Origin of the sequence: Staphylococcus intermedius NCTC 11048 (assembly GCF_002902385.1) — a bacterium.
GTDB lineage: Bacteria > Bacillota > Bacilli > Staphylococcales > Staphylococcaceae > Staphylococcus > Staphylococcus intermedius.
Genome location: NZ_PPQH01000004.1, coordinates 1 through 57,671 on the forward strand (window position 1 = coordinate 1; position 57,671 = coordinate 57,671).

General features: G+C 36.5%; 58 protein-coding genes and 1 pseudogene (1 of these 59 running past the window's edge). 16 read left to right on the forward strand and 43 right to left on the reverse strand.

Going from position 1 to position 57,671, the window contains the following annotated elements; all coding sequences use genetic code 11:
• Positions 1-355 precede the first annotated feature (355 nt).
• Entirely contained in the window at positions 356-601 is a 246-nt protein-coding gene (locus CD138_RS00915; protein WP_019168883.1) for an HTH domain-containing protein, read from the forward strand.
• A 203-nt stretch (positions 602-804) separates the two neighbouring features.
• On the opposite strand, the gene CD138_RS00920 is transcribed toward CD138_RS00915, so the two are convergent.
• The 15 genes and pseudogenes from CD138_RS00920 to CD138_RS00990 all read right to left on the reverse strand — a co-directional run bounded on the left by CD138_RS00920 (position 805) and on the right by CD138_RS00990 (position 13,238).
• Positions 805-1,332: an IS30 family transposase gene (locus CD138_RS00920; protein ID WP_081583092.1), complete on the reverse strand. Its 528-nt coding sequence runs from the start codon at positions 1,330-1,332 to the stop codon at positions 805-807.
• The gene (locus CD138_RS00925; protein ID WP_019168881.1) at positions 1,313-1,816 is read right to left on the reverse strand and encodes a helix-turn-helix domain-containing protein; all 504 of its coding nucleotides are present in this window, start codon (positions 1,814-1,816) and stop codon (positions 1,313-1,315) included. The genes CD138_RS00920 and CD138_RS00925 overlap by 20 nt, the downstream gene beginning before the upstream one ends.
• A 103-nt stretch (positions 1,817-1,919) precedes the next feature.
• Positions 1,920-2,273 (reverse strand): cystatin-like fold lipoprotein, encoded by a 354-nt coding sequence (locus CD138_RS00930; RefSeq protein ID WP_019168880.1) that lies wholly within the window; start codon positions 2,271-2,273, stop codon positions 1,920-1,922.
• A 49-nt stretch (positions 2,274-2,322) separates the two neighbouring features.
• Positions 2,323-2,913 carry a hypothetical protein gene (locus CD138_RS00935; protein WP_019168879.1) on the reverse strand — a complete coding sequence of 197 codons (591 nt, stop codon included), beginning with the start codon at positions 2,911-2,913 and terminating at the stop codon, positions 2,323-2,325.
• Between the two features lie 4 nt (positions 2,914-2,917).
• The gene (locus CD138_RS00940) at positions 2,918-3,961 is read right to left on the reverse strand and encodes a CHAP domain-containing protein (RefSeq protein ID WP_019168878.1); all 1,044 of its coding nucleotides are present in this window, start codon (positions 3,959-3,961) and stop codon (positions 2,918-2,920) included.
• Complete coding sequence (locus tag CD138_RS00945; RefSeq protein WP_019168877.1) at positions 3,951-5,828, reverse strand: CD3337/EF1877 family mobilome membrane protein; 1,878 nt, start codon at positions 5,826-5,828, stop codon at positions 3,951-3,953. Before CD138_RS00945 ends, CD138_RS00940 begins: the two co-directional genes overlap by 11 nt.
• A gap of 21 nt (positions 5,829-5,849) precedes the next feature.
• A complete protein-coding gene (locus tag CD138_RS00950) occupies positions 5,850-7,244 on the reverse strand; it encodes an FtsK/SpoIIIE domain-containing protein (RefSeq protein ID WP_019168876.1) in 1,395 nt (464 codons plus the stop codon).
• A 14-nt stretch (positions 7,245-7,258) separates the two neighbouring features.
• Positions 7,259-9,754 carry an ATP-binding protein gene (locus CD138_RS00955; RefSeq protein WP_019168875.1) on the reverse strand — a complete coding sequence of 832 codons (2,496 nt, stop codon included), beginning with the start codon at positions 9,752-9,754 and terminating at the stop codon, positions 7,259-7,261.
• Positions 9,755-9,788: 34 nt separating this feature from the next.
• Positions 9,789-10,172 (reverse strand): TcpE family conjugal transfer membrane protein, encoded by a 384-nt coding sequence (locus CD138_RS00960; protein ID WP_019168874.1) that lies wholly within the window; start codon positions 10,170-10,172, stop codon positions 9,789-9,791.
• A 6-nt stretch (positions 10,173-10,178) separates the two neighbouring features.
• Positions 10,179-10,442, reverse strand: a complete 264-nt coding sequence (locus tag CD138_RS00965; protein ID WP_019168873.1) for a TcpD family membrane protein — start codon at positions 10,440-10,442, stop codon at positions 10,179-10,181.
• Between the two features lie 3 nt (positions 10,443-10,445).
• Positions 10,446-11,498 (reverse strand): conjugal transfer protein, encoded by a 1,053-nt coding sequence (locus CD138_RS00970; RefSeq protein ID WP_096559525.1) that lies wholly within the window; start codon positions 11,496-11,498, stop codon positions 10,446-10,448.
• A gap of 75 nt (positions 11,499-11,573) precedes the next feature.
• A pseudogene (locus tag CD138_RS00975) lies at positions 11,574-12,143 on the reverse strand (replication initiation factor domain-containing protein); the annotation flags it as partial.
• A gap of 2 nt (positions 12,144-12,145) precedes the next feature.
• The gene (locus tag CD138_RS00980; protein ID WP_019168870.1) at positions 12,146-12,454 is read right to left on the reverse strand and encodes a hypothetical protein; all 309 of its coding nucleotides are present in this window, start codon (positions 12,452-12,454) and stop codon (positions 12,146-12,148) included.
• Between the two features lie 14 nt (positions 12,455-12,468).
• Positions 12,469-12,789 carry a DUF961 family protein gene (locus CD138_RS00985; protein WP_019168869.1) on the reverse strand — a complete coding sequence of 107 codons (321 nt, stop codon included), beginning with the start codon at positions 12,787-12,789 and terminating at the stop codon, positions 12,469-12,471.
• Positions 12,790-12,953: 164 nt separating this feature from the next.
• Complete coding sequence (locus CD138_RS00990; RefSeq protein WP_019168868.1) at positions 12,954-13,238, reverse strand: hypothetical protein; 285 nt, start codon at positions 13,236-13,238, stop codon at positions 12,954-12,956.
• 93 nt (positions 13,239-13,331) lie between these two features.
• Here CD138_RS00990 and CD138_RS00995 point away from each other — a divergent pair, with 93 nt between their 5' ends.
• From CD138_RS00995 to icaC, 5 genes are all read left to right on the forward strand, one after another.
• Positions 13,332-13,988: a WYL domain-containing protein gene (locus CD138_RS00995; protein ID WP_019168867.1), complete on the forward strand. Its 657-nt coding sequence runs from the start codon at positions 13,332-13,334 to the stop codon at positions 13,986-13,988.
• A 108-nt stretch (positions 13,989-14,096) separates the two neighbouring features.
• Positions 14,097-15,329 (forward strand): poly-beta-1,6 N-acetyl-D-glucosamine synthase IcaA, encoded by a 1,233-nt coding sequence (icaA, locus tag CD138_RS01000; RefSeq protein WP_019168866.1) that lies wholly within the window; start codon positions 14,097-14,099, stop codon positions 15,327-15,329.
• Positions 15,290-15,622 carry an intracellular adhesion protein IcaD gene (icaD, locus tag CD138_RS01005; RefSeq protein ID WP_019168865.1) on the forward strand — a complete coding sequence of 111 codons (333 nt, stop codon included), beginning with the start codon at positions 15,290-15,292 and terminating at the stop codon, positions 15,620-15,622. The genes icaA and icaD overlap by 40 nt, the downstream gene beginning before the upstream one ends.
• A complete protein-coding gene (icaB, locus tag CD138_RS01010) occupies positions 15,606-16,475 on the forward strand; it encodes an intercellular adhesin biosynthesis polysaccharide N-deacetylase (protein WP_019168864.1) in 870 nt (289 codons plus the stop codon). The genes icaD and icaB overlap by 17 nt, the downstream gene beginning before the upstream one ends.
• A 39-nt stretch (positions 16,476-16,514) precedes the next feature.
• The gene (icaC, locus tag CD138_RS01015) at positions 16,515-17,519 is read left to right on the forward strand and encodes a polysaccharide intercellular adhesin biosynthesis/export protein IcaC (protein ID WP_019168863.1); all 1,005 of its coding nucleotides are present in this window, start codon (positions 16,515-16,517) and stop codon (positions 17,517-17,519) included.
• Here icaC and CD138_RS01020 read toward each other — a convergent pair.
• Together CD138_RS01020 and CD138_RS14115 are read right to left on the reverse strand one after the other, a co-directional pair.
• Complete coding sequence (locus CD138_RS01020; protein WP_019168862.1) at positions 17,516-18,550, reverse strand: family 20 glycosylhydrolase; 1,035 nt, start codon at positions 18,548-18,550, stop codon at positions 17,516-17,518. The genes icaC and CD138_RS01020 overlap by 4 nt on opposite strands.
• A gap of 193 nt (positions 18,551-18,743) precedes the next feature.
• Complete coding sequence (locus tag CD138_RS14115; RefSeq protein ID WP_167414221.1) at positions 18,744-18,911, reverse strand: hypothetical protein; 168 nt, start codon at positions 18,909-18,911, stop codon at positions 18,744-18,746.
• A 428-nt stretch (positions 18,912-19,339) separates the two neighbouring features.
• On the opposite strand from CD138_RS14115, the gene CD138_RS01025 reads away from it, so the two are divergent.
• A complete protein-coding gene (locus tag CD138_RS01025; RefSeq protein WP_019168861.1) occupies positions 19,340-20,944 on the forward strand; it encodes an L-lactate permease in 1,605 nt (534 codons plus the stop codon).
• Positions 20,945-21,021: 77 nt separating this feature from the next.
• On the opposite strand, the gene CD138_RS01030 is transcribed toward CD138_RS01025, so the two are convergent.
• A complete protein-coding gene (locus CD138_RS01030; RefSeq protein ID WP_019168860.1) occupies positions 21,022-22,209 on the reverse strand; it encodes a spr1629 family repressor/antitoxin in 1,188 nt (395 codons plus the stop codon).
• Positions 22,210-22,231: 22 nt separating this feature from the next.
• Positions 22,232-22,990: a spr1630 family ClpXP-sensitive toxin gene (locus CD138_RS01035; RefSeq protein ID WP_019168859.1), complete on the reverse strand. Its 759-nt coding sequence runs from the start codon at positions 22,988-22,990 to the stop codon at positions 22,232-22,234.
• 392 nt (positions 22,991-23,382) lie between these two features.
• Here CD138_RS01035 and CD138_RS01040 point away from each other — a divergent pair, with 392 nt between their 5' ends.
• A complete protein-coding gene (locus CD138_RS01040) occupies positions 23,383-24,423 on the forward strand; it encodes a zinc-dependent alcohol dehydrogenase family protein (RefSeq protein ID WP_019168858.1) in 1,041 nt (346 codons plus the stop codon).
• A 128-nt stretch (positions 24,424-24,551) separates the two neighbouring features.
• On the opposite strand, the gene CD138_RS01045 is transcribed toward CD138_RS01040, so the two are convergent.
• The 6 genes from CD138_RS01045 to ptsG all read right to left on the reverse strand — a co-directional run bounded on the left by CD138_RS01045 (position 24,552) and on the right by ptsG (position 31,258).
• Positions 24,552-25,274: a DUF3169 family protein gene (locus tag CD138_RS01045; RefSeq protein WP_019168857.1), complete on the reverse strand. Its 723-nt coding sequence runs from the start codon at positions 25,272-25,274 to the stop codon at positions 24,552-24,554.
• A complete protein-coding gene (locus CD138_RS01050; protein ID WP_014612771.1) occupies positions 25,271-25,474 on the reverse strand; it encodes a helix-turn-helix transcriptional regulator in 204 nt (67 codons plus the stop codon). The genes CD138_RS01045 and CD138_RS01050 overlap by 4 nt, the downstream gene beginning before the upstream one ends.
• A gap of 261 nt (positions 25,475-25,735) precedes the next feature.
• The gene (locus CD138_RS01055; RefSeq protein ID WP_019168856.1) at positions 25,736-26,500 is read right to left on the reverse strand and encodes an IclR family transcriptional regulator; all 765 of its coding nucleotides are present in this window, start codon (positions 26,498-26,500) and stop codon (positions 25,736-25,738) included.
• Between the two features lie 30 nt (positions 26,501-26,530).
• Entirely contained in the window at positions 26,531-27,889 is a 1,359-nt protein-coding gene (locus CD138_RS01060; protein ID WP_033193841.1) for a YjiH family protein, read from the reverse strand.
• Positions 27,890-27,920: 31 nt separating this feature from the next.
• Complete coding sequence (locus CD138_RS01065; protein ID WP_019168854.1) at positions 27,921-28,853, reverse strand: lactate/malate family dehydrogenase; 933 nt, start codon at positions 28,851-28,853, stop codon at positions 27,921-27,923.
• Positions 28,854-29,197: 344 nt separating this feature from the next.
• Complete coding sequence (ptsG, locus tag CD138_RS01070) at positions 29,198-31,258, reverse strand: glucose-specific PTS transporter subunit IIBC (RefSeq protein ID WP_096559518.1); 2,061 nt, start codon at positions 31,256-31,258, stop codon at positions 29,198-29,200.
• 474 nt (positions 31,259-31,732) lie between these two features.
• On the opposite strand from ptsG, the gene CD138_RS01075 reads away from it, so the two are divergent.
• Together CD138_RS01075 and CD138_RS01080 are read left to right on the forward strand one after the other, a co-directional pair.
• Entirely contained in the window at positions 31,733-32,248 is a 516-nt protein-coding gene (locus CD138_RS01075) for a YceI family protein (RefSeq protein ID WP_019168852.1), read from the forward strand.
• 99 nt (positions 32,249-32,347) lie between these two features.
• Entirely contained in the window at positions 32,348-32,782 is a 435-nt protein-coding gene (locus tag CD138_RS01080) for a hypothetical protein (protein ID WP_019168851.1), read from the forward strand.
• Between the two features lie 37 nt (positions 32,783-32,819).
• On the opposite strand, the gene CD138_RS01085 is transcribed toward CD138_RS01080, so the two are convergent.
• The 16 genes from CD138_RS01085 to CD138_RS01160 all read right to left on the reverse strand — a co-directional run bounded on the left by CD138_RS01085 (position 32,820) and on the right by CD138_RS01160 (position 48,961).
• Complete coding sequence (locus CD138_RS01085) at positions 32,820-33,467, reverse strand: TetR/AcrR family transcriptional regulator (protein ID WP_019168850.1); 648 nt, start codon at positions 33,465-33,467, stop codon at positions 32,820-32,822.
• A gap of 9 nt (positions 33,468-33,476) precedes the next feature.
• Positions 33,477-34,634: an ABC transporter permease gene (locus tag CD138_RS01090; RefSeq protein WP_019168849.1), complete on the reverse strand. Its 1,158-nt coding sequence runs from the start codon at positions 34,632-34,634 to the stop codon at positions 33,477-33,479.
• On the reverse strand, positions 34,631-35,344 hold the full coding sequence (locus CD138_RS01095) for an ABC transporter ATP-binding protein (RefSeq protein ID WP_019168848.1): 714 nt from the start codon (positions 35,342-35,344) through the stop codon (positions 34,631-34,633). The genes CD138_RS01090 and CD138_RS01095 overlap by 4 nt, the downstream gene beginning before the upstream one ends.
• Before the next feature lie 821 nt (positions 35,345-36,165).
• Positions 36,166-37,323 (reverse strand): N-acetylglucosamine-6-phosphate deacetylase, encoded by a 1,158-nt coding sequence (nagA, locus tag CD138_RS01100; protein ID WP_019168847.1) that lies wholly within the window; start codon positions 37,321-37,323, stop codon positions 36,166-36,168.
• A gap of 30 nt (positions 37,324-37,353) precedes the next feature.
• Positions 37,354-37,755 (reverse strand): PTS sugar transporter subunit IIA, encoded by a 402-nt coding sequence (locus tag CD138_RS01105; protein WP_019168846.1) that lies wholly within the window; start codon positions 37,753-37,755, stop codon positions 37,354-37,356.
• A gap of 21 nt (positions 37,756-37,776) precedes the next feature.
• Positions 37,777-38,661, reverse strand: coding sequence for a PTS system mannose/fructose/sorbose family transporter subunit IID (locus tag CD138_RS01110; RefSeq protein ID WP_019168845.1), 885 nt, complete (start codon positions 38,659-38,661; stop codon positions 37,777-37,779).
• Entirely contained in the window at positions 38,648-39,547 is a 900-nt protein-coding gene (locus CD138_RS01115) for a PTS mannose/fructose/sorbose/N-acetylgalactosamine transporter subunit IIC (protein ID WP_019168844.1), read from the reverse strand. Before CD138_RS01115 ends, CD138_RS01110 begins: the two co-directional genes overlap by 14 nt.
• 21 nt (positions 39,548-39,568) lie before the next feature.
• Positions 39,569-40,048 carry a PTS sugar transporter subunit IIB gene (locus tag CD138_RS01120; protein WP_019168843.1) on the reverse strand — a complete coding sequence of 160 codons (480 nt, stop codon included), beginning with the start codon at positions 40,046-40,048 and terminating at the stop codon, positions 39,569-39,571.
• Positions 40,049-40,062: 14 nt separating this feature from the next.
• The gene (locus CD138_RS01125; protein ID WP_019168842.1) at positions 40,063-41,835 is read right to left on the reverse strand and encodes a glycoside hydrolase family 35 protein; all 1,773 of its coding nucleotides are present in this window, start codon (positions 41,833-41,835) and stop codon (positions 40,063-40,065) included.
• 12 nt (positions 41,836-41,847) lie between these two features.
• Positions 41,848-42,789, reverse strand: coding sequence for a tagatose 1,6-diphosphate aldolase (locus CD138_RS01130; RefSeq protein ID WP_019168841.1), 942 nt, complete (start codon positions 42,787-42,789; stop codon positions 41,848-41,850).
• The gene (locus CD138_RS01135; protein WP_019168840.1) at positions 42,783-43,721 is read right to left on the reverse strand and encodes a 1-phosphofructokinase family hexose kinase; all 939 of its coding nucleotides are present in this window, start codon (positions 43,719-43,721) and stop codon (positions 42,783-42,785) included. The genes CD138_RS01130 and CD138_RS01135 overlap by 7 nt, the downstream gene beginning before the upstream one ends.
• A 6-nt stretch (positions 43,722-43,727) precedes the next feature.
• Entirely contained in the window at positions 43,728-44,843 is a 1,116-nt protein-coding gene (locus CD138_RS01140; RefSeq protein WP_019168839.1) for an SIS domain-containing protein, read from the reverse strand.
• Between the two features lie 27 nt (positions 44,844-44,870).
• On the reverse strand, positions 44,871-45,581 hold the full coding sequence (locus tag CD138_RS01145; RefSeq protein WP_019168838.1) for a GntR family transcriptional regulator: 711 nt from the start codon (positions 45,579-45,581) through the stop codon (positions 44,871-44,873).
• Between the two features lie 614 nt (positions 45,582-46,195).
• Positions 46,196-47,386 (reverse strand): MFS transporter, encoded by a 1,191-nt coding sequence (locus tag CD138_RS01150; RefSeq protein ID WP_019168837.1) that lies wholly within the window; start codon positions 47,384-47,386, stop codon positions 46,196-46,198.
• 225 nt (positions 47,387-47,611) lie between these two features.
• Entirely contained in the window at positions 47,612-48,502 is an 891-nt protein-coding gene (locus tag CD138_RS01155) for a VOC family protein (RefSeq protein ID WP_019168836.1), read from the reverse strand.
• A gap of 15 nt (positions 48,503-48,517) precedes the next feature.
• Complete coding sequence (locus tag CD138_RS01160; protein ID WP_019168835.1) at positions 48,518-48,961, reverse strand: (4Fe-4S)-binding protein; 444 nt, start codon at positions 48,959-48,961, stop codon at positions 48,518-48,520.
• A 149-nt stretch (positions 48,962-49,110) separates the two neighbouring features.
• Between CD138_RS01160 and CD138_RS01165 the strand changes: the two genes are divergently transcribed.
• From CD138_RS01165 to CD138_RS01190, 6 genes are all read left to right on the forward strand, one after another.
• Positions 49,111-49,596 (forward strand): cation:proton antiporter regulatory subunit, encoded by a 486-nt coding sequence (locus CD138_RS01165; RefSeq protein ID WP_019168834.1) that lies wholly within the window; start codon positions 49,111-49,113, stop codon positions 49,594-49,596.
• Between the two features lie 5 nt (positions 49,597-49,601).
• Positions 49,602-50,774, forward strand: a complete 1,173-nt coding sequence (locus tag CD138_RS01170) for a cation:proton antiporter (protein ID WP_019168833.1) — start codon at positions 49,602-49,604, stop codon at positions 50,772-50,774.
• A gap of 578 nt (positions 50,775-51,352) precedes the next feature.
• A complete protein-coding gene (locus tag CD138_RS01175; protein ID WP_019168832.1) occupies positions 51,353-52,450 on the forward strand; it encodes an ABC transporter ATP-binding protein in 1,098 nt (365 codons plus the stop codon).
• A 12-nt stretch (positions 52,451-52,462) separates the two neighbouring features.
• Positions 52,463-53,722: an extracellular solute-binding protein gene (locus tag CD138_RS01180; protein ID WP_019168831.1), complete on the forward strand. Its 1,260-nt coding sequence runs from the start codon at positions 52,463-52,465 to the stop codon at positions 53,720-53,722.
• A 14-nt stretch (positions 53,723-53,736) separates the two neighbouring features.
• Positions 53,737-55,005 (forward strand): sugar ABC transporter permease, encoded by a 1,269-nt coding sequence (locus tag CD138_RS01185; protein ID WP_019168830.1) that lies wholly within the window; start codon positions 53,737-53,739, stop codon positions 55,003-55,005.
• 1 nt (position 55,006) lies between these two features.
• Positions 55,007-55,846: a sugar ABC transporter permease gene (locus CD138_RS01190; protein ID WP_019168829.1), complete on the forward strand. Its 840-nt coding sequence runs from the start codon at positions 55,007-55,009 to the stop codon at positions 55,844-55,846.
• Positions 55,847-55,920: 74 nt separating this feature from the next.
• On the opposite strand, the gene CD138_RS01195 is transcribed toward CD138_RS01190, so the two are convergent.
• A complete protein-coding gene (locus CD138_RS01195) occupies positions 55,921-57,579 on the reverse strand; it encodes a glycoside hydrolase family 13 protein (protein WP_019168828.1) in 1,659 nt (552 codons plus the stop codon).
• 34 nt (positions 57,580-57,613) lie between these two features.
• On the reverse strand, positions 57,614-57,671 hold the 3' portion of the coding sequence (locus tag CD138_RS01200; RefSeq protein WP_019168827.1) for a sugar phosphate isomerase/epimerase family protein. It continues 911 nt past the right edge of the window; the window shows 58 of its 969 coding nt (coding positions 912-969); its start codon lies off the right edge, out of view — the gene reads right to left on this strand; it ends in the stop codon at positions 57,614-57,616.

The window sequence follows — 57,671 nt, forward strand, 5'->3', positions numbered from 1 at the left end:
CTACTATATTGTATATCAATGCTAAATAAGTTAATATATTTTAATAGCATTTATATGATATGATACAACTTCATACAGCTTCTTTATCCAAATCCATAATCCAATTGGGCATTGATATATAACCTATATGTGATTAAATGCGTTCTTAGAATTATATATGTCACACTATTATTCGTGAAAATCTAAAACATTTTCTATTAATACTATTTGTCGTGACATAAATTGTCCTTTATGATACCTCCGTAAAGTAATTGTTATCTATTTTTCAAAAAGTGACATTAAATTGAAAATAAGTTGTACATATAAATGTCCCAAGCATTTTCTATAATACTAGACAAAGAGGGAAGGTGAGGCTTTGAATAGGGCTCAAAGATTACTAAGTATTTATACACGATTAATTCATCATCAAAGAATTGATAAGACAAGTTTAGCTGATGAATTTAATGTTAACGAACGGACAATCAAGAGAGATATCCAAGAAATTAGAAATTATCTTTATGATAACGAGGAGTGGTTGATGAAAAAAGATATTCTTTTTAATTGGCGATGTGTCAAGCTAAAATTAAAATTTTCTTCAAAAAATTTCAAAAAAGTTTGTTAAAAGAAAATTAAACAGGATAACCACAAAATTTTAGAGTATAAATCAAAATAAAAGGAACACTTTAAAAAGCGCTCCGAAATAAATATACAAAAAATATACATTTTATATGCCTTTTCCTGAACGCGCTCACTGTAAATCGTTCGCTTGTCCTACCATTAAAAAGAGTTACGTTTTTAACGGCTACGCCTAAACATAACTCTTTGTTAATGGTCACGAGGAGTGCTGACACAGCACTTAATACCATCATATTGACTCAATTCATTTTCTAACACTTGACTAGCACTTAAATAATCAAATATCATGCGTGGCCGTGTATTAATTTGCTCTACTGCTACGTCTAAAGTCTTTTTTGTAATCTTAGAAAAATCTGTGCCTTTTGGAAAATATTGTCGTAATAAACCATTCACATTTTCAATCGACCCCCGCTGATATGGACAGCCTAAATCACTAAAATAAATACTACACTTTAATTCTTGTTCAATCATTTCGAACTGCGCAAATTCTTTTCCTCTATCCATAGTTATACTTTTAGGGTCTAAATCTTTGAGTATATTCACTATCTCTGAACATACTATTTTAGCTTGTCGTGTTGGCAGGCACCTTGCATATAAATAACGAGTTTTACGCTCAATCACTGTTAATAAACAATATTTTGACGGTCTAACTCCCCAAATCGTATCAATTTCATAATGGCCATATTCTTCACGATTATTAATACTTTTTGAGCCGATACCTTATAACACGATTTCCAACATCTAATTTACCACGCTTTTCAGTTGATTTATTGTACTTTTTACCTGAACGGCGCATATCTCGCTCTACATTTACTTTCACAATACCTTTACGAATATATCTATAAATAGTAGGATAGCTTATATATTGACCTGTATCTTTCTCAATTTGACTTGAAATTTGACGTGGCGACCATTTTAAAGCTAATTTTTCTTCAATATAGGCTTTTGTTTTATCATCGATTGCACGACGTTTAACAATATCTTCTTGCGTATAACTACGCTTCATTTTTGCGTGTTCTTCAGCTAATAGAGGATTGTACTCTCCATCAACTGAACGCTTTTTGATTTCACTACTTATTACTTGATAATCACGACTTAATAAGCGTGCTATTTCAGCTATAGAAACACCATCATTTAAATACTTTGCAATTGCCAATCTCGTATTAAAATCTAATTCAACACGCTTTTTTCTTTGCTTCATATATATCCTCCTTTACTTTTTAAAAGGTTCTTCTTAAAATAAGTATAAGAAGATATATACACGAATCAACTCCTACAACTCACAAACCATAAGGAGTTGATTCTTATTTTTCCAAATTATTTTCTTCATAATCTGGCTTATTACTTTCTTGATATTCAGTTACATTCTCACTTAAATCTTCCTCATACTTCTGATTAGTCTTATTTAGTCTATATACCCTAGTTGTCGTCATATCAGAATCTTCAAAAGGTACTATCGTCATAGTTATTACATTACCATTATCATAAACTTTATAATCACTTGAATTACGGTTAACTTTTTTACGATTATCAGCTTGTGAATCTTCAACACTTTTTTGTTCCAACTTCGTAACTTGTTCAATCTCTTTATCATACTTTTTACCACATGCAGCTAAAACAAAAATCAAACTTATAAACAATATAAATGTTTTTTTCATGATATATTCACTCCTTTTTTAGTAAATTATATCATTGTCATGACACAAATCAACGTCCATTCCGTTGTAAATTAAAGCGTGCTAAATTATCAACTTTCCACCCATCACCTGTTCTAACCAAATCGAGTTGAACCGATGTTTTCCGATTTTCAATTTTTTCTTGTCCTTCTGTTTCAATACGTTCATCAAACTGGACAAACACACGATAACTATCTTTCTTAGGGTTATATACATCGAAATAAACATGCAAATCATTAACAAATATATCATCATATAAATTATATTTGTCTTTGCTATCTTCAAATAAACTTGAATAATAATCATCTGTCACAAGTGGTTTTAAATCTTTTGACTTAGATTTAAATGATGTATCACGTTTCATTTCAAACATAGATTTAACAAATAATTCTGCTTTCTCACGTATTTGTTTTTCTTCATCACTGATTACCGTTTTAGACTGTCGTTTAACTAATTCACTTAAACGCTGATTTGTATTTTTTAATTCACTTTGTTCTTGCTGTAATGATTCAATCTTATTATCTTTAGCTTTTAACTGACCTTTATACAATTGACTACCAATCACAATTCCTATGACTAAAAATAACGTAACTATCAAAAAAGTTATAACCTTTAACTTCATTTCATCACTCCTTATCATGTATAAAGCTCAAACCGTCCTGAACAGTTAATTCACGCTGTGATACTTGATATTCACCTTTGATATTCATTTCTGTTACAACAAACGTATTTTTATCTTTAACATCAATAACAACAGCAACATGTCCCGTCACCGGCGGTGCTCCTGCAGCACCAGGCTCAGCAATCATAAGTGCACCAACAGCGGGCTTATTATTCACTTTATAACCCTCTGCTTTAGCTCTATCATTCCAAAACTGCGCATGAAACCAAAATGTAGAAATAGGTTTACCCATCTTTTGACGAATACCGTAAGCATACCAAGTACACTGTCCCGCAGTATAAAGATTGCCTTTACCTGGATTAGAATTACTCCATTTCGGTATTTTACCATTGAAATCAATTGCCTTACCTTTACCATTATCACAAGTTGTTTTTGCTTTAGAGCCACCTAATTCTTTCATAATCTTTTCAACAGTAGGTATCCAACGTGCATTCATATTATTTGGGTCATTAGAAGCACCCTCAGGCGCATACTTTGGACCAATTTTTTTTGGTGTATCCAATCCCTCTTTAATATAAAGCTCATATAAATTTTTTGCCCCATCCTCTAAACCTTTTTCAATAGTAGGGTAAGTTGAATCATGAATTGATTTTGTACCCATTACAGAAAGTGGGTTATTTTGACGTGTTGCATTTGCCCCTTTCCCCCATTGAGATTCACTAGCAATAATCGCCATAAACAAATTAACTGGAATTTTATTTTCTTTCGCAATTTCAACAATCTTTTTTGTTTTGCCCTCTAACGCACCACCTTTAGCATTTTGTTCAAATACTTCTATTCCAGATTTTTCAACATTACCGCCTGCCACTGTACAACCTGCATCGTCCACATCTTCTTTTAAACTCGGCGCTAAAATAATCATCATCAATACAGGTAACAACAATAAAGCCACCACAACAAAAATTATGATGGCTTTAATCAATTTTAATTTCATACCAATAGATGTCGAACCTATCACTTTTTTAGCTATTTCTTTTTTACTTGCCATGCTTATTAATATCCTTTTGGTCTTTTAATCTTTTTTTAGATTGTTCATTACGTGTGATAGATTGATTTGAATGAACTGATTGATGATTACTTTGACGATGATTAACACCTTGAATTTGACGTTTCTCAATATTATTATCTGCTGACATCTGTACTTTCTTTTGTTCTTGTCGATTTATTTCACGAGCTTGGTAATTTGAACGACTAGAACCATTAGAAACATGGGTAACGACTTGCGGTGAACGTTGAATATCTTTTTTAGGCTTAAAGTCACGAACTTGATGCGATTGTTGTTTTGATTTCTGAGGTGCATTTGAATCACTATAAATCACATTATTTTCTTTTGATGCAGACGTTTGAACATCTTGAGCATACATTGTTTCTTGTTGCTGACGTCTTTGCTTTTCTTTAGCATTCCCACCATCTTTATAAAAAATATGTGATGCCCCTTGTTGTTGTCTACGCTTAGGTGATTGATTGTCATTAGGGTTCATATTTGATTCTGGGTTAGATGCTTGCTTAATACGTTTATTCTTCTTATCTTGTGACTGTTTTTCTCGTATTTCATTAAATTTATTTTGTGATTTTCTAATTGTATCAGCACCTAATTTCGACGGAGAAAAACTTACATTACCACGGCTCACAAAGTGAATAATTTCATCACGTTTTTTATACAGAACGAAAATAATGATAATCACAAATAAGCAATTTAACATATACGCCTCTTGGCTCGTTGGCTTGATAAATAAATTTGCTAACTGAATACAAAAACCAACAATCACAAATAAAAACGTCATACATGCACTTAAAATAATATAACCTAAAGTTTTTGCACCTGCTCGAAATACAGAAATTTCAAAACCTGGCAAAAAGCTCATAATCCAACTAAACACTAAAAATATCACTAAAACTAATGAAAAAGTAGAAAATATCAGCTTCGCAAAGCTAATCGATAAGAAAACAATCGACATAAACAATGTAATAAAGAAACCAACAACCGCCACAGCTAATTTTTGAAATGCGTATCCTTGAGTCATGTACACATTGTCTTTCTTATCTACCTCATTTTTAATATAATCTTTCAAATCTTTTTCAGATTTCTTACTGAAATCTAACTTTAAAATATTATCAATTCTATCTTTACCTTTTTCCTTAATCACATTTTCATCAACCGAACCGTAGTTCATCATCAAATATGTTCGGTAAACCGTCATATCAAAAAATTCGTTTCGAATATGATTCACGCCTGATTGACTATTCTTATAGTCAACATCTTGATTAATTGATGATGTACTATTCATCACAATATTATTTAAGTCTTGACCCAAGCTATTAGATACTCGAATAATTGTGCCTGCATTACCTAACACACCCACACCAAAACCAATTAAACATATAATCAAAAATGCACGTTTTAACGCTTCTCTTGGATCACCTTTAACACTAAAGATAATAAATGCATTAAAACAAACAACAATAAACAAAGATAAAGCTAAATTATTTAACAAACTTTGATAAATATTCGCAACAAAATCACCAATTTTATCACCAAATTCATCAAGCACATCAAGATTAAATAACTTTTCAATCGCATAATCTGTCATACTTGCCATCATTTTAGTCATAGATAAGAAAAATTCTGAAACATTATTAATCTGTCGTGTAATCTCTTCTTGACCGAAAGGATTCCAATCTCCCTCCTCATGATAAAGCGAACGATAATGACTTAAATCATACTTTTCAATTTTAGGTTCTACTTTCGACACATCAGATTCATCTGCTGTTTGTGCTGCTAACGCACTTACAGATGTCAAAAGTAAAACAGGCAAAATTAAAAAGCATAAAAGATATAATCCTTTACGCTTCATTTAACCACTCCTTATTTCATTTTATAAAACAACTGTTCTTTGCCTCTCCTTATCAATATCTTGTTGTGATAAAATTTGTTCAACATCTTTCGCAAAATCATATTGTTCCATCAATGGCGCATCAAATAAAACTGGCTCATTATATTGTCCTAAAATAGAAATATAACCACGACCAATATCAGATTCATGAATTGATTGAAATTCCTTATCAGTTTGACCAAAGGTCATTCTATAACCATCAGTCGAAAGGTTACCTAAAGAAACACGCAAACCTAATTGGTCACGCACATTACCTTTAATAACATCTGCATCAGGACGTTGTGCTGTTAAAAACATAAACACCCCCGCTTGACGACCTTTCATAATAATATTTACAAGATAATCATTCATTTCCTGTAGTTCTTTTTTATCTAATGTAGATGTAAATGCTGTAACCTCATCAAAAATAACGAAATACGCAGGCATATCAAAACTTCTAAAATCATGTCCAATGCGATAATCTTCGCTTTCTGTCATTAGTCGAAAGCGATTCTCCATTTCTTCATTCGCTAATCTTAATTGTTTAAATATCTGACCTTTTGTATCTGCAACTTTATCAGAACCAATCACACGTTTCATAAAAGATAAATCTGAAATTTTAGGGTCTAATAATCGTACTTCCGATTCTCGTCTGAAAAGTTCACGAATAATGTAAAACAAAAAATATGTTTTACCACCACCAGTAATACCAGTTACCAAACCATGTGGCGCTTTCGCAAAATCCCAAATTATTTGTTCTGTAATTTTAATTTTTGTATCATAAATCTTGCTTTCAGAGTCTGAATGATTATCCATAATAATACGTTTCTTGAATTTTAATGGCATAAATTCATATCTTAAATAACGGCCAATATGGCGCTTCTCGACTAGCTCACAATGAAACATAGGTTCAATAATCGTTTCCAATTCTAAATAATCATCTTGAAAACGTGAACCATCTTTTTTAATATGCAAAATAAAACTTTTCTTACCTCGTTTATAAAAAAGAGTAGGGTAATAATCATATTCAGTTTGTCGATAATCAATATCTAAAAACTCAGTACGTTTTTTAATCACTGTACGATTATGAAAGCCTTGGGTTTCAATCGTTTCAGCTAAATCTTTCACTTTAAAACGAATCAATAAATGTGCAATCAACTTAACTATCAAAAACACAATTGCAGTTCCAATTAAAAAAGGAATTAAAGAAGATTTTACAAAAGGAAAAAAAGTACGAACATCAAATGTTGAATATTTTTCATTATACGATTGAATCAATACATAAATACGATAAATCAAAAAAGCTGATGCAATCGCACCAGCAACAATAAAATCAACATATTTATGATAGGGTTGAATACGAACACCTTTGAACAAAGCAATTTCATTCATCGCCATTAAATCACTCCTTATTATATTGCAAATTTTTCTTCTGCTTTCGAGCTTGCAGAATCTTCTTGTGTTCTAAATGCTTCCGTCATTTCTTCAAATGGACAATGTACAACCATCTTCCCAACACGTCCATAAAAATCACTGAAAATACATTGACCTTTTTTCAAATCTTTCAACATCTCCATATTTTCCGGTGATTCTTTTGAATACTCTAAACCTAAAGACTTTAAAATATCCTGACGTTCATCTTTTTCATCAAAAGCAAAATGACAACCAAAGTTACCACCATCATCATCAGCTTTATCCCTTACCGATTGTGTAATAAAAACAAGAGAATTATTTTCAGAACGACCAGTACGCTTAATACGTTTACCAACCTTTTTACCTTGACGAGAAGCACTAAAAGCCCAACCCTCATCAATAAATAATGTTGTTTGCACTTCTCTACGAGAACCAAACTTTTCCAAAAACTTACCAATTAATAACATTAATGTGATACCATTTTTTTCACTCGTTGAATATCCTGATGGGTCATCATCAGCCTTTGGCATATCTAAACCTTTAACCTGCAATATCGTTGCTTTTTCTCGAACATTTAAAGCCGGATTACTACCATCACTGAATACAAGTTTTAAAATGTTATTTTGCGTTTTTTCAAAAAGTAAATCACCTGCATTACTTACATGTTCATCTTCATCATTTTGAAGTTTTTCAATCACATTTAAAGAACCAACTTGTTTCCCATTTTCTCTTTCGTCCACTGTTTCCGCTATTGCTTTATAAATCGCTGTTTCAATATGATGATAATTTTCAAAAGATTTAATTTCATCAAAAACAGATTTTAACATCTCATTAGCTTCAATTCCTGAAAGAAAAACGATAGGGTCTAAACAACCATAATTTGTTGAATCTTGATAATCTAACGTTACATACTTAAACATTTTAAGATGATTAATAAATAGGGGGTATTTACGTTGCATTTCTTTATCATCGGTAACACGGTCAAACCATTCAGCAAATTCACTTTTAGGGTCCCAATAAATCATTTGACCTTTAAAGAATGATGTATATATCCATAATAATTTAGCTAAAAATGATTTACCTTTACCCGTCTGGCCAGTAATAAGGACATGTGGGCTATCACTAACAGCCCCTTTAATACCTTTAGCAGCAAGCAATAAACTAAACAAAATAATATCTCTAGAACTTGCAACAGCTTCCTCACGTGATACCGAACGCAAAAATTTATCAATACGGCCAATATAAAAACCTGTTTTTGTTCCTAGGCTTTGAGTTACACCAAAAAGATTTTCAGCAATACCCGTCGCAGTTGTACGCTGTATCCAATACTTATTAATAAATAACGAATTACCATGCAAACATTGATAAAATAATTGTAGTTGGTCTGCTAGAGGATTAACCGCATATGTTTCTGTTTCTTTCAAACGTTTAATCAAACGTTTAGCTTTACGTTTACAATCTTTAAAATCATCACTTTTAATCACAAACATAAAGACCCATTCAATAAATACGCCTGAGCCTGTCACTTCTTTTTCCATTTGATTTAACACAAATAAATTATCTTGAATTTCTTCCGACGCTTCATCACCTGTGTTCATCTTTTCTTTTGCTTGCGCCTTGTGATTAATTTTTGCACGGTCAAATTTCTTTTTTACTTTCTCATTTTCAACTATTTTCGCTTTCACATGGCATTCCACAGGAAAGGGCATATTTTGCGCTTTCTCAAATAAATGAGTGTACTCCATATCCAAAGGAAAATCATCAACAACAACCGTTGTTGAATAAAATGTTTCGTTTTCGTTTTCAATCTCTAAAACACTTAATTTTGTAGGGTCAATGACAGCGTTATAAATATCTGTTGTTGCACGTCGTGCAGATTCTTCTTGAACATCATGCGTTGCATTTGATATAAAAGGCTTTCTTATAATATATGCAAGTTCATTCTCAGTTAATCGCTCACCGCCAATACCTAAAAAGCTATCAGCTAAATCACGTTCAAAGACTTTATATTGCTTCAATAACTTATCATCTAAATTTACATCAAAACCAAAATTAGAGACAATCCTTTCAGCCGTATCCGACAAAGTACTTTTAAGAATCTCTTTAACTGTAACAGCATCGTCCGTCAATTCACGCAACTTCACGCCCATTACAAAAGAATTATGCGTAATCATTTGTAGTTCCTGCTCTAACACATCAATCGTTTCATTCGAATAATATTCAGCTACATCAAAAGCATCATCGTCAAAATCCTGACTAATTTCTTTAAACTTATTTCTTAAATCTAAATCATGGTCATACATTTCAAAATGAAAATCTTGATAACCTTTAATAGACTCCAAAAAATACTTCATACGTTTTTTAGATTCTTCTTTAGCATCATAATTCGCTGTCGATATTGATTCAGAACGTACCCGATAATACGCCCATACTTCACCAGACTTAGTTAACAACAAATTATCTTTCAAACCTACATAAGGGGCTTTTAAATTCATATCATCACTCCAATAAAAATAGCCCCAAAAGGAGCTATTTAAAAGTTATTTTTTTATTATGGTACTGAACTTCTTCATCAAAACTATATTTTGAGCGTTTCATCTGAATACTAAAAAGATATACAGTAAAATCTAAAAGAAAGAAAAATAATTTTTTACCATCTTGCTTAAGTTTATTAATATACTTAGCCAAATAGTAGGGTGCTATTGTAAAATAAATAAACATGAGTCCACTTATAGACATTACTAGAGGTTTTAATAAATACAAAAAAGCAACTAAAAAGATTAACCAAACAACTAAAAAAGTTATCCAAAAATCAACACGTAAACCACGATTAACCCTAAAACCATTTGTAAATTCATACATCACAATAGGCTGTTCAAAAGTCCGCTTTAAATTGTATGCCTTTTTATCCAAAACGCATCAGCCCCCAAAAATCATTTCCCAAACTGCTGAAATCGCATTAAATACATTTTCAGGTCCTTTACTTACTAAAAATAATAAGCCACCAACAACAAACAACGCTAACATACGACCATATTTACCGCTTGCCCAATGAATCACACCAATAATCAACACAACAATGCCAATGCCTGTACCAACCTCGCTACTAATCCAATCACCTAAACCATTAATCGACGGTCTGCCAGCACCTAATACAAACAACATACTATATAATGTATTCATAATTTAACCTCCAATGGTATTTTTTAAATCTTCAACGTAATACTTGCCATCTTTTTCAACAATTTTTAAAGTATAATGTTCTAGATTCTCTAAAGGAGAATCTTTATCTTTCATTAAAACTTCAACTTTAGCAATATAAGCATCTTTATCAGGATAAAGCCTTAACTCACTAATTTTAGAAACCTCACGTGTACCCTCTAAACCCTGTGGTTCCTCCATTAAATAAGCCATATCATCAGCCTTACTTGAAGCATACTTATTAAAGAACTCTTCAATAAATTTTTTGACTTTCGGATTATCTTCACGCTTATGGTCTTTCAAATTATCCTCAATCATTTTTTCTTTTTTCAATTGATTACTAGGAATAGGGGTAAAATAAGGATATTCAACAACAACATATTTATTATCCTCACTCTTAACAGGAATATTAATCAAAACATTTTGAGTTACTTTTCTTTCTTTTTCTTCTGTTTTTGTTTCATATTCCTGTTTCTTACCTTTTTCTTTTTTCTTTTTAACCTTAACTTCTTTTTTCTCAGTAATAATCACATCATAATTAACGATATACTGAATAATTGTCTGCTTATCTTTACGCTTAATATTGTAAAACTCTTTACTATTTAATTTTCTCTCAGTATCTTTAGTCTGTTCATCGGGTATTTTATAGTCTGATGGGAAAAACTCTGCTAACTTTTTCTGTCGCTGCTCTAGGTCTGAGCTATTCTTAGGGATAGCCATATATGTTTCAACAAATTCATCTGCATATAACTTTAAATTAGGATTATATTGTACTGTTTCAGCATTATCCTCATACTTTTGTTGAATCATATTTGATTGTTCTTTTGCTTGATGACTTAAATTATTTGCTTTTGTCGCTTTGACAAAAGAAGCTAACAACAATATTAAGAGTAAACCTAACAACGAATAAAAAATACCTACAATCCATTTTCTTTTATTTTTAAATTTGGGTATTATTTTTCGTTCGGCATCTGCAACTTTATAACTCTTTCCGTTTTTTGAAAATCGTGCTATAATGTGTTTGTTGATGATTTTCAAAAAATTTTTTCTGAGTTCAACTATGAATTTTAAAATGTTAAGCACCTCGCTTAATATATATTTTTTTGAAGATATTTAGCGTTGAGTCCCGCATAGGCTCAACGCCTTTTTTCTTTCAAGTTCCGTTATATAACGTTTAATACGTTCTCTATGCTCATCACCAAATTTAGAATGTGCTAAAATCATATCTAAAAAGCTTGATGATTCACTTAGTAACCCCTCAGAAATCGCAGTCTCTTCAGCTGTAATCACTGTGTCTAAAGTTGTCGCAACTTGTCTTGTCAACCACTCTATATTATCCTCAATTGATTTGAAACTTGGCTCCATTGTTAAATTAATTTTTTCAGCATTAGCCATAAACAATGCCCAAGGTCTATATAACGGCCATCTTCTTTTTCTTATATCCGCTTTATCTTTCGGCTCAGTCACAAAACGTAAATTATTATTTAAAATTGACTTAACTAAAAAAGCGATGTTATCAGTTTTACTCAAATGTTCTGCACAATTCATCGCATATGATTTTCGCATCTGAATTTCATATCTGTTCCAATCCCCAAATTCTTCAACATCACAATTCAATTTGAATGCTTGTTCATAGTTCTTTTCGTAAAAACGACAATATAAATTACTTTTTTTAGAGCCAATTATTATGAATAACGTTCTACATCACCAATATATACACAATCCGTTAAATCAACTTGAAGCATTCTACCATGACCATCTTGACTCAAATTGATACATAACAGACAAAGGTCACCGTATACAATAGGGCGACCTTTAGGCGTATTTTGTTTAACATAACTATCATTAAATTTTGATTGTATTTCTTTTGATAATTGCATCAATGACAACTTGTCACCCCAATTAATGCGACTGGCAACATAATGCAAAATATCATCTGAAAGTTTAAGATGATGAGCGTAAGGCTTTAATTCTTCAGCAGTATAAAAGTCCATATATATCACCAAACTTATTTATTTGATTTAGGAGACAATCCACCTGACGCTTTAATATCATCAGCTTTAAAACTATAACCAATTGTACCGAAATCACCGTTCATTTGTACGTACATTTTACATTCTGGATTAACGAGCTCACACTCTTGTAAATAATCTAATTCAACTTTATTCGGCGTTTTAACTACAATTTGTTCACCTTGTGCTTTACTACCCAATTTATAAGCGTAAACCGTTTCATTTGTACGTTCACCATTTTCATACTTGTATTTTTCATCCACACCTAAAAAGTTCAAGCTACCTAATGTTTTCTCAAAATCTAATACTGGTTCCATAATATCTACCATCCTTTAATAATTTTTAAAATTAAACGTACGTATACAAATTAGCCAGTTTAAAGGGTCGCACGAATAGGAATAACTCCCGCAAATCCGTACCACTGCATTTTTGATAATGGAGTTTCTATGCTTCTCCTGACCTATTAAGATTTAATGAAAGACTATCGGTTCATCACCTCAAAGAATTCTAAATCTAATAAATCAATACGATACATCTTACAAATAAATTCATTAGTCACATCATAAGATTTTAAATAAACATAATCCTTATAAGTAAATCGATAGTCATTTTTTTGAGCTTGTTCACAAACACGCAATATACAAAAATACGCAAGTTTATACATTTTGCAGATTTTTCGTTTAGAATATCCATGAAATCTTAAAACAACAAAATTTCGATAATCTAAATGACTAAAATCATAAAAATATGGTGTAAACTCTGTCATAACCATCAATTCCTTTCATAAGAATTATTGATTAATTAAAGTTTACACCACCATTATAAAGACAATAACTATCTCATTCAGTCTAATCATCAGATGAAAAATATAGAGGGGTTTGAAGTACTACTCATTTATTTAGCAGCAAATAAAGTGGTTATACCACATTATGTGAAAGAATCACTCAGATATATTATATTCGAGCTATTCCCCAACGATAAACAAAAATTCGAAAGCTATCTGAATCACATTCAAAGTACGGATCAATTCATGTCACATCAAATATTACTCACGTTATATCAAGGTATTGAGGAACGAAAATTGCTGCATATTACAACAGAAGAGGGATTTATGACAAAGTTGCTTCCGATTAAAGTCGTTCATTTTAAAGAAGACTGGCAACTTGTCTACAGGGGAACCAATCTGCAAGAACAATATTTACCGCTCAGTCGTATCTGCCAAGTTGAGATCGATGAGCAAACACAACATCCATTCTACAACAAAATGGAGGTCATTCTTGAAATGGATGTATCAGTGTGGTCACGTATTAAAGATCTGTATCAAGTCAACAAGGTTTTATCACAACAAGAACATCTCTATACTGTCAATTTTAATATCACATTTGTTGAAGCATTTGAATTGTGTCTCCTGCATAGTCCTCATATTCGAATTATAGGTCCACCCCGTCTATATAAACAATTTGTCACTTATATCAACCAACTATGCCAAGTTTATTTATTTCAGGAAATATCATAGACTATCTTTTTATATTGGATTTCAAGTATATTTATTCACAACGATGAATTGTGATACACGATTTTATCAATAGGCCTCCCTTCACTCTTATGATTTAGGAGGGTTATTATGGATATTTTACTGATTTTGCTGTTATATCCGTTGTTTATGTCAATTTATTGGATAGTCGGCACACTGTTTTATGCCCTTTTTTACGAAATGCGGCTTAAAAAAACACCTGATAAAAACATTGGAGAGGAGGGTATTTCTTTTTTAATTCCTTGTTACAACGAAGCTGATACGATTGCAGATACCATTCATAGTATTGCAGCGTTAGAATTTCCAAATAAAGAAATCATTGTCATCAACGACGGGAGTTCTGACCGTTCAGCGGAAGTGCTCTATCAACTTCAACATACATTAGACTTTATTTTTGTTGATTTGACAGAAAATAACGGTAAAGCGAATGCCTTAAATCGAGGATTGGAATATGCAACATATGATTATGTCATGGGTATTGATGCGGACACAATGATTGATAATAACGGTCCGTACTTCATGCTTGAACATTTCAAGAAAAATCCAAAACTCGCGGCGGTCACTGGTAACCCACGTATCCGCAATAAACGTGCATTGCTAGGAAAAATTCAGACCATTGAATATGCCAGTATGGTCGGGAGTATTAAAAGAGCGCAATCCATCATGGGAAAAATCAACACCATATCTGGGGTCTTTACATTATTTCGTAAAAGCGCAATTGAAGCTGTCGGTCGTTGGGATATTGATATGATCACTGAAGATATAGCTGTTTCATGGAAATTCCATTTACACGGTTATCATATTAAATACGAGCCTCGTGCCCTATGTTGGATGCTCGTCCCCGAAACGGTTGCAGGTTTATGGAAACAGCGGATTCGTTGGGCACAAGGTGGGCAAGAGGTACTGATTCGCGACGGTTTAAAAGGGATCAAATCGATGAACCCTGCTTTGTATATGCTCGTATTTGAACAATTTTTCTCACTCTTGTGGGTGTATTGGATTGTTGTTTCACTATTACTCGCATTACTCAATTGTAATTTTCTAGATATCTATTATCTCCAATATCACTTTTCAATCATTGTCTTATCTGCACTTCTTTTAACATTTATTAATATTGTGCAGTTCACGGTTTCTTTGATTATCGATTCACGGTATGAAAAGCAAAATATTTTCACACTATTTTACTTAAGCTGGTACCCTACTGTCTATTGGATTCTCAATGCACTAGTGGCGATGCTGGCATTTCCGAAAGCACTACTTAGAAAGAAAGGTGAATTTGCGACATGGTCAAGTCCAGACAGAGGCACAAAAGAAAACAACTAATACACACATTACTCAATTTCATTCGGGAAACAATTATCTTAATATTCTCACTTTCATTGTGGTTTTATTGTATCATTGCATTCATTTTAATCGTTGGGTCATTATTGCATAGTACTGCAAATTCGGTGCTCTTAATCCGTTCAGTTCTCAATATCGAAATGGACTCAATGAATCAAATGTTTTTCAAAATGGCAATTTTCATTGGTGTGGTCACGCTTATTTTTATAACTAGCATTTTGATTCACCAATACAAAAATAAGAAAGAAGGCATTAACGATGGTAAATTTCTTTAAATTTTTCACGATCATAGGTGGTGCCATTATTTCTACAATGATGATTGCACTACTCCCTATCCATCAAGCTGATGCAAAGGAACAAAAACTTAAAGATGACGGCGATCAAACTGCACTCGCCTTAAATTACCATAGAGTAAGAGGTGACGACTTTTTAGATAAATTTTTATTTATCTTTTCAGGCAGTAAAGAAATGTCGACTTATAGTGTGAGTAAAGAAGCGTTTGAACGCCAAATCAAATGGCTTAAAGCACATGATGCACATTTTTTAACGCATGACGAATTGATTCGCTATAAACGTGAAGGTCACTTTCCAAAAAGGAGTGTATGGATTAGCTTCGATGATATGGATGAATCAGTATATCAAAATGCATTTCCTATTTTAAAGAAATACAATGTTCCCGCAACTGGCTTTGTTATCACTGGAAAAGTAGGTGCGCAAGACTACCATAATTTAAATTTGTCTACTTTATCAGACCTTAAAGAAATGGAAAAATCTGGATTATGGACATTTCAATCACATACACATGACTTACATGTACTCAAAAAAAACGATTCTAAAATGTTAACTGTTTCTTCTAAAGTTCTCAAGCATGATTTGCGCAAAAGTAATGACTATATCGATCAACATTTCAAGCGTAAAGAAACATCCATCGCATATCCTTATGGCCAAATTGATGATCAAGCCGTCAACGCAGTTCGCGATAGTGGCATTTCATACGGATACACTTTGGAAGAAAAAGCCATGTCCGTCAATGATGATAACTACCACATTCCACGTATTTTAGTGAGTGAAGATGCTTTTAACCAATTAGTCAAAAAGTGGGGGGCTTTTCATCATGACGCTTCGTAAAAAAAATTAGAACTTGTCTATTTTAGAGCATTAACGTGCATGTTGATTATTTTGACACACATTTTCACTGAATATATGCGTCATCTTGATACGACACATTCTGTCGAATTAAAACTCATTTATTACTTACAGCACATTGTCATCTTCGGTACACCGAGTTTTATTATCTTGTCTCAATTGCTGACAACACTCAATTATGACACGGTCAATTTGAAATACCTTTGGGAACGAGTGAAATATATTTTACTACCGTATTTTATCGTTGGGTTATTTTATTGCTTTAGTGAAAGTCGACTCACCGCAACGCCTTTCAAACACCAACTGTACGAAAATTTAATACTTGGACGTTGGCACGGTTACTTTATTATTGTCATTATGCAGTTCTTCATATTGAGCTATATCATTTTCAAAATCTCACCTAAAATATTTGATAGCAAAATCATGCTCATCGCAACTTTTATCATTCAATTTAGTTTTTTACACCAATTGGATACGAATGAGGCATTTTCAAGTCAGTTTTTAGCCATTTATCCATTAAGTGAAAACACATTTATTCTCGGCTGGATTTTCTTCTTCTTTTTCGGTGCATATATTGGAAGAAATTACACTGCAGTCATCAACTTTTTAACACACTACGTTTTTATCGTTATTATTTTAGCGATTTTATCATTTGGCGTATTTGTATTATTTCAACACCATGATTACGGATGGGTAACAAGCTTTAACGAAAACTTAATGTGTTACCATGCATCAATGTTTTTACTACTTCTTAGTCTATGTCTACACTTCAAACAATTAATGATGGGAACTATCAACTTAGTCAGCGCATTTTCATTTTTCATCTACTTGTTCCATCCAATTATTCTCAGTACGCTTTATGAATACTTTAAGAGCTTTTCTGATTTAACATTTGTTTTCATCGCCATTTCACTGCTTTATACACTGGGCATTTGTGTGGGTGTTGGATTGTTTTTACGAGAGTTTTATATTTTTCGATTCGCAATCGGCAAACAACCATACAAACTGAACATTCAACTCTCTTAATTTCGTGTTAAATAGGTTTGAATGAGTGGTTGCATTTGTTGTAGCATTTCTTGTTGAGACAGTTCATCTGCATGTTCGCCCCAAAATGACAATGCTGAGCCTTGAATATTCGGTTGTGCAACGACATGATGGGCATCATTGAAAACATTAAATCGATTTTCAGCATAATGACGTTCAATAAACTGTTGCTGTTTCTGAATCGCTTCCTCAGAGTGTTGTGACGCTGGTAAAAAATATAAAGTCTGGGCATTGTAGTTAAACACAGGAATAGCGGCCTTTGCTAAATCTTTTACATGTGCTTGTTGCTGATGTGTCTCTTTATGTTGTCTCCAAAATAAAACAGAAACATTTGGATCTAACATTTGAATACCTTGTTTTGTAAGGCTATCATTCCAAATTTGGGGTTGATAGCCTTCTTTTTGTGCTGTTTCGGCTAATTGATTCATATAGTGTACGAAAGATTTTTGATGCGCCATTGCACCAGGCACTTCATCTCCACCAATGACAATACGCTGTTCACCTTGATACTTCGGCTGTGCAAACAACGACATCACTTTTTTCATATGTTGTTGACTCCATTTGACTGCACGTTGATTATCAAAGTAGTCTACAGTATTCTCACTAAATTCAGATACCACTGCTTCATATGTCTCGCGATCTTGTTTCTTCAGATGTTGGAGTAGTGCACCTGCATGAGACGGAAACTCTATATCTGGGACAATCATAACGTCGCGATCATTGCTATATTTGATGAGCGCTTTAATTTCCTTATATGACAATGTCTCCCGCTTCGTTGATGACATGTCATGAAAGGCAATCGCATAATGTTGATCATCAGCAAAATGCAACTGCAAATAATCCCCCTCATAACGGGCGATTGTATCAACTATCTTTTTAAGTGTTTCCAGCGAATAATCTTTCCGTGCCACATCAATATTAACCCCTTTTTGAAATGTAGGTGCTACTGCTTCACTTTGAAACATTGTGAAAATAAGTATTAAACTTAAACCTATTGAAATGCCCCACTTCATTTTTACAACCTCCTCCATACATTGTTTCCCAGGAAATGTTAGCGTGTCAGACATATTGTGTCTCGACCTATACTTTTTATTTCATTATTCCATTTGTTCCATCGATACAAAGACAATATAAGTCCCGTTTCAGACCGTAACATAGGCCTTCAATTGCGATGCATTCCGGTTATTTTTCCCCACTTTATGAAAATCAAACCGCCTTTGAAGCACGCTCTATCTTTACATAAAAATAGCGGTTCACGCCTCTACTTTTAAAGACAAACAACCACTGATAATGATGATTCATAACGGACAAATTTGTTTCGGTTTCTTCTGTAAAATTCGTTACGATCTTCAATCGGTAACCTGCTGCCCACATGTTACCGCTTTCGTAGCTTATTATAAACGTCTTTTAATTTGCGCTTAAATGAGATGCAGATCCCATCACATGCCAACATATTCTTATGTGTAGCACATTTATTATCAAAAAAACTTACATTCTATTATTATTAGTCTCTAAAAATAACTCACTTCTTAATGTGCATACTTGTCATTACCTTTTATATGTACCGTCAAGAGACAAACAGTGTTCAAACCATTTATTAGTATACTTTCATTCGTTCTATTTTGTGAAAAAACGAATTAAATATTTATATATAATAGTAAAAAATGGCAGAAATGTGACAAACGAAAAAGACAGCAGAAAAATTTGATTGCAATTTGATGTAAAAACGCTTACAATTCAATCGATACAGACATCGAGTCATTAGATGTCTTTAAAGGGAAAGATTTTTAGGGGGTCAAAAAATGAATACTTTATTGATGCTTGTCGCATTAAGTGCAGTCATCACACCTTTTATTTGTTTAGTCTTGTTACGTATGTCTGCACTTGTTGGGATGACAATCAGCGCAATCATCGTAACATTACTCGGCTTTTCAGTGTGGGGCATTGAAGCTGGTGTAATCGGTGCATCTCTATTACAAGGTGCACATAAAACATTAACTATCATTTTAATTTTATTTGGCGCATTAACACTCTTAAATACATTACGTGAAACGAATGCCGTTGCACGTATCAATGCCAGTTTCCAAAGTGTATCTAGTGACATGCGTGTCCAAGTCATTATCGTCGCATTTTTATTCGGTTCTTTAATTGAAGGTGCATCTGGTTTTGGAACACCTGCGATGGTCACTGCACCATTAATGGTTGCACTCGGCTTTAGACCACTTGTGAGTGTCACTACCGCGTTAATCGCAGACAGTATTTCCGTATCATTCGGCGCAGTCGGTACACCTGTCATCGTTGGATTAAGTACATTAAAGCGAGCAAATGAACAGTTGTTTGCTGAAACAGCGATTCATATTACATTAATCGATCTATTCAGTGGTGTATTCATTCCACTCATTATCGTAACAACAATGATTGTCTTCTTTGGAAAATCAAACAAACTCAAAGCGATATTAGAAATTTTGCCATGGACATTACTTATCGGTGTCGTGTACGCAGTGACTGCATGGATTTATGCTGTGCTAACGGGACCAGAGTTTGTGTCTATTTTAAGTTCACTAACCACATTAGTCGTTGCTGTTGTGACTGCGAGAAAAGGTTGGCTTGTTCCTAAAAATGAATGGACAGAAGCATTAACAGATGACTATATTGCATCAGACTTATCACAGCCACATGAAATGAGTCTACTCGCGGCATGGTCACCTTACTTAATCGTCGTAGTACTCTTGTTATTAACACGTATTGTGGCACCTGTTAAAACATTTACAACGACTATGCTCGATTTATCTTGGAATCAGATTTTAGGCTATGACACGATTTCGTCAAGTTGGCAACTCCTTTATTCACCCGGAACGATATTATTTATCGCAGCTATTTTTGCGATCATTATCCAACGTAAATCATTTCGACACTTTTCGAAAGCATGTAAAGATTCTGCCAAAACGATTAGTGTGACAGGTTTCACACTCATTGCAACGTTAGCGATGGTACATGTCTTTAGTAACTCAGGTCTCAACAGTAAAGATTTACTGAGCATGCCTGAATATATCGCGAACGGCATGGCCCACACATTTGGTGATATGTGGTTGTTCGTCGCACCATTCTTAGGTGCACTCGGTTCGTTTATTACAGGAAGCGCGACTGTTTCAACATTAACATTCGCACCTGTCCAAGCGAACATTGCTGATGCGATTGGTGCAGATCTGTATACTGTCTTAGCAGCCCAAGTCATTGGCGGTGCAGCCGGTAACATGATCTGTGTGCATAACGTCGTGGCAGTGTGTGCTGTTGTTAACATGGCAGGTAAAGAAGGCAGTGTCATTCGTAAAACTCTAGGACCTGCATTGTTATACTGCGCCCTTGTCGGTATCAGTGCATTTGTCTTCGCAACATTTTTCTTATAACATTTAGAAATCATAACAGGAGTGCAGTGACCATTGATGTCGCTGCACTCTTTTGATTCATGATTAACATGTCGTGTTTAGGTGAATGGGATAACGAAACCATTTAACACATCTGCTTCAGCTGTTCGCTTTTCTTGCTGCATGAATTTTTCGAATAACTTTTGACTGATACTCGCTTTTTTATACAAAAATTCTGGTTCAAGTTGCAAATCATCAAGTAGGCTTTCGGGCGTCAGTACTTTTTTAGAGAATAACATATTTAATAGGCTATTGATTTTTACAGGCTTGGGTAATTGGATGTCTACGTCTAGTGGCTCTCTTTTTTTATAACCCTTTTTGTTAATTAATGACCAAAAATAACGATATTGTGTATCTGATAGTAAACCTAAATAAAATGCCCGCATCGCCATCGCTTGTATAGAAACATGCCATTGTTCCTTTAACATCACAAAATGGTCAGGATTTGATTTCTTCTTAACTTGATGAAAGGACTCAATAAATTGTTTCTCGGGCAATAAAAACTCAGCCGCAAAGATATCTGCTTCTTTTTCAATGGTTTGAAACGCTTCGTGTGTCAACATATCAAATTCAACTTGACGATGAAGTAACAAATGGCCTAACTCATGCGCCAAATCAAAGTGTCTTCGCACAGCAACACCTTTATTATTAGATAAAATGATGAATGGCACTTGATGTTTAGACCAAAAACTGTAGGCATCTGCATCATCAGTTAAATCTTTTTCATAAATGTAAATACCAAATTTTTCTAATGCCAATAGGAGCTGGTCATTTGATTGATGATTTAACACCATCTCACGTGCTTCGTTTGCAATCAGTTGAATACGTGCTCTTGCATCCATATTTTGTGAAAGATAGCGATCAATCTTGTGAATCAATGTCAGTATTGGTGGATGGGGTTGTTTGACATATCCTGATAAATAGTCTGTCAATTGCGCATAAAAGTTGGCCTGTGCATGGTTTTGGCTTAAAATTTTTGTACTTGTCCTTTGGTTTTTAGACCGAAAAGCAATCGAATGCGTATCTACTGCTGTTTGAGTAAATAAATCTTGTTTCGCCGAGAAGAAGAATTTTGTTTTCACGTTGAATTGTTGTGCCAAAGTATATATTTTGTTTATTTCAGGCATCATATTTTGTACTTCATACTGCCAAACTGCTTGTTCTGAAACTTGTAATACGTCAGCTAATGATTTGCGACTATATCCTTCAATCATTCTTAACGCTTTAAGGTTTTCACCTTTAAACATAATATTTCACGCTTCCTTTTAATTATAAATCACTTTCTTGAATTTCTTCTATTTCAAAACCAAATACTTCTGTATCTAACCATTCTACATCTTCTCGGTCTTGTTTTAAAATTTCGACTTCCTCCTCATTAATTTGATATTGTTCATCATTTTTTATAAATTCATTCATTTCTTCAGTTAAATTTAAAAATTCGACAGCAGTATAATTATTTGGATTAGGTATCCAAACCTTTATTTCGTTTAGCATTTTTGATTTATTGTCAACATCGTAAGTAATCATAATAAATTTGATTTTGTCGGTTGAGTCATTATTTATCATATCGAAAAGCATTTTATCTGCATTAAGTTGATGATTAACATGTAATGATTGGTTTAGTTTTTCAAAATCAACACCACGGTTCAATTGTATCAATTCGGTCAAATATTTCTTTTCTGGAGGCTCACCACTATTATGAATCAATCTTCTACCTTTATTCACCTTATCTTTATTAAAAGTTCTACCATTTACTACTACAAAATGAAAAATCTTTTCGTGATGTTTGTCGGTCGGACTAAATAATAAAAACCTCCATGAAGGCCCTGCACTACGTCTTGTATTCTCCACAAATTTCTCAGTATGAAGCGCAACATGGTGATCAATATAATTCGCTTTAGTAAACGCATAACCATTACTTACTTTTAATTTTTTATGCGCTTCATTTCTTACTTCTACATATTCCTTATAGCCCGCGACAATTCCTTCTACAATAGATAATTTCAATTGCTGATCAAATTGCGACATAAAACCAACTCCTAATTGATTATTTACTTAATAATAATCAAGTTTTTTTGTAAAATCAACGAAAAACTTAAAGCATGATATATTTGTTGAAAATATATTTAAAGTAATAAAACTATATATCGATATGTCTGCTATTCAAAAAGCACTTTATTCGCAATGCACAAATGGGGTACTTTACATTAAAAGTGAAGTGTTTCAAACTGGTGAACGTTCTGTGGCATTACTGTGAATCTGATGCATATCACCCTCAAAAGGCGTTGAATAATTATTTCCTAGGAATATAATATAGTTATAAATCGTGTAAGTTTAATATAATATTTTTACACTATTATTGACGGTGTTTATAGAATAGTGCGAAAATAATGACAAATGTCCTGGGGAGGAATGTTAAAATGAAAGCACTTGTTTATCGTGGTCCTGGAAAAAAAGAATGGATCGAAGTTGATAAGCCACAATTGCAAAAGCCAACAGACGTTATTGTTAAAGTTGTCAAAACAACGATTTGCGGAACTGACTTACACATTTTAAAAGGAGACGTCCCTGCTGTTACTGATGGTCGTATTTTAGGCCATGAAGGTGTCGGCATTGTTGAAGAAGTGGGCGATTCAGTGACACAATTTAAAAAAGGAGATAAAGTGATTATTTCAGCAGTAACAGCTTGTGGCTCATGTTATTACTGTAAAAAACAATTGTATGCGCACTGTGAAGATGGTGGTTGGATTTTAGGTCACTTAATTGATGGTACACAAGCTGAGTATGTCCGTATTCCACATGCTGACAACAGTCTACACCGTGTGCCAGATGGTGCGAACGACGAAGCACTTGTCATGTTGAGTGATATTTTACCAACTAGTTTTGAAATTGGAACATTAAGCGCAAATGTGAATCCAGGTGATACAGTTGCTATCGTTGGTGCAGGTCCAATCGGTTTAGCTGCGGTCCTCACTGCACAATTCTACTCACCTGCTGAGATTATTATGATTGACCTTGACGACAATCGTTTACAAGCTGCGAAAGATTTAGGTGCAACCGCTTCGATTAACAGTGGTAGCGAAAATGTCCTCGAACGCATTCATGAATTAACAGGTGGACGTGGTGTGGATGTTGCAATGGAGGCAGTCGGTATTCCGGCAACATTCGAATTATGTCAAAAAATCATTAGTCCTGGTGCCCGTATCGCTAACATTGGTGTGCACGGTACAAAGGTTGATCTCCACCTTGAAGAACTATGGATTAAGAACATCTCTATTACAACAGGTCTTGTGAGTGGCTACTCTACACCATTATTATTAAAAACAGTAGAGTCGGGTAAAGTTCAACCTGAAAAGCTCATTACGCACCACTTCCAAATGGATGACATGTTAGAAGCTTACGAAGTGTTTGGCAATGCGGCTCAAGAAGGCACATTAAAAGTGATTATTTCTAACGACTAACATTCGTATCTATTTTAATTCCCATTACAAAATAAAAGAGTAAGGACACGCACCATCATGCGACGTCTTTACTCTTTTTGATAAGTATGCCGGTAGTGTTCGGGGAGACATCCCGCACACTCCCTTCATCACTCTCGATAAAAGCGACTCACTTTCCATAAATAACCGAATGCATTGTAAGCGAACAATACAATCATAAACAAAATACCTAAAAATTGATTCATTCCTGTCGCTAAAGAAAAGAACGACAACAATAAAACGCCAATGATAATTAAAGTTAGATTCATATGATATACCTTATAAAGTGACACAAGCGTGATATAGCGTTCCCCTTCATCCATGATTTGGAAAGCTTTTTCCGTATATTTTGCCTCTCCTAATTTTGGAAAACGTCGATCAAATTTTCTTTGGAATAGACCGACCATCGTTGCTGAAATACACGTAAAAAGGAATGGAACAATCGCTGTTATCAATGCCGTTTCCCCTTTGTTACCTAATGCAAGAACAAAAAAGAAAACAAAACTGATTAAATATTGGACATAAACGATGACACTGACTTTCAAAAATTTCATATTCGCTTGATGATCCAGTATATCGGTTTCTTCAATTTCTGTTTGACCTTCAACACGAGACTTCAATTTTAATGCTGCTTTTTGTATTTGATATTGCCACAATGTCAGACCAACAATACACAGTGTGACGATGATACATGAAATGACCATCAATTGTTGATTCATAAAACCAATATGATGGATGAGATACTGAAAATCTACGCCAGTAATCAATAATGAAATTAAACCGCCAACGATACCACCGAGAATTACAAACATTAAATAACGTCCTACCTTCACAGATCTTCCTCCTCTATGATAAAGACATTCTCTACCGGTTCCCCAAAGATACGCGCAATTTTAATCGCCGTGAGTATCGAAGGTGTAAAACCATTGCGTTCGATTAATGAGACCGTTTGACGTGAAATGCCTGCCTTTTTTGCGAGTTGTGTTTGGTTGTAGCCGTCACGCGCCCGCAGCTCCTTCAACCTATTTTTCATGCCTTCAACTCCTTACTCCATTCAATATATATGTTGTTAGTCATTTTGACAAGCATGTTTGTCAAATCGGAAGTCCTCCATCACAACGCCTTTGTATAAAAATTTCTTTCCGGTGTCATGGCGCGCCTTTATATCATTCATAAAACTAAAAAAGAAGCTCAGGCCCAGATTAAACCTAGCTTCTTTTATGTTTGAAAATATTGCCAATCCTATCTTCTGTATCGAGATTTTGCCTTACGTGGAAAACCATACACCTTGTTATCATGATGTCCAATAACCGATATCTTGTAAATAATCACTCGCACTTTGGGCTTCTTCAAGTAACGCTTTCTGCATCATACCCAGCCCTTTTTGTTCTAAGCGACTCACTGGACCTGAAATACTTATCGCAGCCTGAATGGTATCTGTCTCATCTTTAATCGGTGTCGCAATGCACATCAACCCATATTCATATTCTTCGCGGTCTTCCACAATATCTTGATGTGGACGCGTTGCCATATAATGTTTAAAAGTGGCGACATCTGTTATCGTATGAATGGTCCGCGATACGGCAGTCTTAAAATAAGCTTCTAACGCTTCGTCTGTAAATGTGTTTAAAAACCATTTCCCCATACCAGAACAATGCAACATCGAGGTGGGACCGAGTTGCGCTTGTAATGTATACTGTTCCCCATGTTCCGTATGCAAAATACATACTTCTTGATTAACCAATATTCCCAAATTAATCGCTTCACCCGTTTTTTCCACCAGTCGACGCATATAAGGTTTGACATGATGAATCAATGAGTCCGTTTGCTTCATATGATTTTGGTATTTCAACATTTTATAACCGAGGTAATAATTTTCATCTTTATCTTGTGCGACGACATTCAAATCCACTAATGTTCTTAAGTGACGATAAATCGTACTTTTCGGTAACGTCGTCAACCTTGCCATCTCACTGATTCCCATCTTTGGATGTTGAGAGAGTATATCTAAAATGTCGAATGCTTGAATGACCGTTTTAATAGGTGTATATTCAGCCACATCGATTCCCCACCTTTCTTGCAACTTCATTTAGAAGAAGAGTTTCACAAATAGTATAACAAAAGGTAACGCGATGAAAGTACGTTGTAGGAAAATAATGACAATATGCGAAAATTTTTGAACCGCATTCGCTGATGTCAGTAAAGTCGCAATTTCAGATAAGAAAATTAACTGTAAAATACTCATCATCGCAATCACTATTTTACTTGTTGTCTCTGTTAAATTCGCTCCTAAAATAACTGGTAAATAGTTGTCCGCAAAGCCTGACATAATTGCACTTGCTGTGACAGCCGCTTCCGGTATGCCTGCCAATTGTAAAATCCATTGTACTGGATAAGAAACCCATGCAAGTAACGGTGTATAAACGGAAATCGCAAGTGCTAAAGTTCCCCAACAGACGATGATCGGCATTAACCAAACAACATAGAACATCATGTTGTCCTTTTTACTCATGAAATTGTGAGATGTCACTTTTGCTGCACGTTCAGTCGCTTGTATTGTCGCTGTTTTAAGTTTTGATTGTTGCGCTGATGTTTGGACTTCTTTTAATGGCGTCCCATCAACATATACATCTGGATAACGAGAAATAGGCGGAATACGCACACAGATAAATGCGACAATCATGCCAATCACTGTAATCCCTAAGAAAATCATGCCGAAATCATCGACAACACCGAGCACACTACACACGAGAACAACCCAACCAATACTTGATGTCGAGAACTGACTTCCAAGTATCGCCGTCTCTTTTACTGTATAATACCCTTTTTCAAACAATTCCTTAGACGCCAGTATCGCCGCATTCCCTGGGCCAACCCATGCACTGATCGCACTCACTGCACAGATTTCAGAGATTTTAAAAACCGGCTTAATTAAAAATCCAATGAGCTCGCCGATAAATTCCATCGCACCAAACTCTAAAATTAGTGTTTGAAACAGCAACATAATCGGTACAATGACAGATAGTTGCACTGCTAAATTCACCATTGTCACGCCAGTCTCTTCAGAAGTTAAGAAGAATGGCCCGATTTGGAATAGACACATCAAAGTAATCAACGTACCGATTATACGGTTTATCGTATAAAAAGGAGTCGTCGAAAACAGGGGCTTCAATGTCGCACTGTTACGAATCCAATTCGGCTTCCAAATTTGATCGATAACAGCCATCACGGCACTCACACAAAAGACGAGCGCAATCAGCCAAGTCATCGGTCCTTGAAATGTCGCAACAAAACTTTTTATCACATGAAATAAAATTGTATCGACCCCATTCGCAAAAGAAAATGGAATGAGTACAATAATAATCCCTAACAGTGTCGCAACAATAAATTTAATCAAGTTTTTCATATCTACTTTATCAGTTGTTTGTTGAAAATTATTTTTCATCATCAAAACTTCCTTGTCATTGGTCTTTATTTCATTACAAAGTCATTTGTGTAATATAGTCATGCATCACTGCACACGAAGCATTCAATTGCGCTTCCTCTTCTGCATTCAGTAATTCAGGAAGCATTTGTTCAACCCCTTGTGCACTTACAATACTCGGTAAACTAATATAAACCGTCAAACCTGTCGATGTCGTATACAAATTTGACACCGGTAATACACGGCGTTCTGGACTCAATAGTGCCTCCACCAAACATTGAATCGCATTCGCCACACAATAACAATTCGGTCCTTTCATCTTCCATACATCAAAGGCTGTCTCTTTTACACGTTTTGCCATCGTTTCTTTAAAGTCTTCTGGTAACGTCATGTTTTGAGTGGCCGCAAACGCTTCTAAAGTGAGTCCACCGATACGGACATGGCGCCAAAGTACAACTTGTGAATCACCATGTTCGCCTACTACTGTCGCTTCTATACTTTTTGGACTGATATTAAAGTAATCACTCAACAAATATTTCAGACGAGACGTATCGAGTAATGTCCCTAAGCCAATCACGTCTGATGCTGCTTTACCACTGATTTTGTATGTCGTGTACGCTAAAATATCGACCGGATTACTCACTGTGACAATTTTGGCATTTGGACTATGCGCAGTCATTTGTGGCACAATTTCTTTTAAAATATCCGCATTCTTCTGTAATGGAATGAGACGAGATTCCCCTACTTTTTCTGGCACACCAATTGTAATAATAATGATGTCCGATCCTTGAGTCGCTTCGTAATCGCCTGCCATCACACGCTTAGTTTGTGAGACCCCGACACCATGCATCATATCAAGTGCTTGTCCTTGAGCACGATCCTGGTCGACATCCACCAATACAATTTCTTTCACCCATGGCGTTTCAGACAATAAATACGCAGCCGTTGAACCTACCGCACCCGCACCAATAATACTCACTTTGCTCATATCATTTCACCCTTTCAAAATGGAACACGTTTCATTTTTCGATTCAAGCATACATCAAATGTGAGAGCGTCACAATAATTTTGTGAAATAAATCACAAATATGTCACAACTTCAAAAAAATAACTCGACAGACCGCACTGAGTACATTTTTAAACATCTATTAAGAAATTGAAAACTGTGTATCAAGCCAAATTGAGTTGAGGCCAGTCCCCTGGGAAAGGGAGAAAGCGTTAAGCAATCTAAGTATTATCAGTCCAAAAATTGTATTCAAAGTGCATAAAAAGGTGCCATATCAGCATTTAAACAAACACCGATACAGCACCTTCAATGGTTCACACTATCCGTTATAAAACAGTGAACACCCTTTGACCTTTCTCAACTTCCTTCATATCTTCTACTTCAATTTTACGCTCTCCTAAGTTTGTCACAATAAGCGGTGTCACAATACTTGGCGCATGCTGTTGAAGATAATCTAAATCCACTTTCATTAACAATTGACCTTCCGCAACTTCATCACCGACAGCAACGAAAGTTTCGAATCCTTCCCCATTTAACTTAACCGTATCAATACCGACATGAATCAATAATTCTACGCCATCCGTCGATTCTAAACCAATCGCATGTTTTGTCGGGAATAAGGCCTTCACTTTACCATGGAACGGTGCGACAATTTCTGACTGACGTGGAATAAAACCAACACCGTCACCCATCATGCCACCTGAAAAGACTTGATCTGGCACTTCTGATAATGGAATCACTTCGCCGTCACATGGTGCAACAATCGTCACACTTCTTGAACCATCAATATGTACAACTTCATCTTCCTCAGACACTGTCGTTTGACTTGGGCTCGTAATTTCACCTTTCATAATCAAAGCCATGTCATGCTTAATTTGATCAGACTTCGGACCAAAAATCGCTTGCATGTTGTTGCCGACTTCAAGAACACCCGCGGCACCTAATTCTTTCAGTGCATTGACATCGACTTGCGCTTTATCATGCACTTCCACACGTAAACGCGTAATACACGCATCTAAATGTTTCACGTTGTCTTTACCACCCATGGCATCTAACACATCAAATGGTAAACGCTCAACTGACGTATCTCTCGTTTCTGCCACTTCATCTTCACGACCCGGCGTTTTTAAGTTCATGCGTTTAATCACAAAAGTGAATAAGAAGTAGTAAACAATCGCATAAACGATACCGACTGGAATAACATATAATGCGTTTGTGCGATCCCAATTCAGTAAACCGTATAAAATATAATCAATAAAACCACCTGAGAATGTCATCCCGATTTTCACATCTAATAAATGCATCACTAAGAATGACGTACCTGCAAGTAATACGTGAATCACATATAAAATCGGCGCTACAAATAAGAATGAAAACTCTAATGGTTCAGTAATACCTGTTAAAAATGACGTTAATGCCGCTGATAACATCAAACCGCCGACAATCTTTTTACGTTCTGGGCGTGCTTGACGATAAATCGCATAAGCAGCAGCTGGTAAACCGAACATCATAAATGGATATTTACCTGTCGTGAAAGCACCAGCAGTAAATGCCACACCGTCTTTCATTTGTTCCATCCAAATACGTTGGTCACCTCGAACCACTTCACCCGCTTGATTCACATATGAACCGAATTCAAACCAGAACGGCGCATAGAAAATGTGATGTAAACCAAACGGAATCAATGAACGCTCAATAATTCCAAAAATAAATGTTGTTAATACAAGGTTTTTATTTAATAAGAAGTTCGACAATCCGTTAAGACCTTCTTGAATCGGTGGCCAAACGAATGCCAAAACAACCCCCGCAGCAATCGCAACTAATGAAGTCACAATCGGCACAAAACGTTTTCCTGCAAAGAAACCTAAAAACTGTGGCAACGTAATGTTATAGAATTTGTTGTAACACCATGCGGCTAATGCACCCATAATGATACCGCCGAACACACCTGTTTGTAATGTTGGAATCCCTAAAATTAAAGCATGTTGCGGCAATTTACTCGCTTGGCTTAATGTGTGTGCGCCATCCGCATAAGAAAAGATTTGATCGATCGTGATATGCATCACTTTTCCCATTGTTGCATTCATAATTAAGTACCCGACAAGTGCTGCCAATGCGGCTACACCATCGCCACCCGCTAGACCTAGCGCTGTCCCCACTGCAAAAAGCAATGGCAAGTTATCAAATACAACTTGACCTGCTGATTCCATAATTGTAGACAGAATGACAAATACATCATGTTTCAACCATGGCGCCAACGATACTAACTGTTCGTTGTGCATGGCATTCCCAAGTGCAAGTAAAATCCCTGCAGCCGGTAAAATAGCAACAGGTAGCATTAACGCTTTCCCTATCCGTTGTAATTGTCCAAAAAAGAGCTTAAACACTATTAAAACACCCCTAATCAATCGATAATATATAAAAAAGGCATGAGCAAACAAAACTATTTTTTCAATAGCTTATATTTTGCTCATGCCTGTTTTACCAGTAACACGCTATTCAATTAACCGCTTTCATTATACATTGTGATCGTGCACATCACAATCACTTTTTTAACTTTTATTACAAAATCAAATCAGACACCCTATGTATTATGGTTCATACTCAAATTAATGTATCCTTTAAACCGTTATCTCTGCTTAACTTCCATCACATTTCAAGCACTTTTCTTTGACCCATTTCTTTCAATCCTCCATAATAAACTTACAACTATTTAGAAACATGTATTAAATTGGTTTTATTAATAATTGCAATAGTGTTATAAACAGCTAAAAACCATTTAACTTTACAAACATTTATCTTTTTGGTATATTTTTTATATCACGTTTAAATCAAATTATTTTACTACGGAGGGGCTTTCTATGACTAACCTTAAATTCGATCCAGTACACAGTTCATTAGAATTTTCAATTAGACATTTAATGGTTTCAAAAATTAAAGGGACTTTCAACGACTACACAGTTGATGTCAAAGGTGACGCTGATGACTTAAGTTCATTAGAAACAGTCGCAACGATTAACGTAGATTCAATCGACACTAAAAATCCAGATCGTGACAATCACTTAAAAACAGCAGATTTCTTTAATGTAGAATCACACCAACAAATTATTTTCAAAAGTAAAGCAATTACAGAAAATAAAATTACTGGTGATTTAACAATTGCTGGTCAAACAAATGAAGAAACATTTGACTTTGAACAACACGGTGTCAGTGACAACCCACTTAGCGGCGGTCAAGTGACTGGTTTTACAGTAACAGGTACAATCGACCGTGAAAAATATGGCATGAACTTCAACCAAGCTTTAGAAACGGGTGGCGTTATGCTCGGTAAAGATGTTAAATTCGAATTCCATGGTGAGTTCACTATCGAAGGTTAATAGCTAGGTTTAGGAAAAACGCGCATTGGATGGGACAAACCATTCAATGCGCGTTCTTTTGTGATACATATTTTAACTCAATTTAAGGAGGTGATTAAGATGTTCTATGTGATTGCAATTTTACTTGTGCTTATTTTAGCTGTATTACTCTTGATGAACAGTAAAATCAATCAAACACGTCGAGAAATGACCGGTTTACCGATTTCTGCAACATTTCCAATTCAACAAAAACTAAAACATGAAATGAATCATATGCTAGTCGTGAGTACAGAATGTGCCGTTTGCCAACGTATCTTCAATTCTCTCAAAAACAAAGGACAACTGAATACACTTTACCCTGTATTTAAAGATGAACCAAAGGCCGTGCAAGTTTTTGTGGCAGAACATCCGCATCTAAAGAAAGCACATATCATAAGTAACATGAATCCGCAACAACTTTATATTCAAACGACGCCACTCGCTTATACCATAAATCAGTCAGGCACTATTTTAAAAAAACAAGCGGTCGTAAGCCTCAAAGAGTTGAACTTATAAAAGATTCTGACACTTTGAATACGACCGCCTTTAATGTTTATTTCAATGTAAACATGCGATATAAATTTTGTTTTAAAAATGCTTTTAACATCTCATAGTGCGCTTGATTGACAGGTTGATTTAAAATGTAACCTATATTTAAACTGAACACTTGTGTCATTAATATTTGGATAAAGTGTGTTGTAGCAATAGGTTGCATTTCTCCAGTTTTTTGGAAATGGGCTAACAATGGATCGAATTGTTCACAAACTTCTTCATACAATGCACTTTTTATCGCTTGTTGCAATATGTCGCTCGTTGCCACTTCATTCGCCATGATTTTAAGCATATTTCTGTTTTGAATGATAAAGTTAGAACGATTTTCAATAAACGTACTCACAAAATGTTCAAAGTTTTCAATATGCGCAAGTTCTTCTTTTAGCTCGCGTAAGGCTACAGGGAGCACGTGTTGACGAAAAAGCGGAATCAGCCCTTTGAATAATAGTTCTTCTTTCGTTTTAAACTTTTTATACACTGTCCCCTCTGCAACACCTGCATAAGCCGCGATATCTTTCGTACTTGTTCGTTCAAATCCTTTTTGACTAAATTGAATGAGCGCACTGTATAAAACATCGCGCTGTTTAGGACTCAAATCTGTCACTTGTGGCAATGCTTCTTTCAAAATTTCTTCAATGGAATGCTTCATGGCGTCACCTTATACCTTTCTGTACCGCTTCATACCGACCATGTTCAATATTAAAAGTACAATGAAAATAGCGAATAAAATAGCAAGTGGCACTGCGATTGCTTCAAATCCAAAACCACGGATCATGACATTTTGTAGCGCTTGACCCGCATAATAGAGTGGCATGATGTGCGCAAAGCCTTGCAATATGTTGTTCATAGATTCAACTGGAATAATTCCCGCAAAGAGCACTTGCGGTACGATGACAATCGGAATAAATTGAATCATTTGAAACTCAGATGCTGCAAAAGTGGATAATAAAATACCGAGTGTCAACGCCACTAATGCAATCACAAGTGTAATCAAAATCACATAACCGATACTGCCGTTCACACCTATATTGAGTACAAAAACTGAAAAACAAACAATTAATAGCGTCTGAATAAAGCTAAATGTGCCATAGCCGATAATATAACCTAAAATGATATGGCTTCGTTTAATCGGTGAGGCCAACAATCGTTCTAATGTGCCAGTTGTCCGTTCTCGTAGCAATGCAATCCCAGAAATGAGAAAAGTGAAGAAAAAGACAAAAAATCCAATTAAAAGTGGGTTAATCATATCAAAGTACGTCGCATCTTGACCTTTATACAAATAATCCGTTTTTAACGTTAGTGGTTGAGCCGAATGGGTAGGCTTTGCTGCTGTTTGATTCCCCAATTGTTTTGCAATCTCGGGATGGGCTTTCAATTCATTTTGCATTTTTTGTAATGTCGCCTGTAAAGCTTGCATCTGTGTTTTCATTTGATTTGTATTTGCTTTCGTTAACCATTGTTGTGTTTGTTGCCGTGCAATGGTCGTCGCATTGGGGTTGTCATTCGCAAAAGTCACATGTAATGTATCGTCCGTCACATTGATAAATGCGGACAAGCGATCATCTTTAATCTTTTGCTCAATTTGTCGAGAATTGTCGTACTGGTGCACATGGATGTCTTGTTTCTCCAATTGCGCAACAAAATTATCTGGGACTTGATTGACACCGATATGCATGCTCCTCGCTTGATCGGTGCTATTAAATAAATATGTCAACAAGGATAAAATTAATAATGGCGCCAAAAATAACAAAGCCAACGTTCGCTTATCTCGAAATACTTGGCGGTAAACTCTTTTTGCGATATACCAGGCATTCATTTTTCCTCATCTCCCATCTTCAAAAACACGTCTTCAATTGAGTCCGCACCATATTGCCCCTTAATCTCTGTTGGCGTTCCTTGTGCCACAATTTTTCCGTTATTCATGAGCAACAATTTGTCACATCGATCCGCTTCGTCCAATACATGTGTCGTAATGAGGATTGCCTTTCCTTCACCTTTAAACGCATACAAATCTTCCCACACTGATTTTCTCAACTTTGGATCAATACCTACAGTCGGTTCATCTAAAATCAAAATTTGTGGATTTTGCAAAAAACTCATCGCGAGTGACAAACGCCGCTTCATTCCACCTGAGAAATTTTTTACAAGTTGATCTAAATCTTGTGTTAAATTCACTTTTTCAGCACACCATTCAATACGTTGTTGAATATCCTCACCCTTTGTCATATAAATCTGCGCAAAAAACTTTAGATTTTCTCGAGCTGTTAAATCCTCATACAACGCATCACTTTGTGCCATATAACCGATATCACCTAATACCGCACGATTAGGCATTTGTTTTTGATTAATGGTCACCGTTCCCCCATCTATTTTTTCCATTCCGAGCATACATTTAATCATTGTCGTCTTCCCCGTACCAGAAGGACCAATAATCCCTACAACTTCACCATCTTCAAAAGTTACCGTCACATTATCTAAGACTTGTTTATGACCAAAATGCTTCGTAAGGCCTTTAATTTCAATCATCGTCGCCCCTCCCTTTCTATATCAAACATTTAAGAAGTGAATACTCACTCACCATTATCATAAATTAATCCCATTTAAAAAGCACTCATAAAAATAAAAAATAACCATTCCCAACTTTTGACCAGAGTGGAATGGTTATTTTCACAATAGTCACCGTCTTCATAACGGGCTTACTGGGAGATGGCGACATAAAAATTTTATGTCCTTTTCATTCTCGTTTTTCGACGATGTTATCCTTAATAATGTCTAGGTCTGTCAATATGAGATGGAATAGGATAATTGATATCCAGCCTTTTTATTTACGTTTGATATAACATTTAATTTCATTGCATAATAAATATCGAAACGAATTTTATATGCTATAATATCTCTTGTAAGCAAGTTGGATAAGATGGTGGCTAATCTCTTGAAAAAGGGGTGATGCCTATGATTATAGTTGTTGCTCCTAGAAAGGAGTAATGCAGCATGTCTGATTACGAAATGCTCGTGATTGTAATATCAATCATCGGTTTAGTCGTAGTTGCACTGAATAATCAAAAATAACCATTCCCAACTTTTGACTAGAGCGGAATGGTTATTTTACCATTACAAGTCACCGTCTTTATAACGGGCTTACAGGCAATGTGTTAGCGCACATTGCCTTTTTATTTATATTTAGTATAACACGAAATATGATTTTTAGGGAATCATTTAACTTAAACAATCTACCCAATCTGATACGTACATTGATCAAACCATTCGTTCTTCCTCAAAACCAAATCCCCAAAAAGGCGATAGCAACTGGATTCAACCTCCATTGCTATCGCCATTATTAAGCGTCTCTATTGCATGATGTTATGCACACGCCCCATTTTAATCGTTTGATATACTTGAATGTCATCATCTACAATCACAAGATCGGCATCCTTACCTACCGCAATACTTCCCTTGCGATCATCAATCTTCAATGCTTTCGCCTGATTCAAGCTTGCGACGCGCCATAACGTTTCTAAACGTGCACCCGTAAATTGAATCAAGTTGCGTAAACCGTCGTTCATTTTTAAAATACTTCCCGCTAAAGAGCCCGTTTCTAAATGTGCCTCATGATCTTTCACAATCACTTTCTGACCACCTAGTTCATAGTCCCCTTCAGGCATTCCTTTTGCACGCATCGCATCCGTAATCAAGAACATTTTTTCTGGTCCTTTATGCTGATACGCAATGGCCACGGCCTGTGGATGTGAATGCACACCATCGACAATAACCTCTGTTTTTAACTGATCATTGGTCCATGCCGCACCAAACATTCCTGGATTTCTATGATGGAAACCAACACCCGCATTGTATAAGTGTGTGACGTGTTTGACGCCTTCTTCTGCTGCTGTGTTCGCTTGATCAAAGTCCACTTCAGTATGACCCATCGAAAAGATCATTTCATCTTTCATTGCTTGAATCACTTCACTTGCGCCTTCAACTTCGGGTGCAATCGTCACAATTTTAATGAGTCCATTAGCCGTTTCTTGAAAATGACGCAATAATTCAACAGTCGGTCGTTGAATAAATGCTGGGTTTTGCGCGCCAATTTTATGTTCAGAAATGAATGGTCCTTCTAAGTGTACACCGCCCACTTCAGCTGCATTCGTCACATCTTGTTGTTGATGATAAGCACTAATATTTTGAAGTGCTTTTTCAATCGCTTCTTGAGATTGCGTCATCGTTGTCGCTAAAAAAGTCGTTGTGCCTTCTGTCAATAGATGCTCAGCTAAATATTTCAAGCCATCATATGAGGCGTCCATCGCATCTTCACCATAACCGCCGTGGATATGCACGTCAATAAAACCTGGTAAAATGTGACGTTCTTTTGCATCTACAACATCTAAATCTCCTGTATAAGTTCCCGTTTCAACTGCTTTAATTTTGCCGTCTTCCACGATCAGGTAGCCGTCTGAAATCACACCGTCTTCTGTATAAATGACGCCATTTGTAATTGCATATGTCATAGTATACCTTCTTTACTGTCATTGATTGTTTTATTCATCATCATCGTCATCGTCTTCATTTAACAATGCGTTGACGTGAATGATACCCTCTTGCGCTTTTTGCACATAGTCAGGTTCTTCACCAATCATTTTACCATTAATATAGCTAATGACCATTGGCAAACTCATCCCTACATAAAGATTTAAGTCTGCCCCATTCATAATTTTTTTAGAAACGGTATTCGCTGGTGTGCCACCTAATAAATCTGCAAAAACTGTCACTTGATCGCCTTCATCAATGAGTGCATCCAATACTTTTTCAAAATCTTCTGGCCCCATTTCTGGTGTTAATGACGCAGTATGAATGTAGTCTTGAGGTCCAAGAATCATTTCTACACTGTCTTTTAGCCCTTCACAAAAAGCGCCGTGACTCACAAGGATTAATTTTTCCATAGTCCAAATGCTCCCATCGCATTAAATTTTTGAAATAACACCCAACGCTGACAAGATAATCGATACAATAATCACAATAAAGATTGCACGTGTTGAGTTCATTTTTTTACGTCCTAATAACCAATAAACCGCAAATACAATTAAAAGTGGTAATAATCTCGGTAAAATCATATCCGCACTGTTTTGAATATTCACTGTTAAATCACCAATTTGTGGTTTCCAAGCAAATTGTACACGGATCATCGTTGCGACAAGTGCGCCGACCATGAATACCCCGAGCAATGTTGCTGCATTTGTTAAAGACTCTAAGCGATGTTGCATTGTTGTCACAAGTGAAATCCCTTCTTTATAAGCGAACTTCAATTGTTTCCATCTGAATACGATAATGGCAAGCATTGCGACAAACCAAAGTAATGCACCAAATGGGTTGCCGTCTTGTGCCATGTTAGCTGCAATGGCACCGAAAATTGTAGGCACTAACGAACCGAAAATCGCATCCCCTACAGCCGCAAAAGGTCCCATCAAGCCGACTTTAATCCCTTTGACAGATTCTTTTGATGCATAGCGTTCTTTTTCTTCCATCGCAATATCGATACCCATAATAATCGTGTTAAAGAAGTTACTTGTATTGAAGAATTGTGCGTGTGTTCGCATCATTTCTTGTAATTCAGGCGAATCATCACCATAAATTTTACGTAACTGTGGAAGAATCGTGTATAAATAACCAGACCCTTGCATACGCTCGTAGTTCCAGCCCCATTGGAAGAATAATAAGCTTCGTAAATTGATTTGTCTAAAGTCTTTATCAGTCAGTTTATAAGGTGTGTCAGGCATTTTTCCAGTTAACTTTGAATTTGCTTCAGCGCTTTGAGAAATCTGTGTTTCCGTTTGATTATAATTCGTCATCTTCAATCTCTCCTTCATCGTCCGCATCTGTTGCTTGTCTTCCTCCATTATTAGCAGGTGCTACTTTTGATTGTGAAGTTCGACTGTACTCCATTGCCGCTAAAGCAAAACCAATCGCTGCAATCGCCAACATTGGTAATGATGAGAATGACATTGTAAAGTTTTTGTCTAAACCTGCAACTGATGTGCCTAAACCTGATAAACCGTTGAATACTGTGACCATTAATGCCGTAATAATAAAACCTAAAATAAAGTAAGGATAATGTTTTTTCAAAGGTAAGTAACGTAATAAAATCGCGAAACCGACTGCTGGTAATACGGCACCTGCCACTGTTAAACCGTCACCTAACCATTTTAAGTCACCGTTTAAGTAGTCAACGATTTTACTTACCACGCTACCACCGAATACAAGTGCTAAAAATACTGGGATTGCACGAGATAACGCCCATGGAATCGCACCGTATAAGTAGTTGCGTTCGATGCCTTTGTAATCCATTTGTTCAATCTTTCTATCAATGCGATGTGCAAAGAATGTATTCGTAAAGCGTGCTAAAATATCTGTTTGAATCATTAAGCTTGCAACAGGTACTGCAAGTGTCGCAAGTGCTTGTTGTGGGTTCATTCCGAGTGCAACTGAGAACGCAACTGCTAATACTGTCCCCGAGTTGGCGTCGATTCTTGATGCACCACCAAAAGTCCCTACACCTAAAATAGTTAACTGCATGCCCCCACCGATAATTAAACCTGTAGTCACATCCCCCATAATTAACCCTGAAATAATTCCTGCAAATACAGGATGACCAAAAATGTTGAATTGTATATCATCTAAAATTTGATAACCTGCATAGAGCGTTAAGAGCAATACTTGCCACCATAAAATATCCATTAGAAACGCCTCCTGATAGTCCTATTCTTTGATTAATGTCATAAAGTCAACTGTTTTATCGTTTGGCACCATTTGCGAAATGATGTTCACGCCTTTTTCTTGCAATAATTTGAAGTTATCGACATCTTCATCAGTAATGTTGATTGAGTTTGTAATAGAACGTGTTTCATTTGTTTGTGACATGTTCCCTACGTTCAATTCTTCAATTTTCACACCATGATTCACAAGTTCCACAAAGCGATCCGGACGTTTTGCAATAACCATCACGCGTTGAGAGTCATATTTACCGTTATTGATATTGTTTGCTGCTTTTTCAACCGGTAACACACTCAATTTAATCCCTGCTGGTGTCGCAAGTTTTAAAGCTTGTTTGTCGATATCACTTTGCGCAACTTCATTATCAATCACGATAAAGCGACCAATGTTTAATTTTGTTGCCCATAAGTTTGCGACTTGCCCGTGAATGAGTCTACCATCGATTCTACTTCCGATAATTGCCATAATAAATCCACTCCTTATATTTCAGAAAATTGAGGTGCTTCAATCAGTTGGATATTTTCTGGATGTTTTCCTTCTGAGTCAAACACGATAATCTCATTTTTTCCTTGCTTCAAAAATGCTTTTGAAATGTAAAGCGACTGTGAGGGTCCAATTTCCCAATAACGACCCATGTTGAAACCATTGACGAGTACAATACCTTTGCTGAAACCGCTTACATCAATATGCGTATTGTTTGGCTCTGCTAAGTCAAATGTATATTTGTAAAAAGCAGGTTGTTGCGCTGACCAATCCCGTTTGAAATGGTCATCTATTAATCGCTCAAAGTCAATATCGAATTGTTCCCATTCTTGTACGAAATGAAGATCTTGCATGAGACCTTGACCCAAACCTTTACGCTGTGTCGGTGCCAATAACTTATAGCCGTAATTCACACGACCCATATTTTCAACGAGCACATCAATTTGTGGTTGGTCAGACGTTAATGTGACTTCAAATTGATCCCCAATCTCTTCTTGATACGCTGTGTAGACATGCTTTTGGTCTACATAACAGTGCACACGGTCTCTTGCATCTACAATGCGTAATTTTTCTTGTTCTGTTGCTTTATGGATACGTGTACGATATACCATATAACCATAGCCAGAACCCGCTTCTTCCATCGTTTGTGGATAGAAACTTGTCGTTTTTGTCGAAATGTCTTCAAGTACTTCGAATAAATTCACTTTGTCTGTCAATGGAATATCTTTCATTGACATGAATGTTTTCGTTCTTGGTTCATGTTGCTCAATGTCAGGTATTTCTTCTTTGAGCATTTCTTGTAAAGCGAAGTATTTTTCTGTTGGATTACCTGCTTCATCTAACGGCGCATGATAATCATAAGAAGTCACTTGTGGTAAATCTTTCGTGCCACGTGCCGAGCAACCATTCCAAAAACCAAAGTTCGTCCCACCATGGAACATATATAAATTAAGTGAGCCTAGTTTTACTGCATCGCGCACTTCTTCAGCCAAATCATCACTGTCTCGTTTAATCACAGGTTCACCCCAGCGATTAAACCAGCCATCCCAAAATTCCATACACATGAGCGGCCATTTTTTACTAAATTCTTGTTGGAACGTCTTTAAGTTTTCGAAATTTTGAACGGTACGAGAACCAAAGTTGCCTGTCGGTAAAATATCATCTTCAATCAAACTACCTGCTCTTAAACATTGATCCCAAGCACCGTCTGATGTAAAGAATGGTACCGTCACCCCTTCTTCACGCATCATATGCGCAAGTGCACGTAAATATTCGTGATCTTGACCGAATGAACCGTATTCATTTTCGACTTGCATCATGATAATCGGGCCGCCTTGATCAATTTGCAATGTCGTTAAGATTTTAAACAGTTCATGATAATATTTTTTCACTTTTTCTAAATACTTCTCATCACTCGAACGAATACGCATTGTACGGTCATTGAGTAACCATGCCGGAAAGCCTCCGAACTCCCATTCCGCACAAATATACGGAGATGGCCGAACGATCACGTACAGTCCAAGCTGATCAGCAAGTTCGATAAAATGTTTTAAATCTTTATGTCCTTTGAAGTCATATTCATTTTCAATTGTTTCATGAAAGTTCCAAGGGACATAGGTTTCCACAGTGTTAAACCCCAGTGCTTTCAAATTGTATAATGAATCTTCCCAGTCATCCTTTGGTATTCTGAAGTAATGGATGGCACCGGACAATATCTTGATAGGTTTGTCATCTAATAAAAATGTATCGCTGATTTTGAAACGACTCACATCATCACCTCATTAAAATTGAACTGGTGTTGCTGTTTTTACATTCACTTCATTCAGTGCTGTTAAGTTATCAAGACCTTCACTTTCCAACCATGCTTTCGCCGCTTCTTCACCTGCGTCTGCCAGTGCTGTTGTTGCACCTTTCCATGTTGCACGACCACATAAAATACCATTAAAATGTGCACCATGATCAGCTGCAAATTGGAGTGAATCCATAAATAATTGTGCAGATACGCCACCACTCAAATAAATATAAGGGATGTTTGTTGCAGCATCTTGCGCTTTGAACGCTTCTGCTGCTTCTGCTTGAGTCATCACCGCTTTGTCTCCAAATCCTTCAACAAAGTTCATGTTCACTGGAATTTCCACTTTCAATGTATCCACTTGGAAGCGTGGTTCACTGAATACACGCATCGCTTCATTCACTTTATGAGGACGCACTTTCGCATATGCTTCACCTTTTTCGTCACCAATGCTGTCATCGTAAGTTAAGATTTCAAGTAAAAATGGGACGTTTTCAGCTTGACACTCTGTACCTACACGCTCAATTAACGCTTGTTTCTTTTGATTGATTTCGTCTGCTTCGTCTACATCATAGTAAAGTAAGAACTTCACAGCGTCTGCACCAGCTTCAACAAGACGACGTACACTTTGATCTTCAATGAGACGTGGTAAGCGTCCAGGACGAGACTGATCATAACCTGTTTGTTCATAAGATAAGATTAAGCCAGCTTTTTCATCTTTTGCTTTTGCAGCATCTAAACCATATTCAGGGTCTACTAAAAAACTAGAACCATGTGGTGTTAACACTTCAGATACTAATTTTTTAAATAGTGACAAGTTCTCAGGCGTTCCTTTGTCACCTAATAAATTTCTTAATGCGCCGCGTTGGTCTACTGCCACTGCTGCATAAATCCCATTCTCATCTACTAAACGACTTAAATCTTTTACCATTCAAACCTCTCCACTTCTATTTCATTTTTAATCTCAGAGACTTGGTTGACATCAATAAAACCTGTCTTTTCTTGTAAAGCATTCGATGTCCCACATGCGAGCGCTTGGCGAATTAAAGCTTCAGGTGCTAAACCTTGATCCACACCATAAGCAATGCCAGCTACAGTAGAATCACCCGAACCGACCGGATTGACAATGTCTTTATGTGGCAATGTCGCACGATAAATGTCTGACTTCCATTTCACGAGCGCACCCTCTCCACCTAACGTTAAAAAGACATCGCAGTTGCTAAAATACGCATGTGATTGCAGCAAGCGAGCACAATCATCAATCGTCAACTGTGCTTCATCGACTAACATTTCAAATTCAGATTGGTTCGGCTTAATACAATGAATCGGCAACTCAGCTTCTAATAATGCTTTCAACTCACCCGCATGCGTATCCACAATATTGTACGTATTTGGTAGCGCTTTCAAAATATGCGTCATATGGTCAAACTTCGACCGAGATTCGAACTGTGGTGAACTTCCACTAATTGTCACCACTTTTGCATCTGCAGCATGTTTCGAGATATTTTCAAAATAAGCTTGCTGCTCACTTTCTGAAATCGTTGGACCTTGCTCAAGCACTTCTGTTTGCGCTTGACCGTCATTCAACGCTAAACTTTGCCTTGTCTGTCCCTTGATAAACGTAAATGCACTTGTGATACCCATCGCTTTCAATGTATCAGCCATCCACTGACCATTCACACCACCCAGGTAGCCAAATGCACAATGCGCCGCGCCTAACTGATGCAGCACTTTGGTCACATTAATTCCTTTGCCACCTGGATTTTCAATTTTCTGTTTAACACGATGTACCTCACCCACGACAAGCGGCTCAATTTTGTACGTAATGTCCACTGATGGATTAAACGTATGTGTTGCAATCATTGTTCATCACCCTTTAACTGGATAAATCGTAACCCCTTTAACAACACGGTTAATAAAACCGTCTGGACTCGGGTTATCTGGATTTAAACCTAATGCATCAGAACGTTGTGCAGCAAGCAACTGGCCAAACATTAAATATTGAAGCGCAAGTTCCATATCTGATAATGATTCAGATTGTGGGAGCTGTACTGTGTGCTCGCCCGCATCACTTTGACCATCTAAAATATACATTTTGTAACGATCTTTCACTTGTCCCACTTCTTTAATCAAATCATCTTCGTATTGACGATGGTAGGCGCCATTACTACGCATCATAATGAAAATGGTATCTTTACTTAAGCCAGCTTTAGGACCATGTCTGAAACCTAATGTTGTTTCACGTGCGATTTCAGTTTGGCCTGCAGTCAACTCGTTCAATTTTAAGCTCACTTCTTTCGTTAACTCACCAATCAAGCCTGTCCCTACGTAAAACACTTTTGAAAATTCAAGTGCATTCACAGCTTGAGCTTGTTGTTCGAGCCAATCAAAGTTAGATGCTGCAATCTCGAAAAATTGAGGGCTAACTGTCCCACCAAAAAGTAAGTAACTCGCAAATAACATCGATGAAAAGCTTGATGTCATCGCCAAGGACTTGTCGTTCGTTTCTTCAGGTAGAATCACTTTGAATACATTGTCTTTATCCGCTTCGTATGCCCCTAAAAAGCCATCTTTATTATTTGTAATGAATAGGTGATACACATTTTGAGAAAGTTCATTCGCAAATTCGACTGTCGCTTTCGTTTCTGGACTATTACCCGAACGTGCAAATGACACAACCAGATATGCTGTTTGATCATCAATGTAAAGTTGTGGATCTGTCACAAAATGCGTGGTTGGTACAGATTCAAATTCAAAGTTTGGCATCACCGCTGTGTTGCGTGCCATACGTGCGACATCACCGACATAGGCACTAGAACCTGCACCGGTGAACAGCACTTTTAATTTTTTCCCAACGTTCTCTTGTTCAATTCGATTTACAAATTGATCGAATGCTTCTTGTTGCGCTCGAACAATATCAAACGTTTTTTTCAAAGTTTGTGGTTGTTGCTTTATTTCGCGATAAGTATCTGTTTCATATAACACAATACGACCTCCCATATCTATTTATCATTACATCAATTGCACGGTGTACTTATATTTATGTCCACTTGCAATACTTTGTGTAAACTCAATCAGATCTTCACCTACATAACTAAAGCGTTCAATAAACATACAACTATCATCGACGACACCATTCAACAATTCCGCGTGTTCTTTACTTAACTTACTCGCCGTCAAAGTCTCACAAGCGTTCGTAATTTGCAAACCGTAATGACGATTGAGCGTTTCATAGAGAGAGACACGATTAAAATCAAATTGTTCGAGCCCTTCGCAAAAACGCATTGGTAAATAACTCACCTCGTATATGAGCGGGACATCATTCGAAAGTCGTAAACGCTTTAATTCATAAACATATTGATAAGGTTTCAGATTCATTTTTTCTTGCAAAAAAGTGGTAGATGGGATGAGTTGAATGTTTAACATTTTTGTACTCGCCACATCACCATTTTTTTCAATTTCATCTTTAAAACTATATAGTTCATTTAAAAACTGCGTATATCGACTACCTAACACAAAGGATCCTTTGCCATGTTCGCGTTTAATGACATGATCTTTTTCCAAACGATCTAAAGCTTCGCGCACGGTAATTCGACTCACACCAAACGCCTCACATAGCTTACGTTCTGATGGTATTTTATCGCCTTCTTTATATTCACCAGCCTTAATGCGACTATGAATGCCTTTGTACACTTGATAGTACAATGGTAATTTTTCAGCCATGATATCATTCACTCCTACTGGTTATAACCACTTTGATTATAATGATTTCCTTCTTTTTTGTAAAGGCTTTCATTTTGTTTTTTATCTTTCAATTGTTATGATGCTTATACCCATTATACTTTGCTTTTAGTAATAAAAATATATTTAAAATCTTTGTAAAATCCAAATGATTCATTCTGGTTATAACCACTATCAATTTAAATATATTAATATGTGGCTGCCACCGTCGTAATCATCATCTTATACTTGATAAAAATGTGATTCATCACCTAGAAATGCAGGTCAAAATTAATGACAATTAAAAAATCAGACCTAAAGAAATCGGTCTGATTTTATATCAACAAGCTTTTTATTAGTTTCAATAGCGTTACAAAGAAATCAGGAATAGACAAAAAGAAATTCAATTTATTTTCTGTGTCAAAAAATTTTTTATTCTTTTGTTTTTTCAATATCAAACACCAACCGTTTATTAATAATAGCAAATGGTTTATTGTTTCTTCATATATAGTTAGCCATTAAGTTAACAGATTATCATAAAAAAGTAAGGAGAAGCACAGCACGGTTCAACATTCCCAATATAGACATAGTGAATGTATCAATCTGTTCCCCACCTTCTATTCAAATCGAAAGCCCTTTTTAACCATGCGACTCAAATAGATACAAACGCCCAATATCATTAAAGCAACCATCAAATAAACGACAGCCTGATGATGATTCAACACGAGACCGAAAAACAACAGTGCAACAGGCGATGAAATATGTACTAAAGTCTGTTTTAGTGTCATCACGTGCCCTTGATATTGCTTTCCAACCGCCCTTTGCAAATATATCGAAGTTGGCATTGTCGTCATAGGTTGAGATAAGCCCATCAAGCCATTCAATATAAAGAAAAATAGTGTTGCCACAATCGCGTTCATTTCAAATGATACTATGATGCCTAAAATCAATATCGTCACGCATTGTAATAGCATTGCGCGTTGATACGTTGACTTCAAATGATCTTTTTCAGGTTCCATCGTCAATAAAAACGATGCTGCTAACATACCCACTGTATAACCTGACACAACGATGCCAAATTGCACCGCTGACAGTTGTATCAATTGTACAGCCGCGATAGGCATGCCTATTGAAAAAACCGTGATTAAAAAGTGTAATACCATCATCATGATGAAGAAATGATGTAACGGTTTCTTAGACTTCAAATAGTGATACCCTTCTCGTAAACTTTCTTTTATTGATGTACTTTCTAATGCTAACGCTTTATCTAATGGTAAGTTTAATACAAAAAGGATGCCAAGGCCTGCTGTCACAAGGTTGAGCAGTGCTAACGTTTCGATATTAAAGAAAGCAATCATGATTCCCCCGATGATAGGTGCTAAAAATTGAATGGTTGTGTTGATGGTTTGACTTAATGATAGGTAGCGTTCGAGATCTTCTTTTACAATTTGATTCACATTCGCATCGATAAACGCTCGGATAGCAACATCTGTCATATTGAGAATAATGCCTAAGATGACAATGTAGTTGAAAAACATGTCAAACGCAATGGTGAATATAAATAGAAATATCACATTTAATAATAGTGCGATAATGACCATCAGTTTATTGTGGTAGCGATCAGCAAAGATACTGAGTAATGGGGTTGTCACAAGTGTAGCAATAACAATAGCAGTTAAATAAATGGTGTAACACATGGTATTGTCCGTATGTTGTAATATGTAAAATGCGCATGCAAAACTAAAAATACGCGAGCCTATAGATGCGGCAATGTTAAATAAGATCAAGCTGACTGTTCTAATGCTCATGATGTTTCTCTCCTCGCTAAAACCTTATACTATTTATCCCACAGGCCCTGAATTTTGTCAAAAGTGTAACAATTTTAATTTGATTTACAACTATTCATTATTTAATTTTCATATTATTTGTATATATAAATGATTTTAAATGCATATAAAAAAGCCAACAAAAATCAATACAGGGTTGATTTTCATTGGCTTTAATTTTTATTTTAATGTCATACTACGACTCGATTAATCTAAGTCAGGAAGGTTCGCTAACAGTTCTTCTCTTTGATTTTCATATTGAGGTGGCAACATAATTTTTTGGCCTAATTGATCTTTCGGTTCATCACGATCAAAACCTGGAGGAATAGTCGCAAATTCAAAAATGATATGGCCGCGTTCTTTAGTATAAATCGCTTTGAAGTAGTTACGATCTTTCACTTCAGTCACATGATAACCTTGTGACATTAAATATTTTTGCCATGCAAGGTGTTGTTCATCATTATCTACAGACCATGCGATATGGTGAACTGTACCGACACCCCAACGCCCTTCTGGAAGTGGTGTTTTAGGAATAATGATGTGATGTTTCAAATCTCCCGCTGTTTCAAAGTGGAAGTAGTCAGCATCATGTTCAAGTTCTGTTAAACCTAAATCGTCAACGAGTTCTTTTAAAGTTTCTACAGGGCGTAATGATAATAATACTGAACCGTGGAAACCAAGAATTTTGTTTGTGTCACTTTCTTCGTCGCTTTCAACTAATGCGAGATCAAGCCCATGAATGTCTTCAAACTCGATTGTTGGACGACGGAAAGGTTCTGTTTCTGTCGTTTCAACATTATTATCGTTTAAACGTTGAATCCAGTAATCTTTAGAGTTTTTAGGAATTCTGAATGCGATACGACCCACTTGGCCGCTACCTACACGACCGTTATAAGCGTTAGCCCATGGGAAGAATGTCATAATGGTACCTGGGTCTACATTATCATTTGAGAAATATAAATGATACGTACCTGGATCGTCAAAGTTCACTGTTTTTTTGACTAAACGTAAATTCAACACTTTTTCATAAAAGTCTTTGTTTTCTTTTGGATGTCCTACAATTGCTGAGATATGATGGATATGTTTAATCGGTTCCATTATCTCTGCCTCCTTTTACTTGTCGATTTCTTCATCTTGAATGGGTTTGTAAAATTGTTCTTTGTCGCCTTGACCGCTGAAACTTTTACTATAAAACGGTGGATTGTCCGTATTAGATTCATCGCTAGTTAAAATGGCACGATTTAAATGCATCACTTCACCGTTGTGCACTAAATCAAAGTCACCATACATAAAAATTTCGCCGTCGTCCCCATACGCGACTCTTGTTTGAGCATGTGTTTCTTGTTCATTTGATGGAAGTTCATACGTTAACGCACCGCTCGGACATCGTTCAACCACTTTGACAACATCCTCTACAGCCGCGTTATCCGGTTGTATCCAAGGTCTTTTTTCCACATCAAATACTTCTCCTAAACCACGTACGCATTCCGTTGCATGTACGCAACGTTTAGGCTCGAAATACACATTAATTTTTTCGCCCGTATACTGCTTTGCCATGTTCCCCACTCCATTCTCAATACTGTAATAGATGCGTTTGACCATTAATACATTAACGTCTATAATCTAATCATATCAGTATAAATATTATACTCTTAAAGATTCGCAAGAGTAAAGTAAACAACCTTTGTCAACAAGGAGGCTTTAACATGGAAGGACAAATCATTCCAGGCGTAGGGACAAAGTACAGTCTCACTACCGCTAACAACGAAATTGTGCACGTGATTTTACATTATAATGGTAAACGAGAAATTTACATTACTGACGATGATGAAGATGTCATCGCGAACATTGGGTTAAATGAAAGTGAAGCACGTGAAATTGCGTTAAAGCTTATGGATGTCAACCACGATACAATGGAAAAACAAGCTTTCGAACGTTTTACACTGTTGCGTAAACAAATGCTCGTAGACTGGATCAAAGTCGGTCAACTTTCTCCATTAAAAGGGCTTAACATTGCACAAGCTGAACATCGTGTTCCGAATGGTGTGAACATCGTCGGGATTAGCCGTGGTTCAGATATTATTCCAAAACCTGACTCAAGCGAACTGATACATGAAGGAGATATCTTACTCGTCATTGGATACAATGATGCAGTTTCAGAATTCGAAGCCGCTTGTCGTCCACAAGGATAGTGCCTATGGATTTTTCTAACGTGTCTGAAGTCCTACTCAGTGGGCTCTTAATTTCACTCCTTTTTATTAGCGCTTATCTTGCCAATCGCATTTCAGCACCTGATATTATTATCTTTTTACTTATCGGCATCGGGCTCGCGTTCTTTGTGAGCCATTCTGAAATATTAGAGTTTGCTGCAGAAGTGGGTATTGTGTTGATGTTTTTCATGCTCGGGATGGAATTCCCTGTCAATCAACTCAAAAAACTCGCCTTAAATATTTATAAAGCGGGATTATTAGACCTCTTTTTATCATTCGGTGTGACTGTAGTATTACTGCTTATCATGAAGCAACCGATTGAGATTGCCTTATTGTTAGGTGGCGTCGTTTATGCGACAAGTTCATCAATTACCGTGAAACTCCTGGAGAAAAACAATCGAATGACCACCAAAGATTCTAACTTCGTCCTCGGTTTACTCGTTTTTGAGGATATTGTTTCTCCATTACTCGTGACGATTATCGCAAGTCTATTCATGAGTCAAGCACTAACTGCAACAACCTTGTCACTCGTACTCGTAAAAATTATTGTATTGCTCGCTGGTGCCATTCTCATCGGACAATTTATATTCAGAAAGCTTGGAACTTTTGTCGATAAATATGTCAACGAAGATTTCTTTATTTTGTTTATGGTTGGGATTAGCTTAACTTATGCAGGAATTGCGATTCAACTCGGCCTATCAGAAGTATTCGGCGCCTTTTTAGCCGGAATTATGTTAGCTGAAATACGTAAAACAGCCATGTTGCAACAAACCGTACGTAATTTACGTGACCTCTTAATGCCGATTTTCTTTATTAACTTTGGGCTATCGATTGAACTGACTTCCGGTATTTCAATGGTCAACGTTTTAATCGTACTCGTCATCTGGTCAGTCCTATCTAAACTTATTGTCGGTTATGTCGGAGGAAAACAGTTTGGGCTCAACAACGTGCCTGCATTAAGAGCAGGGTTGTCCTTCACACAGCGCGGTGAATTTTCAATGATTATCGCTGGATTCGCCTCGACCCAAATTAAAACATTGAGCGGGGTCTTCATACTCATCTCCGCCATTATCGGTGTGACACTCTTCCAATTCGCACCGAAAATTGCAAAGCGCGTGTTTAAAAAAGAGAAAAAAGCAACCCTTCCAGGTAAAATATAAGCCTGTCAGTGTCATTTGAAAATTTAATATGCTTAATACCATTGCCCTCATCGATCAACACTTTGAATGTCACGATTGTTATCATGGACGCACTGATTTAAGGGACTTGCCTCAATTCAATCCGGCTATGTCTATTCCCTCAAACGTCTCGTCCGTTTTCACAACATGATTTCAAAAATTGGGAATCCATGAGGGCAAATTTTTATGCCTTCTTCACCCCAACAACTTTTACATTTCAATCTTCTTTTTCTCCCATCTTAATCACACGAGTCTTTAGTTCACTTCCCCTTATCCTCGTTCCTTTTTATGCAAAGTAAAAAAGAAAAACACGTATTGCTATTTATTTTCAAACAAAACATCTCTCAAAAACAGATGAATGATCCCAGCATCCTCATTTTCTCCTTTCAACGCGCACACTTCAGATTGTGTACCTAGACGAGACTCCTGAGCAAACAACTGGTCCGCAAAATCTACCACAAAAATGTAATCGTTTTCAAATTTGAATTGACAGGAGCAAAACAGGAATATAAACTATTTGTAAACGATTACAAAATTTAATCTTTACAGGGGGTATAGCTATGCCTGAGTTAAAATTGTCACATGTCAAAAAAGTTTACGATAACAACAACACGGTCGTTAAAGATTTTAATCTCGACATTTCCGATAAGGAGTTCATCGTTTTTGTAGGGCCATCTGGTTGTGGGAAGTCTACAACATTACGTATGATTGCAGGGCTTGAATCCATTACAGGGGGAGATTTTTATATCGATGGGCAACGTATGAATGACGTTGAACCAAAAAACCGTGACATTGCGATGGTGTTCCAAAACTATGCACTTTATCCACATATGACGGTTTATGAAAATATGGCGTTCGGGCTCAAACTACGCAAGTTCGACAAGGCTGAAATCGACAAACGTGTCAAAGAAGCAGCTGAAATTTTAGGGCTGACAGATTATTTGAGCCGTAAACCAAAAGCACTTTCTGGTGGGCAACGTCAGCGTGTTGCATTAGGTCGTGCTATTGTTCGTGATGCGAAAGTCTTTTTAATGGATGAACCTTTATCTAACCTTGACGCTAAATTACGTGTTCAAATGCGTACAGAAATTTTAAAACTCCACCACCGCCTGAACACAACGACAATTTACGTGACACATGATCAAACAGAAGCTTTAACAATGGCGACACGTATCGTCGTATTGAAAGAGGGTCACATTATGCAAATCGGTACGCCACGTGAAATTTATGATACACCTGACAACATTTTCGTCGCACAATTTATCGGCTCACCTGCCATGAACATGATAGATGTCACAGTGACTGCCCAAGGGATTCAAATCGGTACAAAACTATTCAAATTAGCACATAAAAAGTTTGAAAAGCTAAAAGAGAAAGGCTTTGAAAATCAAACTGTGACACTTGGTATCCGTCCTGAAGATATTCATGAAGAACCTATTTTTATTCAAACGTCACCAGAAACAGCTTTCGAATCTAAAGTCATCGTTTCTGAGCTATTAGGTTCTGAAATTATGGTGCACACGCAATTTGTGCAACATGAAATCATCGCTAAACTCGACGCGCGTACAAAAGTATCAGCAGGTGAAACATTGACACTCGCATTTGATATGAATAAATGTCACTTCTTTAATCCAGAAAATGGAAAACGTATCGTATAAGGGGGGATACACATGAACAAGATGTTGAAAGCAGCACTCTTGGTTATCACCGTGCTTTTCGTCTTATCGGCTTGTGGCCCTAACCGTTCACAAAAAGACATTGAAGCAGCATTAAACCGTGATAATTCAAAAGAAAAGCCTGAACAACTCACAATGTGGGTCGATGGCGATGCACAAATGGCTTTTTACAAAAAAATTACAGCACAATATACGAAAAAGACCGGTATTCCAGTCCGTCTCGTAAATGTCGCACAAAATGATCAGTTAGAAAATCTATCCTTGGATGCGCCGGCTGGTAAAGGACCAGACCTCTTTTTCTTAGCACATGACAATACAGGTAGTGCGTATCTACAAGGGCTCGCTGCCGAACTGGACTTTACGGATGAACAATTGAAAGGCTTTAACAAGCAAGCTTTACGTGCACTCAATTACGACAACAAACAACTTGCTTTACCGTCTATCGTTGAGTCAACAGCATTACTTTACAACAAAAAATATGTTAAAACGGCACCTAAAACGATTCAAGAAGTCGAAGCCAATGCCGACCGTATTAACAAACCTGATGAGCATCAATACGGCTTTTTATTTGATGGTCGTGATCCGTATTTTAACTATCCATTTATGTTTAACAGCAATAACTATGTATTCAAGAAAATTGGCGATAAGTATGATGTACATCAAACTGGCATCAATGATCCACAAGTCATTAAAAATGGTAAACGTCTGCAAAAATGGTACGAAAAAGGTTACTTACCGAAAGCAGCGAATCATAACATTATGATTGGTTTATTCAAAGATGGGCAAGTCGGCCAGTTTGTGACAGGACCGTGGAACCTTACAGAATTCCAACAAACATTAGGTGATGACCTTGGTGTGACAACATTGCCGTCTGATAACGGTATGAAGATGAGACCGTATCTCGGTGTACGGGGTTGGTATTTATCGGAGTATAGCAAATCTAAATATTGGGCGAAAGATTTAATGTTGTATTTAACAAGTCGAGATACACTTCAAAAATATACAGATGAACGCAATGAAATTACAGGCCGTCTCGATGTGAAATCATCTAATCCGAACTTAAAAGCTTTTGAAGAACAAGCTAAAAATGCCGAACCAATGCCAAACATACCTGAAATGAGACAAGTGTGGACACCAATGGCCAATGCAAGTACGTTCATTTCAGAAGGTCAAGATCCTAAACAAGCATTGGAAGACGCCAATCGAGATATTCAACAAAACATTAAAATACTTCAACCGAACGATAACAAATAGAAAGGAGTCGCCCTATGAATCAACGAAATGCCAAATTAGCCGCAATGCTCTCTATCATTCCTGGACTCGGGCAATTCTATAATAAGCAAATCGTCAAAGGCTTATGTTGCCTCATCTTTTTTATCAGCTTTATTTCTGTATTCTACCAATTTTTTAACATTGGGTTTTGGGGACTCTTCACATTAGGAACTGTTCCTAAGTTAGATGATTCACGTGTCCTATTAGCACAAGGGATTATTTCACTATTACTCATTGCATTTGCGCTTACACTATATATTGTGAACATCATCGACGCTTACCGCACAGCCGAACGTTTTAATCGTGGCGAAGAAATTAAAGAGCCCAAAGCACGTCGTATTGCAGCATGGGATAAGACATTTCCATACTTACTCATTTCGCCTGGTATGTTTTTACTCGTATTTATCGTTGTCTTCCCATTATTATTTATGGGTGCGGTCGCATTTACAAATTACAACTTATACCATGCACCTCCCCGTCATACATTAGAATGGGTCGGTTTTGACAACTTTAAAACGTTATTCACTATCGACATTTGGCGTCACACATTTTTTAGTGTCATCACGTGGACGATTGTGTGGACACTTGTCGCAACAACATTACAAATTGCATTAGGCTTGTTTTTAGCTATTATTGTGAATCACCCACTCGTGAAGTTCAAACGTCTTATTCGTACGGTGCTAATTTTACCGTGGGCTGTTCCGGCATTCGTAACAATCTTAATTTTCGCAGCCTTATTCAACGACGAATTCGGTGCGATTAACAATACCATTTTACAACCATTATTAGGTGTTGCACCGGCTTGGTTAAATGATCCGTTTTGGACAAAAGTGGCTTTAATCGCAATTCAAACATGGCTCGGCTTCCCATTTGTATTCGCCCTGTTCACTGGTGTATTACAAAGTATTTCGCCAGATTGGTATGAAGCTGCAGACATCGATGGTGCATCAAGTTGGCAAAAATTCCGTCAAATTACGTTGCCACACGTCCTATTTGCAACTGCACCATTACTCATTATGCAATATGCAGGAAACTTTAATAACTTTAACTTAATTTACCTCTTTAATGAAGGTGGACCGCCTGTACCAGGGCAAAACGCAGGCAGTACCGACATCTTAATTTCTTGGGTATACAGTTTAACTTTCGAATTCAATAACTTTAACATGGGTGCTGTCGTATCACTCATTATCGGCTTTATCGTCGCAATTATCGCATTTTTACAATTCAGACGTACAAGTACATTCAAAGACGAGGGAGGGATTTAATATGAATCAAAAGAAAAAAGTGTGGAAAGCAATTGGTATTTATGGCTTTATCGCTTTCATGTTTGTCATCATTTTATATCCATTGCTTTGGACGTTCGGCATCTCGCTTAATCCGGGCACGACACTTTACGGTGCTAAGATGATTCCAGACAATGCGACTTTTGCCAATTACATCTATTTACTGACAGATGAAAACAGCCAATATTTAACATGGTATAAAAACACTTTGCTCGTCGCTTCAGCTAATGCATTGTTTAGTGTGATTTTTGTTACACTTACAGCCTATGCATTTTCTAGATATCGCTTTGTAGGACGAAAATACGGGTTAATCACGTTTCTTATCTTACAAATGTTCCCTGTCCTCATGGCGATGGTTGCGATTTATATCTTACTCAATACTATTGGTCTACTCGATTCTTTACTCGGTTTAACAATCGTGTATATCGGCGGTTCGATTCCAATGAACGCCTTCCTTGTTAAAGGTTATTTCGATACGATACCAAAAGAACTCGATGAATCTGCAAAAATTGACGGTGCGGGCCATATGCGTATTTTTATTCAAATTATGTTACCACTCGCAAAACCGATTTTAGCAGTCGTTGCATTATTTAATTTTATGGGACCATTCATGGATTTTATCTTACCGAAAATCCTCTTACGTAGCCCTGAGAAATATACGTTAGCTGTTGGGTTGTTTAACTTTATTAATCATCAGTATGCGAATAATTTCACTGTCTTTGCAGCTGGCGCGATCATGATTGCATTGCCTATTTCAATCGTGTTCTTATTCTTACAAAAGTATTTAGTTTCAGGATTAACAGCTGGCGCAACAAAAGGTTAAAAGTTAAAAAAACAAGCAGAGCGCACATACTCTGCTTGTTTTTATGTCTCATCTCCTCAGTATCATTTAATATATTACAGTGCAACGACACATGCTTCATAAGGACGAATGGCGTTAAAGTCAACTGCACCTTCATCGTTATGGAGTAGCACTTCTCCCTCACTTAGCGCTAAATCTGTATTCAAAGTGGCTACCTCATCCGATAAATTGCCAATGATAACTACAGTGCGTCCATCCAAACGTCGTGTATAAGCAAACAACCGTTCATTGTCTGCATCGACTAAATCGAATTGTCCATACGTATAGATGTCATCTGATTTCTTCAACCGAATGAGATCTTTATAAAAGTTTAAAATTGATTTTGGATCCTTCTGTTGTTGTGCCACATTGATATCCACATAATTGGGATTCACCGGAAACCATGGTGTTCCAGTCGTAAAACCTGCATTGTCACTCGCATCCCATTGCATAGGCGTTCTCGAGTTGTCACGACTATCCATTCTCAATTTTTCAAGTAATGCGTCAACATCACCACCCGCTTCTTGCACAATGCGGTATTCATTTTTAACGGACACATCATCGAATTGTTCAATATCGGTAAACGGATAGTTCGTCATGCCAATTTCCTGACCTTGATAGATAAACGGTGTGCCTTGTTGTAAAAAGTACACGAGCGCATGACTTGTCGCTGATGCATACCAGTACAGTTCGTCATCTCCCCATGTCGACACACGACGCGGTTGGTCATGATTCTCAATAAACAGCGCATTCCACCCTTTATTTTCCAACTGCTTTTGCCAACGATTGAGCACTTCTTTATACGCTTTAATATCAAGACGTGACGCCATATTATCCCATAGGCCAAGATGTTCGAATTGGAAAATCATATTAAAGACCCCTTTATCATGGCCGACCCAATTTTCTGCATCATCTGGATTCACACCGTTTGCTTCCCCGACCGTCATAATGTCATATTGCGACAGAGATTTAGCTTTCATCTCACGTAACCAAGTTAAAATACCCGGTTGATTCATCGCGACGTCAAACGCAGGGGCATACTGTTGACCTTCTGGCACTGGGAGATTGCCCGCTTCAAAGGATTTCTTAATATGGGTAATGGCATCCACACGAAAACCATCAATCCCTTTGTCAAACCACCAATTCATCATGTTAAATACTTCATTGCGGACTTCTGGATTTTCCCAGTTTAAATCTGGTTGCTTCTCACTGAATAAATGGAAATAATATTGATTCGTCGTCTCGTCATATTTCCATGTCGAACCATTAAAAATACTCTCCCAGTTATTCGGTTCGGAACCATCACTGGCTGGGTCACGCCAAATGTACCAATCACGTTTCGAGTTATGACGATTTTGTTTAGACTCGATAAACCACGGATGCTCATCTGATGTATGGTTCACCACAAGGTCCAAAATCAATCTCATCCCGCGTGCATGCACTTTTCCAAGCAACTCATCAAAATCTGCCATTGTTCCATACGTTTCACTAATCGCTTGATAATCACTAATATCATAGCCGTTATCTGCATTAGGCGAGGGAAACATCGGACTCAGCCAAATGACATCAATACCGAGTTCCTGTAAATAATCTAACTTTTCTATGAGGCCTCTTAAATCACCCATCCCATCTCCATTTGAATCATTAAAACTGCGGGGATATACTTGGTACGCCACCGCTTCCTTCCACCATTGTCTGGCTGTTATTTCGCTCATTTTGAGACCTCCTTCATTTCTCATGTTGTAATTGCTAAGCCCACCACATATCCGGTGCTTGATGATAAATATTGACTGATTTTAAATTTTCA

Coding starts and splice junctions, on each gene's coding strand:
- CD138_RS00925 (WP_019168881.1), bottom strand. CDS start 1,816: ATGAAGCAAAGAAAAAAGCGTGTTGAATTAGATTTTAATACGAGATTG.
- CD138_RS00930 (WP_019168880.1), bottom strand. CDS start 2,273: ATGAAAAAAACATTTATATTGTTTATAAGTTTGATTTTTGTTTTAGCT.
- CD138_RS00935 (WP_019168879.1), bottom strand. CDS start 2,913: ATGAAGTTAAAGGTTATAACTTTTTTGATAGTTACGTTATTTTTAGTC.
- CD138_RS00940 (WP_019168878.1), bottom strand. CDS start 3,961: ATGGCAAGTAAAAAAGAAATAGCTAAAAAAGTGATAGGTTCGACATCT.
- CD138_RS00945 (WP_019168877.1), bottom strand. CDS start 5,828: ATGAAGCGTAAAGGATTATATCTTTTATGCTTTTTAATTTTGCCTGTT.
- CD138_RS00950 (WP_019168876.1), bottom strand. CDS start 7,244: ATGGCGATGAATGAAATTGCTTTGTTCAAAGGTGTTCGTATTCAACCC.
- CD138_RS00955 (WP_019168875.1), bottom strand. CDS start 9,754: ATGAATTTAAAAGCCCCTTATGTAGGTTTGAAAGATAATTTGTTGTTA.
- CD138_RS00965 (WP_019168873.1), bottom strand. CDS start 10,442: ATGAATACATTATATAGTATGTTGTTTGTATTAGGTGCTGGCAGACCG.
- CD138_RS00980 (WP_019168870.1), bottom strand. CDS start 12,454: ATGGACTTTTATACTGCTGAAGAATTAAAGCCTTACGCTCATCATCTT.
- CD138_RS00985 (WP_019168869.1), bottom strand. CDS start 12,789: ATGGAACCAGTATTAGATTTTGAGAAAACATTAGGTAGCTTGAACTTT.
- CD138_RS00990 (WP_019168868.1), bottom strand. CDS start 13,238: ATGACAGAGTTTACACCATATTTTTATGATTTTAGTCATTTAGATTAT.
- CD138_RS00995 (WP_019168867.1), top strand. CDS start 13,332: ATGAAAAATATAGAGGGGTTTGAAGTACTACTCATTTATTTAGCAGCA.
- icaA (WP_019168866.1), top strand. CDS start 14,097: ATGGATATTTTACTGATTTTGCTGTTATATCCGTTGTTTATGTCAATT.
- icaD (WP_019168865.1), top strand. CDS start 15,290: ATGGTCAAGTCCAGACAGAGGCACAAAAGAAAACAACTAATACACACA.
- icaB (WP_019168864.1), top strand. CDS start 15,606: ATGGTAAATTTCTTTAAATTTTTCACGATCATAGGTGGTGCCATTATT.
- icaC (WP_019168863.1), top strand. CDS start 16,515: ATGTTGATTATTTTGACACACATTTTCACTGAATATATGCGTCATCTT.
- CD138_RS01020 (WP_019168862.1), bottom strand. CDS start 18,550: ATGAAGTGGGGCATTTCAATAGGTTTAAGTTTAATACTTATTTTCACA.
- CD138_RS14115 (WP_167414221.1), bottom strand. CDS start 18,911: ATGTGGGCAGCAGGTTACCGATTGAAGATCGTAACGAATTTTACAGAA.
- CD138_RS01025 (WP_019168861.1), top strand. CDS start 19,340: ATGAATACTTTATTGATGCTTGTCGCATTAAGTGCAGTCATCACACCT.
- CD138_RS01030 (WP_019168860.1), bottom strand. CDS start 22,209: ATGTTTAAAGGTGAAAACCTTAAAGCGTTAAGAATGATTGAAGGATAT.
- CD138_RS01035 (WP_019168859.1), bottom strand. CDS start 22,990: ATGTCGCAATTTGATCAGCAATTGAAATTATCTATTGTAGAAGGAATT.
- CD138_RS01040 (WP_019168858.1), top strand. CDS start 23,383: ATGAAAGCACTTGTTTATCGTGGTCCTGGAAAAAAAGAATGGATCGAA.
- CD138_RS01050 (WP_014612771.1), bottom strand. CDS start 25,474: ATGAAAAATAGGTTGAAGGAGCTGCGGGCGCGTGACGGCTACAACCAA.
- CD138_RS01060 (WP_033193841.1), bottom strand. CDS start 27,889: ATGATGAAAAATAATTTTCAACAAACAACTGATAAAGTAGATATGAAA.
- CD138_RS01065 (WP_019168854.1), bottom strand. CDS start 28,853: ATGAGCAAAGTGAGTATTATTGGTGCGGGTGCGGTAGGTTCAACGGCT.
- CD138_RS01075 (WP_019168852.1), top strand. CDS start 31,733: ATGACTAACCTTAAATTCGATCCAGTACACAGTTCATTAGAATTTTCA.
- CD138_RS01080 (WP_019168851.1), top strand. CDS start 32,348: ATGTTCTATGTGATTGCAATTTTACTTGTGCTTATTTTAGCTGTATTA.
- CD138_RS01085 (WP_019168850.1), bottom strand. CDS start 33,467: ATGAAGCATTCCATTGAAGAAATTTTGAAAGAAGCATTGCCACAAGTG.
- CD138_RS01090 (WP_019168849.1), bottom strand. CDS start 34,634: ATGAATGCCTGGTATATCGCAAAAAGAGTTTACCGCCAAGTATTTCGA.
- CD138_RS01095 (WP_019168848.1), bottom strand. CDS start 35,344: ATGATTGAAATTAAAGGCCTTACGAAGCATTTTGGTCATAAACAAGTC.
- nagA (WP_019168847.1), bottom strand. CDS start 37,323: ATGACATATGCAATTACAAATGGCGTCATTTATACAGAAGACGGTGTG.
- CD138_RS01105 (WP_019168846.1), bottom strand. CDS start 37,755: ATGGAAAAATTAATCCTTGTGAGTCACGGCGCTTTTTGTGAAGGGCTA.
- CD138_RS01110 (WP_019168845.1), bottom strand. CDS start 38,661: ATGACGAATTATAATCAAACGGAAACACAGATTTCTCAAAGCGCTGAA.
- CD138_RS01115 (WP_019168844.1), bottom strand. CDS start 39,547: ATGGATATTTTATGGTGGCAAGTATTGCTCTTAACGCTCTATGCAGGT.
- CD138_RS01120 (WP_019168843.1), bottom strand. CDS start 40,048: ATGGCAATTATCGGAAGTAGAATCGATGGTAGACTCATTCACGGGCAA.
- CD138_RS01130 (WP_019168841.1), bottom strand. CDS start 42,789: ATGGTAAAAGATTTAAGTCGTTTAGTAGATGAGAATGGGATTTATGCA.
- CD138_RS01135 (WP_019168840.1), bottom strand. CDS start 43,721: ATGATTGCAACACATACGTTTAATCCATCAGTGGACATTACGTACAAA.
- CD138_RS01145 (WP_019168838.1), bottom strand. CDS start 45,581: ATGGCTGAAAAATTACCATTGTACTATCAAGTGTACAAAGGCATTCAT.
- CD138_RS01150 (WP_019168837.1), bottom strand. CDS start 47,386: ATGAGCATTAGAACAGTCAGCTTGATCTTATTTAACATTGCCGCATCT.
- CD138_RS01155 (WP_019168836.1), bottom strand. CDS start 48,502: ATGGAACCGATTAAACATATCCATCATATCTCAGCAATTGTAGGACAT.
- CD138_RS01160 (WP_019168835.1), bottom strand. CDS start 48,961: ATGGCAAAGCAGTATACGGGCGAAAAAATTAATGTGTATTTCGAGCCT.
- CD138_RS01165 (WP_019168834.1), top strand. CDS start 49,111: ATGGAAGGACAAATCATTCCAGGCGTAGGGACAAAGTACAGTCTCACT.
- CD138_RS01170 (WP_019168833.1), top strand. CDS start 49,602: ATGGATTTTTCTAACGTGTCTGAAGTCCTACTCAGTGGGCTCTTAATT.
- CD138_RS01175 (WP_019168832.1), top strand. CDS start 51,353: ATGCCTGAGTTAAAATTGTCACATGTCAAAAAAGTTTACGATAACAAC.
- CD138_RS01180 (WP_019168831.1), top strand. CDS start 52,463: ATGAACAAGATGTTGAAAGCAGCACTCTTGGTTATCACCGTGCTTTTC.
- CD138_RS01185 (WP_019168830.1), top strand. CDS start 53,737: ATGAATCAACGAAATGCCAAATTAGCCGCAATGCTCTCTATCATTCCT.
- CD138_RS01190 (WP_019168829.1), top strand. CDS start 55,007: ATGAATCAAAAGAAAAAAGTGTGGAAAGCAATTGGTATTTATGGCTTT.
- CD138_RS01195 (WP_019168828.1), bottom strand. CDS start 57,579: ATGAGCGAAATAACAGCCAGACAATGGTGGAAGGAAGCGGTGGCGTAC.